This is a genomic window from Aureimonas sp. AU40 (assembly GCF_001463785.1).
Taxonomy (GTDB): domain Bacteria; phylum Pseudomonadota; class Alphaproteobacteria; order Rhizobiales; family Rhizobiaceae; genus Aureimonas.
Window position 1 is genome coordinate 1 of sequence record NZ_BBWL01000044.1, and the last position, 57671, is coordinate 57671.

The window sequence follows — 57671 nt, forward strand, 5'->3', positions numbered from 1 at the left end:
GCGGCCAGGCGCGGCCCGCCAGCATGTCCCAGGCCTGGAACTGCGCCTGCCGGTGCCCCTCCGCATGGGGGGCCTCGTGCGGGCGGTGCGGGTCGGTCACGACATTGATGACGGGATCGGCATGGACGAAGCGGGCGCTGGGGTCGACCCGCCAGATCGCCTCCATGGCCGCGATCGAGGCGCGGGAGAGCTGCACCTTCAACTCGTGCGCCCGGCCGCGCGCGAAGGGGTTGAGATAGCCCGCATCCCCGCCGCCCCAGGCGAAGAAGGAGATCTCGTTGACCGGCGCGTAGAAGGGCGCGCCGCGCGTTCGCGCGCCGATCACCCGCGCGGCTTCTGCCGCGAAACGGGCGAAGCGATCGACGAATTCGGGGCGCCAGATGTCGAGATCGTCCGGCCAGCCGTAATGGAGAATGTCCCAGACGACCTGCGTGCCCGTCCGCTCAGCGGCGGAAAGCTGGGCTTCCAGGCTCCGCCAGTCGTAGCGCCCGGGCTCGGGCTCGATGAGATGCCAGCGCAGCCCGTCGCGCACGGTGCGGATACCGTGAAGGCCCAGCGCGGCGTAGTCCTCGGCCGCGAACCGGTCGTGATAGCTCGCCGCGATCATGTCGAGCCGGCGCCGGTCATGCGCCCGGCGGTGGCTGGAGGATTCGAACCCGCCATGGAAGAAGGAGCGGAAGAGGCTCGGGCGATGTACCGGCGCGCTGGCCTCGCGATGCACCTCCTCGAAGAGCCGTTCCCAGCGCGGCGCCAGCGCCTCAGCGGAATAGTCGCGCTCGACCTTGGCGCGCAGCGCGGCACCCAATCGCCGAGCCCGCGCCGGGTCCGCCATCAGGCCGAGGAGGGCATGCGCGACCTCGGCCGAGCTCTCGTGCGGAACGAAGAGCCCGCTCACCCCGTCCTCGATCTGCTCCAGCGTGCCGTTGTCGGCGGTGGCGACGACGGGAAGGCTGGCCGCCCCGGCCTCCGCCACGACATGCGGCATGCCCTCGCCGCGCGAGAGCCAGACGAAGAGATCGAGCGCGGCTAGAAGCTCGGGAATGTCGGCACGGTCGCCCAGAAAACGCAGCTTGCCGTCGAGGCCCAGCGCCTTGGCGCGCTCGTGCAGCTCCACGGCATAGTGCGGCAGGAAGGCGTCGGGCCCGCCGACCACGAGAAAGCGCGCGTCGGGCCGGATTTTGAGCACCAAGGCCGCTGCGTCGAGGAAATCCTCCACGCGCTTCTTCGGGTCGAGCCGCCCGACCCAGCCGACGAGCGGCGTGCCCTCCGCGATGCCGAGCGCGCGGCGCATCGCCTCGCGCCCGCCCGGCCGAAAGGCGGAAAGGTCCACCATGGAGGGGATCTCGATCGCGTCCGTCTCGCGGCCCGGCATGCGCGAGGCAGCGGCGTCGCGGATGGTCCGGCAGACGCCGACATAACGGCTGGTCTTGTGCTTCGGCCCGGCCAGGGCTTCCGACACCAACCCGCCATGCTCGATCAAGGGCGGATGGGCGTGCATCCCTTCGAGGGCGGGATAGATGTCGGCGACGTTCTGGCAGGAAACGACGAGATCGTAGCCGGCGATCTTGCCCCTCAGATACGCGATCGTGTCCTCGAAGGAGAGGGCATAGGGCGTGCGATCGACGGACACGCCGAGCTCTTCCAGCTGCCGATGCGTCTGCTCCGGCATGCCCTCCTTGCGGAAGCAGGCGACCACGTCGATCCGGTATCGCGCGGGGTCGAGATGGCGCGCGAGAAGCCGCACCTCCGTCTCCTCGCCGCCCACCACCAGCCAGGCGAAGACGAAGAGAATGCGCATCGGCTCGGTTTGCGCGTCTCCCCGTTCCGAGCGATCCCCGCTCTCGCGATCCCAGCCGTCCATCAGTCGGCCACCTTGAAGACGATCTGCAGGAAGTCGGGCCGGTTGGCGACGAGATCGCGCAGGAACGCGGGCGCCTCCTCGAAGGGCACGACATGGGTGATCATGTGCCGGGCGATGTCGGCGCCGCGCTCGGTGAGCAGCCCGATCGTCTCCTCGGCAAGGCGGCGCTTGTTCCAGCTAAAGCCCAGGCCGCGCGGCACGCGGTTGATCTGCGCGCAGCGGATGTTCAGACCGTTGTGGTGGAACTCCTCGCCGAGCCGCACGGCTTCCGCGCCGCCCTGGTAGAAGGCGAGGTCGATCACCGTACCCTGCGGGCGCAAGGCGCGAAGCGCGGCGTGCAGCGATCGGGCGTCGGCTCTCGTCTGAAACACGAAGTCGGCGCCGCGATCCCCGCCTCCATGGTGCCAGCGCGCTTTCGCGTGGTTCCAGGCGCCGTCCTCGTCCATGGCGGTGAAGCCCAGCGCCTCGATCCGCTCGCGCCGGAAGGGCGAGGGGTCGGCGACCACGATCTCGGCCGCGCCGGCGCGCCGCGCGAAAAGCGCGACAAGCAAGCCGACCACGCCGCCGCCGATCACCAGGACGGGCCGACCGGCGACGCCCTGTCCGAGCCGCGTGACATCGGCGCCGCCGAGCTCGGCATCGGCATGGAGCAGCCCGTTGGCCGCGATCGGCCCCATCTGCGCGACATAGATGCCAAGCATCGGATCGACCGAAGCCGGCATCTTCACCAGGAGATCGTGGAACGGATCGGCCGTGTGGCCGGACTTATGGGCATAGGTCGAGGCGACCACTTCACCCGGCGCAAAGCCCCCGGCGCGGGATTCGGAAACGCGGGCGACTTCCATGTAGCCGAGGAAGGGCAGGGGGAAATGCTGGCCCGCCTCGCCCGGCACGAAGACGCCGCGCCCGCCATCCCATCGCGAATGAAGGTAAGGGTTCGTGTTCTTGAGGAAGGTCAGCTCCGTGCCCGCCGAGAAGCCGGTGTAGAGCGTGTCGAGCCGCACCTGGCCCTCGCCCGGAGGGCCTTCCTCGTACTGGAAATGATAGGGCTCGCCCGGACGCTCGACGCCGAGCGAGCGGATATGCCGGTGGCCGGGCGGCAGGGCGTGCGGTTCGCCATGGTGCTCGGGGCGCGGCTGGAACTGCAGCGGGGCCAGCGGCGCGCGCGGCGGGGCGTCGAGCGGCAGCTCGATCACCTCGCCGCTGCGCCCGGATTCCACCACGGCGAGCGCCAGACGATGCGTCGCGACAGCGTCGCGATAGGGGCAGCGGATGCGGTTCTCGCGGCCGGCCACCGCATCCACGAAGTCGCGATCCTCGCGCCAGACCGGGTCGCCATCGGCGCCGCGCACCGGGCGGCCCCGGCCGACATCAACCATGATGTCATGGTCGGTCAGCTCGATCGCCAGCCGGTCGGCGAAGATGTGGAGGCCGACGCGGTGGTTCCAGCCGAGAAGGCAGGTCGAGGCGAGATTGGCGACCAGCCCGCTTTCGAAGGTGAGGCTGGCGGTGGAAACGGTCGCGACATCCAGGCCGGGAAAGGCCTCGCGGTCCATGTGCCCGGCGCGGCCATAAACCTTTTTCACTTCGCCGAAGAGGAAGCGGGCGAGGTCGAGAAGATGGGTCGCCTGCTCCACGATCTGACCGCCCGACCTATCCTCGCGCCACCACCATTGCGGCGGCGGGGTGGAGTCCAGCCAATAGCCCGACAGAAGCTGGGCCGCATTGTCGGCCAGGAGACCGCGCGCCTCCTCCACCGTGTCGAGATAGCGCCAGTGATAGCCGACGGCGGTGACGAGCCCCTTGGCCTCCACCTCTGCGGCGATCGCCTCCGCTGTGTCGAGATCCAGCGCCACCGGCTTTTCCACGAAGAAGGGAATGCCGCGCTCGATCGCCGCGCGCTCCGGCGCGCCGTGAGCGAAGGGCGGGATGCAGATATAGACCGCGTCCGGGCGGCAGGCGTCCATCATCTCGGCGGCGTCCGCGAAGGCACGCGCGCCCCGCGCGAGCGCGGCCTCCTCGGCTTTGGCGCGGTCGGTGTCGGCAAAGCCCACGATCTCGACATCGTCGAACCCGTCAAGAATGCCGAGATGGCGGCGGGCGATGCCGCCCGCGCCCACAAAACCGATCCGAGTTCGCGTCATCTGCACATCCTGCATGGGGAAAGGGGAGGCGGCGAGGCGCCGCCGATAAAGCGCGCCGGTTTCGCGCGCCATGCGGCTGGCGCGAAACGCGGCTTCGAATCTCACACGTCCGGACGCGCCCGCCCGGCGCAGCGCCGCCGGGTCGCCAAGGGCCGCACCGATGGCCTCGCTCAGCGCCGAGGCTTCGCCGGGCTCGGCCAGCCAGCCCGTCTCGCCCTCCGCCACGGCCTCGTCCGTGCCGCCGATGCGGGTCGCGACCACGGGGCGCCCGGCGGCCATGGCCTCCAGGACGGCGAGCGGCAGGCCCTCGAAAAGCGAGGGAAGAACCAGGAGATCGGCGGCGGCCAGAAGGTCGGCGACATCGTCGCGATGGCCAAGAAAGCGCACGCAGCCGGACGAGGAGACGAGGGCGTCCCTCGGTCGGACGGCCAGATCGAGATCGTCGCCCGCCTCCGGCGCGTCGTCCCAGGCGCCCACCGCGACGAGGCGGCGCGCTTCCAGAACGGGCTCGGGAAGGCCCAGCAATCCCGCCGCTTCCGCCTGCGCTTCCAGCGCCGCGCGCAGCGGGCCGTCGCCCGCCAGGAGGCAGACGAGGCCCGGCACCGCCGCCCGAAGCGCCGGCAGCGCCTCCAGAAGAACGCGGTGGCCCTTCTGCTCGGTCAGCCGGGCGGGCACGAGCAGCACTGGAGCCTCAAGAGGAAGGCCGAGCGCTTCGCGCGCCTCCTCGCGGCTGCGCGAGGGGGCGGGCTCGGGAATGCCGTTGCGCACCACCTCCACGCTGGCGGGATCGACGCCCGCCTGAACGTAGGTTCGCGCGGCGGCGTCGGAGACGCAGAGCACGGCGTCGACCTCCCCGACGCTACGGAGATAATCGCGGATCTGCTCGGGGTCGGTCAGCACGAAGGGCAGGTGCTCGGTGCGCAGCACCGCGCGCGCGCCGCTGGCCCGGCCGGCAGCGGCCAGCCCATGGCCTTCCCAGCCGATCCCGGCCTGGATGTGAAGAATGTCGGGCCGCCAGGGGGAGAGGGCGGTCGTCAGGGTTTCCGGCTCGCCCGCGTCGAAGCCGATCGCGGCAAGGCCCGCCCGGAGCGCGCGCTCCAACAGGCCGCTTCTCGGATCGGCGGCGATGATCACCTCCGCCTCGTCCGCGAGTTCCCGCGCCAAGGCCAGCATATGCTCGCCGACGCCCGACGGGATCAGGCTGTCGGTGGCAAGGCAGACGCGCAGCAACGGCCGGCTGGGGCTCAAGTCGAGGACCCGGCGGTCAGCATGGCGGCGGCGGCCACGGCGCCGGGGCAGCGGCCCGGTCCGACTTCACCCTCGGCCTCGGCGCTCTGCGCCACGCGGGCGAGATAGGGGGCGAGCGCAGCGCTCGCGCCGTCGGCCTCGTCATTGGCCGCCCTTGTGGAGGCGAGGCGCGCGGCGAGCACGGCTTCAGTCAGAAGCCGCGCCATGTCGGCCTGCGTCCGGTCCCAGCTGATGCTGGCGAGCAGCGCGTCGGCCTGCCCGAGCCAAGGCCCGGCCCGCCCGAGCGAAAGCGCCCGCTCGCAGGCGGCGGCGAAAGCCGGCGCGTCGCCCGCGATGGCGACGCCTTCCAGCGCGCCGTAATGGCGGATCACGTCGTTGATCGCCGTCGAGACGACGGGCCGCCCGCCGGCGAGATATTCCGGCGTCTTGGTCGGGCTGATGAAGCGCGTCGCCTCATTGATGGCGAAGGGCATCAGCGCCACGTCCCAGCCCGCGAGATAATGCGGCAGCTCGCCGTAGGATTTGGGGCCGAGCCAATGGAGATTGGGCCCGCGCGGCAACTCGGCCGGGTCGATCTTGGCGATCGGGCCGAGCATGACGAAGCTCCAGTCCGGCCGCAGGCTTGCCAGCTCGCGCAGCAGTTCGAGGTCGAGCCGCTCGTCGATCACGCCGTAGAAGCCGAAGATCGGCCCATTCAAGCCCGCCTGATCCCCCGGCGCGGCGCCGTTGGCGCGGCGCGCGCGGCCGAAATGCTCGGCATCGACGGCGGAGGGGAAGGGGTGGATGTTGTCGTGCAGTGTGCGCTTGGCGTCGAACAGGCTCCAGCCGCCGGTGAAGACGAGATCGGCGCGGCGCATCAGCGCCGCTTCCATCTCAGTCAAGCGCGGGTCCGCGAAGCGGAAGCCGCTGAGTTCGTCCATGCAGTCGTAGACCACGGCCGCCGCCTCGATCTCGCCCGCAAAGGCGAACATCATCGGCGTGTAAAACCAGAGAACCGGCTCTCCGGCGCAGGAAATCTCCACCAGCATGGCGAGAAGACCGCGCAGACCCGCCTCGCGCTCGGCCTCGTTCCACCAATGCGGCAGGCGCGGGCGCAGCGCGACGATGCCGTCGGCGGGGAAGGGGTGGTATTCGAGATAGGGCAGGGGGTGGTCGCAGCCGATCGGTTCCTCGAAGAAGAACACGCGGTGATCCCTGGCGAAACGCCGCATTAGGTGCTGCGGTCGCTGGGTCACGAAATCCCAGCGCAGATGCGAGAAGCAGATGATCGTCGGGCCGCTCGGCCGAACGCCTTCGCCGGATCGGTGGTGGGTCGGCGCGGAGGCGTCCTGTATCAGTCGCGGCAAGTCGAGATCCTCGTCCACTCGAGTTCAATCCGGGGCCGGTGCGAACCGGGACAACGGGACGTCGGACGCCGCCATCCGGCAGGCGCCGGACGCTTTGCGCTGCACCAACGCGCCGAAGCGCTCCACGGTTCGCGGCCAGATCCAGTTTTCGAGAACCGCCTCGCGCGGCCGAAAGCGGCCGAGATCGTCCAGCATGGCGACGAGGGCCTCGCCGAAACGCTCGGCCGGCGCCGCGCGCCCCGTTTCGGGACGGATGAAGTGCAGGCCGCAGGCGAGCTTCTCGTTGGCGAGAACCGGCAGGCCGGCGAGCATGTATTCGGTGAGGATCGCCGGCGCGCCGTCGTCCACGCCGCAGACGACGCCGATCCGCGCCTGGTTCATCAGGGCATTGACCTCGGCGAAGGGCACGCCGGGCGGCCCGACGAAATCGACCTGGAGGCCGCGCTCGTGCGCCTCGCGCCGCAGCGCCTCGCCCATTTCACCATAGCCGAAGACGCAGAGCGCGCGGAGCGGGCGCGGGGCCGAGGCGAGCGCGTCGAACAGGATGTCGTGCCGCTTGTAGCCTTGCGCCGCCGCGACATAGACGACGTCGTAGGGCTTGTCCGTGCCGAGCGGGCGGAAGGTCTCGGGATCGGCGAATTCCGGGCCGATGGGCATGACGGCCGTCGCCATGCCGGGATGGCGCGCCTCGACCTCGGCGGACTGCCACTCGGCGCCGGTCAGAACCAGATCGAAATGCCGGCTGACATCCGGCGGCACGCGAAGCGACGGCGCGTCGATGGAATTGTAGACCTTGAAGCTCGTCTCGCAGGCGTCCAGCACGCGCTCGTTGACGCCAAGGCCCAGCACGACCAGAATCGCCGGCGCGCCGAAGCGCTCGATATGGCGCAGCATATGTGTCGAGGAAAAGGGCGCCCCTTCCCGGTCGAGCCGAAAGACGCGGCGGGTCAGCCAGGGGCTTTCGTGACGCGTCGGCGGCAGATCGTGCGAGCGCGCGAAATGCCAGATCTCGGCCTGGGCGGCGAGGCCGGCGGCGACGCAGGAGAGCGGCAGGCGTTCGAGATAACCGCCGATCACGGGCGGCGGGGGCTCGGTTTCCGGCGCGGGCTGGGGCGGTTCGAGCCCGTCGAGGGCCAGGCGGTCCAGCTCCTGTGCGCCGAGATCATGGGGCGGCCAGCCCTCGACCAAGTCGCCGATCACCACGATCGAGCGCCCGTTGGCCCCCGCAACCGCATCGATCCTCATGCTGGACTCAATCCTCGATGGCGGGCGCGTGATCCGCGCGTGATAGGGGGAAGGGTAGGGCGCAAAGGGGTCGCCCGACAGAGACCGAAAGTGTCGCAGCCTAACGACCCCGCCCGGAGCGCGGCGGCGCGGCGTCTCCCGCACATGACAAGCCGCTCGTCTCGAATGCGTTGTGGCACTAAAGTGCATACAATACGAGTTGGATTTCGTGGATCGGAGAGCGTGTCTTCTGCCTTCTTTGCCCGCCTAAGACGTGCTACCCCCAGCGAAACGGGCGCGGAAGGACGGCAGGGCGTGACGAAGGACTCGACACCCGACGGTCAGGCGGATGCGACGGACCGTGCGTCGGTGATCTGCCGCGCCATCCGGCGGGCCATTCTGGAGCGGGCGCTGGCGCCGGGCGACAAGCTGCCGGAGGACCAGTTGGGCGAGCGCTTCGGCGTCAGCCGGACGCTGGCCCGCCACGCGCTCGGCCAGCTCGCCTCGGAAGGGCTGGTGGAGCTCAGGCGCAACCGGATCGCCGTTGTGGCGACGCCCTCCTTCGAGGAGGCGCGCGACGAGTTCGACATCCGTATCGAGCTGGAGCGCCTCGTGGTGCGGCGCCTCGCCGGCCACCTGTCGCCGCGCCAGCTGGCCGAGCTGGCCGAGCATGTGGCGGCGGAGGAGGCGGCGCGCGGCGGGCCGGAAACCACCTCGCTGCGCCTTGCCACCGAGTTCCACGTACGGCTGGCCGAGATGACCGGGCGTCCGACCTTGTCGCGCTATGTCCGCGAGACCGCCTATCGCTCCTGCCTGTCGCTCGCGACCTTCGGCCGCCCGCATTCCTCGGAATGCGCGATCTCGGAGCATCGCGAGGTGCTGACGGCGCTGGAGGCGGGCGACGAGATCAGCGCCGCCGAACTCATGGCCCATCATCTCGACCAGGTTGCGCAGCGCGCGCTGTTGAAGGCACCGGAGGCGCGGGGCGATCTCATGGAAATCCTCGCCCCCTACGCCGAAACCGACGCGCCCGCCCCGCGCCGCCGCCGCAAGCAGGCGGCCGAGGGCTGAGAGACTGTTTGACAACCCGGTCGGGTCAGTCCGTCGGCGCTTTTCCGCTGAAGCCCCAGGGCGCGACATGCCGCGCATGCGCGGCGGAGTTGCGTGAGCACATCAGAGCCGCGCTCGCGCGGCAGATGTTTCGCCCGTCTGCACGGACCGTTTCCAATCCTCGCTTATGCCGCCGGCATCGGATGCGTTTGGTGCCTTGCGAACGTCGAGGCATCACTCGACGGCCCGCCGCCGCCGGGTTGTGAAACAGTCGCTAAAAGCACCCGGCAAAGATCTCGGGGAGTCGGGTGCCTCAGTCTTTCTGCCGGGGGCGTCGTCGCGAATGCTTGGCCCTGCGGCCGGCATCGAGTGCGCTTCGCTCCTCGGCCCCGGACAAAAATCTCTCGCCCATCCGCCGCTGAGAGATTTTGTAGGCGCTCCCAAAGCCGGACGCCGTTTGTCCGCTCGTTGAGGCGCGGCCCGGCGTGCCCGGCGTTTCCTCTCAAGATCGAGACGCCGAGCCGCCCCCGGACGCGGAAAGGGGAGGGGGTCGGCGGCGGCCCTTCACAGCGAGACGAAGACCGTTCCCGCGCCTGCCGCGCCTGAGACGACGCCCGAGCGCCGTGCGCTTTGAGGGCGACCGTGCTCTCCCAGCGCCCTGTCCACCGGCCGCCGCCCCTCCCGTCAGCGCCGCAGAGCGGGGTCCAGTATCCATTCCGCCGAGTCGTTCCAGACATCCATCTTGGTGATACGCCCGTTCACGACCTCGAAGCGATCGACATAGCGATTGTTGTCGAAGGGCGTGCCGTCCGGCCATTCGCCATAGAGATAGCCGCAGGAATAAACGGTGGTGACGCCGTCGCCCGGCGCCACGTCGAAGCGCTCCATGCGCTTCTTCACCCATTTGTAGCGCGCCGCGTTGACCGAGGTCGGGCCGCTGGGATGGCTGAACGCGCGGCCCCCGGTAAAGGTGATGGTGCAGCCCGGCGCCATGAAGCCGGCGGCCCGGTCGGGGTCGGGCACCATGGAAGCTTCGAGATAGGCGCGGACGATCGCGACATCCGCTTCGTTTTGTTCTGTATGCAATTTATCAGTCATCCTGTTTTTTCCTCTTCACAAAGCTCCGTACACTCCATACCATTGATCGGTGGAGTGCATTGCACAAGCCTGACCAATTTTTGTTCACGTGCCGATCGAACCCGTCGTGCCGCCAACAGGCCCGATGGTTCGCCGCTTCGTCCCTCTCGTTTTCTGGAGCCGACATGACCCGCATCAAACTGGCCGCGCTGGCCGCCGCCCTCCTGACGATCGCCAGCCCCGCCGCGGCCAAGTCGCTGACGGTCGGCGCCAATATCGGCAACGTGCCTTGGGAGTTTCAGGACGAAAAGTCGGAAACCGTGGGTTTCGAGGTCGAGCTGGTCAAGGAAATGGCCAAGCGCATGGGTTATGACGAGACGAGCTTCGAGAACATTCCCTTCAACGGCTTGTTCTCCGCCGTCCAGTCCGGCCGCATCGACGCTGCGATCTCGTCCATCACCATCACCAAGAAGCGGCTGGAATCGGTCTCCTTCGCCCAGCCCTACTACGACAGCGACCAGTCGCTCTCGGTTCTCAAATCCTCCGGCATCGAGGGCCTGAAGGGATTGAACGGCAAGGTCGTCGGCGTCGACACCGGCTCGACCGGCGACATCTACGCCACCGCCCACGAGAAGGAACTGGGCCTCTCCGAGATCCGCCGCTTCGAGGGCCTGTCGCCCGCCATGCTGGATCTCGCCGCCGGTCGCATCGACGGCTACATTTCCGATATTCCGGCCGTCGCCTATTACATCAAGGACAAGCCGCAATATGCTGTGGTGGAGCGCATCCCGACCGGCGAACAGTATTCGGTCATGTTCGCCAAGGATTCGCCCCTCGTCGCCGAGGCCACCAAGGCGATCACGGCCATGAAGACGGACGGGTTCCTGTCCGGGCTGCACGAGAAGTGGTTCGGCACCAAGCCGGACGCCGCGACCTCGACGGTCAAGGTCGCCGAGCCGCCCAAGCTCTAAGAGGCTGTTTGGAAATTCGGCGGCGGAGGGCCGGCGAGGGATTTTTGGGTGTCGCGAGGCGCCAAACTTGAGTGATGCTAGGGCGCATCGGCGAGGCTTGGCAACGGTCCATGCGGACGGGCGAGACCTCTGCTGCGCTTGCGCAGCATGTCTCGCCCTGTGGTGACAGCGAAAAAGACCCGTCGGACCGACCCGACTGAGTTTCCAAACAGGCTCTAAGATCGGACGGCGGCGCTCTAGCGACCGCCTCCTGCCTTCGCGAGGCGGCGAAGCTGACCCTTCGCCGCCTGCCCTTTGTCTCCTCGCCCAAGGCCCGGCATGGACATCGTCACCACCTTCTTCAACATGGATGTGCTCTGGCGCTCCATGCCGCAGCTCCTGCAGGGGCTCTGGCGCACGATCCTGCTCGGCGGCCTGTCCATCGTGCTCGGGCTTCTCGGCGGGCTGGGCCTGGCCCTGATGCGGCTCTACGCGCCGCGCCCGCTGCGCTGGCTGAGCATTGCCTATATCGACGTGTTCCGCGCGCTGCCCGTCCTCGTCTGGCTCGTCATCGTCTATTACGCCTTTCCCTTCATCGGCATTCGCCTCTCGCCCTTCGCCTCGGCCTGCCTGGCGCTGACCACCGTCTCCTCCGCCTACACCGCCGAGATCTACCGCGCCGGCATCGAGGCCATTCCGCGCGGCCAGTTCGAGGCCGCGCAGTCGATCGGCCTCAACGCCGTGGATGTGATGCGCGACGTGGTGCTGCCGCAGGCCGTGCGCATCGTCATTCCGCCGCTCACCAACAATTCGATCAACGTCATGAAGGACACCGCGCTCGCCTCCGTCGTGGCGCTGCCGGACCTTCTGAAACAGGCGACGCAGGCGCAGGCGCTCGCCGCCAATCCGACGCCGCTGATCGGCGCGGCCATGCTCTATCTCATCCTGCTTCTGCCGCTGGTGCGCCTCGTCGCCCGGTTCGAGAAGCCCTATTCGGCGCGGGAGGCCCGCTGATATGGCCACTTCATCCAACGAGCCGATCATCCGCATGCGCGGCGTCGCCAAGCGCTACGGCACGTTCCAGGCGCTGAAGGGTGTCGATCTGGAAGTGGCGGCCGGCGAGGTCGTGGTGCTTCTCGGGCCGTCCGGTTCGGGCAAGTCCACGCTCATCCGCTGCATCAACCATCTGGAGGAGTACGACGCGGGCGACGTCTTCGTCGGCGGCGTCCGGGTGGAGCGCGGGCGCAACCTCCTCAAGGTTCGCCAGCAGACCGGCATGGTGTTCCAGGCCTTCAACCTGTTTCCCAATCTCTCCGTGCTCGACAATGTCGCGCTCGGCCCCGTGCGGGTGAAGAAGCTGTCCTGGGAGACCAGCCGCGCCAAGGCGCGCACGCTGCTCGACCGGGTCGGCATCGCAGCGCAGGCGGAGAAGTTTCCGACGCAGCTTTCGGGCGGCCAGCAGCAGCGCGTCGGCATCGCCCGCGCGCTCGCCATGGAGCCGCGCATTCTCCTGTTCGACGAGCCGACCTCGGCGCTCGACCCCGAAATGGTGGGCGAGGTGCTCGACGTCATCAAGGGCCTCGCCCATTCCGGCGTGACGCTGGTTCTCGTGACCCACGAAATGGGCTTCGCCCGGCAGGTGGCCGACCGCATCGTCTTCATGGAGGAGGGCGAGATCCGGGAGGTCTCGACGCCCGACGTGTTCTTCACCTCGACCCGCAACGAGCGGGCGCGGGCCTTTCTCGACGCCGTCCTCAACCACTGACGTTCGAAACCACTGACGTTCCAAGCCACTGACGTTTCAGACCTGAACCACTCGGCGAAAGCCGACCCGGCGGCGCGGGATGGACGCGCCCGACAAGGCAAGATTTCATGACCCTCGATCTCGACTTCGTCCGCGCCCAGTTTCCCGCCCTCCAGGGCGAATGGGCCTATATGGACAATGCCGGCGGCAGCCAGGTTCTGCGCCGCGTCGCCGACCGCGTCTTCGACTATCTCCTCACCACCAATGTCCAGACCGGCGCGAGCTACGAGCCGAGCCGCGTTTCGACCGAGCGCGTGTCCCAGTCGCGCACCGCCTTCGCGCGGTTCATGAACTGCGATCCGGGCGAGATCGTCATGGGCGCCTCGACCACGGCCCTGATCCGCTATCTCTCCGAATCCATGGTGGGCCGGCTGCAGCCGGGCGACGAGATCATCCTCACCAACACCGACCACGAAGCCAATATCGGCCCCTGGCTGAAGCACGAGGCGCGCGGCGTGGTGATCCGCTGGTGGCGCTGCGACCCCGAGACGTTCGAGCTCGATCTGGGTGACCTGAAAGGCCTGATGACCGAGCGCACCAAGCTCGTCTGCGTCACGCACGCCTCCAACATCCTTGGCACGATCAACCCGATCCGCCAGATCGCCGACATCGTTCACGGGGGCGGCGCCGAGCTTTGCGTCGACGCCGTCGCCTACGCGCCGCACCGGGCGATCGATGTGAAGGCGCTGGATGCCGACTATTACATCTTCAGCGTCTACAAGGTCTTCGGGCCGCATCATGCCGTGATGTTCGGCAAGCGCGAGAAGCTGCTCGAACTCGACAATATCTACCACTATTTCTTCGACAAGGGCCGAGTGCCGCACAAGCTGGAGCCCGGCAACATCAACTACGAATGCGCCTTCGGCTCGATCGGCGCGGTGGACTATGTCGAGGAACTCGGCGCCCGCGACGGGGCCGCCCCCGGCCGCGCGAGCGTCGAGGTGGGCTTTGCCGCGATCGCCGAGCAGGAGCGGGCGCTGACCGCGCAGCTCATGGACTTTCTCGCCAGCCGCAATTCGGTGCGCGTCATCGGGCGCACCTCCAGCGCGATCGCGGATCGCGTCTCCACCGTCTCCTTTACCGTGGGCGAGGAAAGCTCGAAGCGGATCGTGGAGGCCGTGGACAAGGCGCAGGTCGGCATCCGCTATGGCGACTTCTACGCCAAGCGCATCGTGGAGGAGCATGGGCTCACGCGCACCGACGGCGTGGTGCGCGTGTCCATGGTTCATTACAACACGGCCGCCGAGCTGAACCGGCTGATCGCCGCGCTGGAGCCCGCGCTGTGACGGCGCCGTTCGACCTCGTCATCCGCGGCGGCACGGTCGCCACCGCGTCGGATGTCTTCGCCGCCGATGTCGGGGTGCGCGACGGGCGCATCGTGCAGATCGGCGAGGCGCTGGGGGAGGGCACGGAGACGATCGACGCCACCGGCCGCTTCGTCCTGCCCGGCGGCATCGACAGCCATGTCCACCTGTCCCAGCCGTCGGGCGAGGGCATCACCATGGCCGACGATTTCGAAAGCGGCACGCGCTCCGCGCTGTTCGGCGGCAACACGACCATCCTGCCCTTCTGCCTGCAGGAGAAAGGCCAGTCGATCCGCGAGGCGCTGAAGCGCTATCACGCGCTGGCCGAGGGCCAGTGCTACACCGACCATTCCTTCCACATGATCGTTTCCGACCCCACGGCCGCCGTGCTCGGCCAGCAATTGCCCGCCCTGGTGGCGGACGGTTACACGTCCTTCAAGGTGTTCATGACCTACGAGGGCCTGCGGCTGAACGACCGGGAGATCCTGGAGACGATGGATGTCGCCCGGCGCACCGGCGCGCTGGTCATGGTTCATTGCGAGAACGAGGACGCGATCCGCTATCTCATCGGCCGGCACGAGGCAGAGGGCGACGTCGCCCCCCGCGCCCATGCCACGACCCGCCCCGTCGCCGTGGAGCGCGAGGCGACGCACCGCGCTCTGTCGCTGGCCGAGGTGGTGGACGTGCCGGTGGTCATCGTCCACGTTTCCAACGGGCCGGCGATCGAGGAGATCGCCCGCGCGCGGGCGCGGGGCCGCAAGGTGATCGGCGAGACCTGCCCGCAATATCTCATGCTCACCGCCGAGGATCTGGAGGGCATGGACTGGGAGGGCGCCAAATTCGTCTGCTCGCCGCCGCCGCGCGACAAGGCTTCGCAGGACGCCTGCTGGACCGGGCTGGAAAGCGGCACGTTCGACCTCTTCTCCTCCGACCATTGCCCCTTTCGCTACGACGACCCGGAAGGCAAGCTGAATCCCAAGGGCAGGACGAGCTTCCGCCATATTCCGAACGGCATTCCCGGCGTCGAGACACGGCTGCCCATCCTCTTCTCGGAAGGGGTGATGAAGGGGCGGATCGATCTTCCCCGCTTCGTCGCGCTGACGAGCACCAACCATGCCAAGGTCTACGGCCTGGAGCTTAAGGGCCGGATCGCGGTCGGCATGGACGCCGACATCGCGATCTGGGACCCGGCCGCCCGCCGCACGATCCGCCATGCGGACCTGCACGACGGGGCGGACTACAGCCCCTATGAGGGCGTGCCGATCCAGGGTTGGCCGACGGATGTGATCCTCGGTGGCAAGGTCATGATCCGCGACGGTGCGCTGGAAGGCCGGAAGGGCGACGGGCGCTACCGCCCCCGCGCGTTGCCGCGTCTTTGACGCGCACTGTCTGACGAAGAGGAGGGGGCGCTGCGGCGCCCTTTTTTGCGTGACCGGGATCTCAAGCCGAGGAACCTTGTCATAACCTCAAGTTACTTCGACGAGAGGCAGTCCCGATTCTTGGATCTCGAGAGTAGGACGCAAGTCGCGCATAGACGAGCAGCCATCCGACCGGAAATCCGTTCAGGTGCCCGGTCACGAATCGACTCTGCCGTTAAGTCAATTTTCGCGAGTCTGTCGCATCTTCTACGATAAGGACGACAAAGCGTCGCAGCTGCTGCTTTGTCGGACAAGCAAGGGTCGGAGATCGAGAGCCGCGTTCGCGGCCATCGGCTCGGACGACGGCTTGGTCAGGTTCGGTGCTTGAGGTTCGGCGCGTTTCGAAGCGTGGCGGAACCCCCCGCGTCCGGGCGGGCGCAGCCATTCCACGCATACGGATCGGTCGATCGCCTTCGCCCCCGCAGCAGCGGGGCGTGGCGGGCGTGCGCCCCCGCACGTCACGCGGTCGCTCGGCTCGCGCGCCCTGTCCGGTCCCCAGTCCCCTCTGCCGCAGACCCGAACCCCCTTGTCCTCCCTCGTTTCCCTTGGAACGGAAGGTGCCTTGATGCTCAGCATGTCGAATCTTCGAATGAAGGCCAAGATCGTCCTTCTGTTCACGATCATAGCCGCCACGATGATCGCGGCGGTCGCCGTGATCTTCAGCGGCAAGACCACCTTGTCCAACACGATGCGATGGAACGACCACACGCATGATGTGATGGCCGACGTGGACCAGCTGACGGCTGCGATGGTCGACCGGGAAACCGGCATGCGCGGCTTCCTCATCACCGGCGCGCCCGCCAATCTCGATCCCTACCGCGCGGGCTCGGCCCGGTTCGCCGACGCTCTGCGCGAAGCGCGCGAAATGACGGCCGACAACCCGGCGCAGCAGACCCGCCTGGCGCGGGTCGGCGAGCTCGCCGATCAATGGACGAGCGAGGTGGCCGAGCCGGCGATCGCGCTGATGGCCGATCCCGCGACGCGCGAGCGCGCCTGGAACTTCGAGATCACCAATGCCGGCAAGAAGACGATGGACGAGCTTCGCGCGGTGACGGGCGAGATCATCTCCACTGAGAAGGGACTCTTGGAAATTCGTCAAAAAGACGCCGCTTCGGCCGAGCGGATGATCGAATGGGCGATCGGCGGTGGCCTCTTCGGCATGATCGCGATGCTCGTGATCTCCGGCATCATGCTGGTGCGCGCCACCTCCGCGCCCTTGCAGCGCGCCGTCGGTCTGGCGCAGGCCATCAGCGCGGGCGATCTCACGCAGTCCGTCGAGATCACGGGGCGCGACGAGATCGCCGACCTTCAGCGCGCCATGAACGCGATGAGCGGGAAGCTTCGCGAGATCATCTCCGACGTCATCGGCTCGGCCCAGCAGGTCGCCGCCGGTTCGCACCAGTCGGCGAGCACGGCCGAGCAGCTGAGCCAGGGCGCCAGCGAGCAGGCCGCCTCCACCGAGCAGCTGGGGCAGGGCACGGTCGAGCAGGCCGCCTCGGCCCAGCTTCTGAGCCGCGGCATTTCCGAACAGGCCGCCTCCACCGAGCGGCTCAGCCAGGGCGCCACGGAACAGGCCGCCGCCACCGAGCAGGCCTCGGCCGCGATGGAGGAAATGTCGGCCAATATCCGCCAGACCGCCGAGAACGCCACGACCACGGAAAAGATCGCCGCGCAGGCCTCGGTGAACGCCGAGAAGAGCGGCAAGGCGGTCGCCAATTCCGTGGAGGCGATGCGCACCATCGCCGGCAAGATCCGCATCGTCCAGGAGATTGCTCGCCAGACCGACCTTCTGGCGCTCAACGCCGCGATTGAGGCGGCGCGTGCCGGCCAGCATGGCAAGGGTTTCGCGGTGGTGGCCTCGGAAGTGCGCAAGCTCGCCGAGCGCTCGCAGCAGGCGGCCGCCGAGATCAGCGACCTGTCGACCTCGACGCTCTCGATCTCCGAGGAAGCGGGGCGGATGCTGGAGCAGCTCGTGCCCGACATCCAGCGCACCTCGGAACTGGTGGGCGAGATTTCGGCCGCCTGCCGCGAGCAGAACACTGGTGCCGAGCAGATCAACCAAGCGATCCAGCAGCTCGACAAGGTGACGCAGCAGACCAGCGAGGCAGTGCAGCAACTGGACGAGGTGGCGCAGCAGAACGCCAAGGCCGTGCAACAGCTCGACGAGATCGCGCAGCAAAACGCCGCCGCCGTTCACCAGCTCGACCAGATCACCCAGCAGAACGCCTCGGCCTCCAACGAGATGTCCGCGACCGCCGAGCAGCTCTCGGCCGAGGCCTCGCGCCTGACCGATCGCGTCGCCTTCTTCCGCCTCGGCACGGAGACCGAAGGGTCGCACCGGCCGGCAGCGCCCGCGCGCTCCGACGTGCGCGCGCTTCAGGCCGAGGTGGATCGTTTCGCCACGAGCCGCCCGCCCGTCGTGAAGCCGCTGGCCGCCAAGCCCCTGCCCGTGAAGTTGCCCGTCACCAAGCCGGCGGCAGCCGCGTCGGCCGCCCCAGCGCACCGCGCGCTCCCCGCCAAGCGCGTCGCCCGGGGCGGCATCGCCCTCGACCTCGGACCGGAGGACGGCGAGACGGGCTTCGAGAAGATGAGCTCGTAACGCCGAGGGTAGACCCGGCCTAAGACACAAAACCCCGCCTTGCGGCCTCGTGCCGCAAGGCGGGGTTTTTTGTTGCCACGCCGACGCCAACGGCTTCGGCGCAAGGGAGAAGGCGAGGTCCTATGGCTACCCGTCCCCCCTGCGCTCGAAGCGGGGCGCCCGGCTTACCAGCCGAGCTTCACGGTCTCGGGCAGGGTGAGGCGGTAGGCCAGGACCATGCTGTCATTGTCGAGCCCGGCATCGTAGCTCTTGCCCTGCATCACGCCCTTGGTGGTGAGGAAGTCGTTGTCGTTGCCGACGAACAGGAAGACGTCGTTGGGGGCGTTCGGGTCGCGCGCTGGGGCCAGCGCCAGCGCCTCCCACTTTTCCGACAGGGTCTTGGCGTCGGCCTTTTCGTTGTCGATGTTGAGCCCGACGCGCGCCAGCTGCACGGGGTTCAGCATGTTGACGAGAACGGCGGATTTCACCGGCGTGATGGCGGGGTCGAGCACGTTGCGCTCGCCGACCTTGGGGGCGATCGGTTTGGTGGTCGTCTCAAAGTCGGTGCCCGCCAGATTGGTGGCGCCGGCGGTGTCCACCACCAGGATCTGCTTGACCATTTCGGGGTTCTTGCAGCCGCAGCCCCAGCCGTTTCCGTCGCGCGTCAGAAGCAGGAACTGGTGGTTGCTGAGCGCGGCCATTTCGCTGAGCGCAGCGGTCGCGTCGATCTCGCCATTGCCCTTCTTGGAATAGACCGGCAACTCCAGGGCGTAGACGGCCTTGGGTGCCTTGGGCAGCGCGTCGGCGGAGATGTCGTAGACATAGACGCGGGTCGTGGCGCGGTTGGCCTGGTTCTTGGAGGCCGAGGAATCCTGCACCGCGCCGCTCTGCAGCACGGCGAACAGCGTCTTGCCGTCCGGCGAGATCGACAGGGCTTCCAGCCCCTGGTTGTTGCGGCGGCCCGTGTCCGGGGCCTTCAGCGAATTGTCGTCGATCCGTCCGTCGGTCATCGGCACGATGGCGGGGCTGGGGTCGATGATGCCTTCCAGGCGGCCGTCGGCGGCGAAGAGATAGATGTCGGCGGCATATTCGTCGCTGACATAGATGCGCCCGTCGGCCCGGCGCGCCACGCCTTCGGCGTCGAGCGACAGGCGGCCGGCGCCGAGCGCTCCCTCGGCCGGCGAGGGCAGGACATGGCCGTTCTCGGTCATCGTGTGGCTGGCGGGGTCCGCGCCCGTGGTCGGCTTGCCGTCGAAGCCGGTGAGCGGCGTGCCGGTGCCCGTGGGCGTCACGCTCAGCGTGCCGGCCTTGCCGTCGAGCTTCAGCGACAGGTCGAAATCCACCAGCCGGCCCTGGTAGTCGGAGAAGAAGCCCTTGTCCGGCTCGTTGTAGCCGCGATCGGGCAGGGTGCGCAGGCGCGCGGTGTAGCCCTCCGCCGTCTTCTGCCAGCTGCCCGGCTCGATCAGCATGGCCGAGAAGGAGCCGAGCGTGTCGCCGAGAAAGTCGAGATTGGCGGCGGGCACGCGCGCCGCCGCGACGAGCCCGTGATTGACGAAGGTTTCGCCGTTCAGCACGGCCGTTTCCTCGCCCGGCGCCTCCGACACGGAAGCCTTGGGATAGGCGACCGGCTCGGCCCGCGCCGCACCGGCAAAGGCGGCGGCGGCGAGGAACAGCGCGGTGAGACGGCGAATGCGCATGGGAAACCTCCGAAAGCGGCAAGGGGCAGGCCTGCGCGCGTGATAGGACGCGATCCGTGACGATTGCATGACGCCGCGTCCCGCTTTTCGGTTTCTTAAACTGTCCTCGGAAACGGGCTGTTTTGCTTTGGCGGCTCCGTTCGACGGCGTAGCGTATTCGCTTGTTTTGGAAATGCTCCCGCCGTTCATCTCTCAGGGAGGGTGCCTCGCCAGGGGCGGCGAGACGAGGAACGCGGGGAAATGCGTCCGCTGACCGGCAGGCCAGAAAGGCCGACCACAGACTCGCCAATGTTCGGCCCGCCATAAGGCGGGTGAGGCGCCAAGCCGCTGAACGGACGGCTTAAACGGTCGAAAAACGGTCCCTTATCACCTGAGCCATGCGCGGAAGTAGGTTAACAAAGAGTTTATCCAATAGAGCCATTCGCTGACTGCATGTCTCCCTTGCCGCTTTTGCGCTGCACAACGGAAGGGGAAGCCGGTACATACGGGACATCGAACACGCAGGACCCCGCCGGCCACCACCGATGAGAGGCCGGACCGGAAAGATCAGAGACCATGACCCTCGCTCGCCTCTTCGAAGACAAAACCCAGTTTCGCCCCAATGCGCGCGAGCTGAACCGCATGACGGCCCGTGAGCTGTCCGACATCGGCATGTCCCGCTTCGACATGCCGACCGCCCGCCGCACGGCGCGCTAACAGTTTCTCCCTTTCGCTCCGACCGGTCCTCCCCCGGTCGCGGCGTTCGAGCCGACCGGTTCCTCCCACCGCCGGCTCACCCTTGACGCCCTTGCCGGTCCTCCCCCGGCAAGGGCGTTTTTCGTTTGGGAACCGCCCTTGCCGGCGCGCGGGCCTGTCGGCCTCGCCGCCGTCAGCTGTTGATGAGATCCTTGATCCGCCGGGCGAGAACGGTGAGATCGAAAGGCTTGGTCACGACCTGCATGCCGCTTTCGAGATGGCCATGGCTGAGAACGGCGGTCTCGGCATAGCCCGTCACGAACAGGACCTTCAGCCCCGGGCGCAGGGCGCGCGCGGCGTCGGCCACCTGCCGCCCGTTCATGCCCTTGGGCAGGCCGACATCGGTGACGAGAAGATCGACGCCGATACCCGAGCGCAGGATCTCCAGCCCTTCCGGCCCGTCGGCGGCCTCGATCGCGCTGTAGCCGAGGTCTTCCAGGACATCCACCACGAGCATGCGCACCAGTGGTTCGTCGTCGATCACCAGCACGGTTTCGCCCGCGCCCGTTCGCGGGCTCGCCGGTTCCGGCTCGGGCACCCGCGCATCCGCCTCGGCCACGGCGTGGCGGGGCAGGAAGATCGTCACCGACGTGCCCTCGCCGACCTGCGAATGAAGGCGCACCTCGCCGCCCGACTGCTTGGCGAAACCGTAGATCATGGACAGGCCAAGCCCCGTGCCGAGGCCTATCGGCTTGGTGGTGAAGAAGGGCTCGAAGACGCGCTCCATGATCTCGGGTGCCATGCCGACGCCGTTGTCCGACACGGTGAGCGAGGCGTAGTCGCCCGGCGGCATGTCGCGCACCAAGGCCGCGCGCTCGGCGATCGTGCGGTTGGCGGTCTCCAGCACGAGGCGCCCACCATGGGGCATGGCGTCCCGCGCGTTGATGCAGAGGTTGAGAAGCGCGTTCTCCAACTGGTTCGGGTCCACCAGAACCGGCCAGAGCCCCGCCGTACCATGCACCTCCACCGCGATGGCGGGGCCGACCGTCCGGCGCACCATCTCCTCCATACCGGCGACGATCCGGTCGACATCCGAGGGCTTGGGCTCCAGCGTCTGGCGCCTCGAGAAGGCGAGCAGGCGATGGGTCAGCGCCGCGGCGCGCTTGGCCGCGCTTTGCGCGGCGGTCATGTAGCGGTCGATCTCGCCGAATCGCCCCTGCGCGATGCGCGTCTGCATCATGTCGAGCGAGCCGGAAATGCCGGCGAGCAGATTGTTGAAATCGTGCGCGAGGCCGCCCGTCAGCTGACCCACCGCTTCCATTTTCTGGCTCTGGCGCAGTGCCTCCTCGGAGAGCATGAGCTCGGCGGTCTTGTCAGCGACGCGCTGCTCCAGCGTTTCGGTGAGGCTGCGCAGCATTTCGGTGACGCGCTCGCGCTCGGCCTCGATGGCGCGGCGCTCCTCGATGTCGATCAGGACGCCGGGAAAGTTCAGCGGCGTGCCGTCCGGCCCATGCTCGACCCGGCCGTTCGCCTCCAGCCAGTAATAGTTCCCGTCGGCGCGGCGCGTTCGGTACTGGTGCGCATAGGCGCCGCCGCGCGTGATCGCCTCACCGATCGCGGCGGCGAGCGCTTCTTGGTCGTCGGGGTGGACGGTGCTCACGACCTGCGCGAGGCTCAGACCATCCCGGCCGAGCGCGGGGTCGAGGCCGAAGGCTTTGGCAAAGGCTTCGTCCACGGTGAAGCGGTCGCTCGGCAGGTCCCAAAGCCAAGTGCCGATGATGGCCCCAGCCGATAGCGCCAGTTGCACGCGCTGCACGTTCTCGCGCGACAGCGCCTCGCTATCACGTAGCGCCTGCGCGGCGCTCGCGCGCTCCACGGCGATGCGAAGGCGCATGGCGAACTCGCGGATGAGGTCGAGATCCTCCTCCGGCCAGGCCCGAGCGTGGACGTCGTTGACATAGAGAAGCGCGACCAGCCGCCCCTGCTCGACCAGCGGCACGTTCACGAAGGCCTGCCCGCTCAGCGCCTTCAGCTGGTCCGCCGCATCGACGGTGCGCGGATCGAGGCGCGCGTCGGGAATGACATTGGTGTCACCGCGCTTCAGGTCCTCGACATAGCTACCGTAGCTGCGCAGATGGATGTCGGGCGCCAGGCCCTCGATGCCCGGCGCGTTCCATTCCCGCCGCACGCGCAGAACCTCGCTTTCAGGATCGATCGTGCCGTAGCCGACCCGGCTGACGCCGAGCGCGCGGCCGAGGATCGCATTGGCCCCTGCGGCCAGCTCGTCCGCGTTCTCGACATCGCGAAACACGTTGCCGAGCGCGATCAGCGCGTCGCGCCGGATGCCGATCCGTGCCTGTTCGGTGACTTCGGTGGCGAGCAGGAGCACGCCGGCAAAGCCGCCATCCTCCCCCTGCACGGGCGAAAAACTGTAGGTCCAGGCGGTCAGCTCGTCGCGATCGTGGCGACGCATCGTCATGGCGAGGTTCTCGATGGCGAAGCCCGCGCCGGTGCGCAGCACCTCGGCGACCTGGGGGCCGAGAACTGGCGCGATGTCGGTCAGCACCTCCGGCATTGGACGACTGAAGGCCAGCGGATGGCGGTCGCCGAGCGCCGCGCCATAGGCGTCGTTGTAGAGGAGCCACTGCTCCGGCCCCCAGTAGAGCGCGGCGATGCCCTTGGCGTTCAGGACCAGCGAAAGCGAGGAGCGCAGCGACTGCGGCCAGGTCTCGTAGGCGCCGAGCGCGCTGGCGGACCAGTCGGTCTCGCGCACCCGCCGGCCCATCTCGCCGCCGCCGATCATCGGCATCACGCCGTGCCGCACGGCTTCGATAGCGGGCGCGGCGTCCAACGTGGCATCGGCAGTCTTGGTCATCGGCCGATACCTGACGAGTTGGAGACCTGTCGCGCCGCTCGGGAGACCGGGGCGGGCGCTTCGCGCCATGCCCCCTCGAACGTGCTCCCGATCTGCATAGCGCGCAAGGCTTTCGCAAGCCAATGATTTGAGCGAGTCCCGTTCGCGGTGGTGTGGAGTGCCGTTGGGGCGGTGCCGTGCCGCTAGCGCTCCGTCGCCGGCCCCTGCAGCCCGGGCGGCGGGGTGGCTTGGCCGGTGTCGGGGTCCCGGCCGTGCGTGCGGTCGAGCCGGCGCATAATGGGCGTGACCGTCAGCCCGTGCATGAGGATCGAGACGAGGATCACCAGACCGACGATGGCCCAGAGCCGTTCGCCGTCTTGCACCCCCTCGATATGGTTGAGCCCATAGGCGAGATAGTAGATCGAGCCGACCCCGCGAATGCCGAAAAAAGCGAGCGTCAGCCGCTCGCGCCCGTCAGCGGGGTGGCCGAGAAGGCCGACAAGGCCGGTGAGCGGACGGATCACGAGGAGTATGGCGAGAACCGCCGCGACATCGACCCAGCGCAGCGGCGCCAGAAGGCCGCTGACCAGCGCGCCGCCGAACAGGATGAGCAGGACCATCATGGCGATGCGCTCGATCTGCTCGGTCAGCGCGTGCATGTCCCGCTGGAAGTCGTGGTCGCGATGGGCGTGGCGGAAGGTGAGGGCGGTGACGAACACGGCGAGGAAGCCGTAGCAATGGATCAGTTCGGTGACGCCATAGGAAACGAAGGTCGCCGACAGGGCGATCAGCCCGTCGCCGGTCTTGGCGAGCTTCGTCTTGGCGGGAACGTGGAAGGTGAGCCAGCCGAAGAGCTTCCCGATCGCGTAGCCGCCCGCAACGCCCGCCCCGATTTCCCAGACGACGTTCAAACTCAGCCAATGCGCGAACCAGGGCTTGCCACTCGTGCTCGCCGCCGCCAGCGCGATGGCGAGATGCACGAAGGGAAAAGCGAAACCGTCGTTCAGCCCGGCTTCCGAGGTGAGACCGAAGCGGACCTCGTCCTCCTCGCCGGATTTGGGCGGGCCGACCTGCACGTCGGCGGCCAGAACCGGGTCGGTCGGCGCGAGCGCGGCGCCGAGGAGAAGCGCCAACGTCCAGGAGAGGCCGATCCACCAGCCGGCGAGCATCGTGATCGCGGCGATGCCGAGCGGCATGGTGATGCCGATCAGCCGCCAGGCGACCGACCAGCGCCGAAAGCCGAAGACGCGGTCGATCTTCAGGCCCGCGCCCATCAGGGCGATGATGACGACGAATTCCGAGAAGCGCTCCACCAGCTCGGGGTGGTGGAGCGGCAGCGGGCGCAGCGTCACCTGCGGCAGGGAGAAGATCAGCGCGCCAAGCCCAATGCACACGATCGGCAGAGAGAGCGGCAGGCGCCGCAGCGCCAGCGGCAGCCACGCCACGAGCGCGATCAGGACGCCGGCCCCGGTGAGAACGAGAATGTAGGGATCGGGCGACCAGCTGAAGGGAAAGCTCATTCCCCCTCAACGGCGCGGAGTCGCGAAGGCTCCGGCCGTCGATAGCGCGGCGGCGCGGTCCGACGCTCGACGCCGCTTGCGCTCGGTCGAGGGAGAGGGCGCGCCTTTGGCTATTCGCGGTTTTTCAGAGATTGTCTTCCGGTCCGGTCCGGTCCGGTCCGGTCGCTCCGCCGTGCTTGTCACGTCACCCGATGGCGGGGCATGGGGCGCGCAGAGCGTTGCCCATCCTCGCCGCTGCGCCCTCGCATCCCGCAAGTTCGCCGCCTCGCGGCCGTCGAAACATTCCTCGGCGGCTCTCCGCCGCCGCGCTTGTCGAAAAGCCTCTCCGATCTTTCGATCGATCCCGCTCCGCCCGAAAACGCGAGCGCGTCAGGCGCTCAGGCGCTCGAAGCCCTTGTCGCTGTCGAGATCCATGTCGAAGCCGCTGTCGGATCGCGGCGCGGGGGCGGGCGCCTGCTTGGCGGCCACCGGCGCGCGCTTGCCATGAGCGGCGCCGAAGGCCTGGACATTGGCGCGAAGCGCCTCGACCTTGGCCTGGCGCGCCGCGGCGGCGGGCTTGGAGCCAATCCCATTCTCCAGCTTGAAGAAGCTCGTGGTGGCTTCCAGGCGCTGCACTTCGCTCGACAGCTGGCCGGCGGTCGCGGCCATCTCGTTGGCCGATCCGGCGTTGCTCTGCGTCACCTGGTCGAGCTGCTGGATGGCCTGGTTGATCTGCTCGATGCCGACCGACTGTTCGCGGCAGGCGGCCGAAATTTCGGACACGAGCTCGGCAGTCTTCCGGATGTCCGGCACCAGCGCATCGAGCATCCGGCCGGCCTCCTCGGAGGTGACCAGCGTCTGCGCCGACAATTGCCCGATCTCCTGCGCCGCCGACTGCGATCGCTCCGCGAGCTTGCGAACCTCGGAAGCGACCACCGCAAAACCCTTGCCATGCTGGCCGGCGCGCGCGGCCTCGATCGCCGCGTTCAGCGCCAGAAGGTCGGTCTGGCGCGCGATCTCCTGCACCACCGAAATCTTCTCGGCGATGATGCGCATCGCCTCCACCGAGGCGCCGACCGCCACACCGGTCTTCTCGGCGCTCTCGGAGGCCTGACGGGCGATCTTCTCGGTGGTGCCGGCATTGTCGGCGTTCTGGCGCACGTTGGCGGTCATCTCTTCGACGGCGGCGGAGGCCTCCTCGGAGGCGGCGGCCTGCTGGCTGGAGCCGGCGGAGAGCTGCTCGGCGGTCGCGGCCGACTGCGAGGAGCCGGACGCGACCTGACCGGCGGACTCGCGGATCGAGACGACCGTCTCGTTCAGCTTCACCCGCATCTGGCAGATCGTCGTGAGAAGATCGCCGATCTCGTCGTTCTGTCTCACCCGAATACGCTCGGAAATGTCACCGCCGCCGATCTTGCGCGCGTGGTGCATGGCCAGATTCAGACCGCGCGAGATCGACAGGGCCAGCCAGAGCGCGGCGCCGGCGCCGAGCAGCAAGCCGAGTCCGATCAGCACCAGCATCGTCAGGCGGGTCGTGCCGTACTGGTCCTGCGTGTCGCTCGCCAGCCCCTCGGCGACCTTCGTCTCGGCGGCGATCAGCTCGTCCATCTGCTTGATCGTGGCGAGGAGAAAGGGCCGTCCCTCGCCGGAATAGAGCGTGTTGGCGTTTTCCACGGACTTGGTCATGCCCAGCGCGCCGATCTTCTCGACCAAGGGCTTCAGGTCCGCCCAGTTGCCCATCTGCTCCTTCGCGTCGGCCGCCAAGGGCGTGTCCTCGGCGGCGGCAAGATAGGCGTTCATACCTTCGTCGAACGCCTTGAAGCTGGTCTGGAAGACATCGAACGCCGCTGCCCCGCGCGCCTTGTCCGGTTCCCCCGTCGCGACCTTCAGCCGGTACATCATCTGAGGCAGACCGAGCCGGGCCGCGGAGGCGGCGTCGCGCAGCCGGTCGTTAGAGCCCTCCGTCCTGATGCGCTCGCGTGCCAGGCGGAAATCCTCGGTCAGCTCGTCCACCAGCGGAACGGCCTTCTGGGCGAACAGCTCGTTGGCGCGCGTCGTGGTGTTCTCTTGGATCAGGTCCATGGTTTTGTTCACCATGCCCTGCCAGGTCTGGATCGCCGCCAGGACGGCATCGGCCGTCGCGGGCGTGCCGACCGCGTCCGGCGTCAGGGCGTCGCGATAGCCCTTCATGATCGAGAGCTCGTCGGCCAAGCCCTTCTCGATCGAGGCGCGGACCTCCGCCATTTCGGAATCGTCCTTGGAGGCCAGCATCCGGTTGACGCTGCGGCCGATGTTCTGCATCCCGCGCGCCGCGTCCTCGACCCGTTTGGTCTGTGCATAGGGGCGCGAGACGAAGGTCTGCATGTTCTCGTTGGAGAGCTGCAGCCCGTGCAGCCCGTAATACCCCGTGCCTCCCATCAAGGCGAGAACGCCAGCGAACGCGGTGGCAAGCTTGAGCTTGATGGTGAGGCGCATGGGCGTCGTCCGCGATAGAGAAAGCTATCACGGGATGATGATATGGGTCCGTTGCCTTTGAGCTAAGGTGAACGCGTGGCCCCTCAACAATCGCGTGCGATCGGATGCGGCCTTTCGCCGCCAACCCCTTGACCGCTCGCAAGAACGCGACGGGTCCACAAGCGATGCCACTCTTCAAGCCCATCAGACCGTTCGCGAAACCGGGCGCCGCGCTCTCAGACAGGTAGACTCAGCTTCGCGCCGGGGCGCGACCTCAGTCGCGCTTGGCGGATACTTTGGCCACGATCGGCGCAGCGGTCGGGGTCACGTCAGGGCACTTCGCCAGATTGGCGCGGATCATGGTCAAGCCGGCGGTGATGCGAACGAGGTCTTCGCGCTCGATCCCCTTGGCCATGGCCTGGTAGATTTCGGTCAGGGTCGGTTCGAGATCGGCCACCACCTTGGCCGCGTTGTCTGTCGGCTCGACGAGCTTGAGGCGCCGGTCGCCCGGGTCCTTCTTGCGCTCGATGAGCCCGAAGGATTCCAACCGATCGAGATAGACCGACAGCGTCATGGGCTCGATTCCCATGCGCTCGGCCAGGACGACCTGCCGGGTGCTTTGATGCCGCATGACATAATCCAGGGTCCTGATCTCACCCGGCGTCAAGCTTACGCTGCCTCCCTTAAGATGCCGCTCGGTCACTTGGCGAAGAGCCAGGGCGGTCTCAATCAGGAGGAACCAGAGAAGTCTTTCCGGTGATTGGCTGGAAAGCGAATGCATCATGACCAATATCTCGATAAACCAGGCATTTTTACCCTGGAGTTATAATAAGGTGCGAGAAAAACCTCATCGCGCGAAAGATTTTACTAAGCGACCCAGCCATATTGTCGCAGGCCGACCTTATGTTCGACTCATTGTAATCTTCAAGTTGTAATTTGGTAACTTACCACTTGGCAATACAGGCTGGCGCCAGCCCCTCATTGCCGTGGACGCCACCGGTCGCGAACGGCTCGCTCTCGTCTCATAGGCGGCAATTCAGCGGTGCTGCGCGGTTCCGGGGCGGCGATGTCGACGCGGCGCACTCAGCGGCGGGCCGGCGCGCGGCGGAAGCGGGCTTCGGTTTTGGGTCTCGGGCGGGCGGGCGCAGGGGCCGGCGGGCGAGGACCGGTATCGGCATTTCGTCGGGAGTGCCCGGCCCCGGACGCGCTGTCCGGGGCCGGGCGGCTTTTCAGCTAAGCGTTGCGACGACTTCGCGGGCGGCGGCGAGCGTCGTGTCCACGTCGAGATCGGAATGCGCGAAGGAGACGAACAGGTTCTCGTAGGCGCCGGGGTGGAACAGGATGCCGCGCTCGATCATGCCCAGCCACCAGCGGCGGAACATGTCCTGGTCGGCATGGCGCTCGGCGTCGCGGTAGTTGTGGATCGGGGCGTCGGAGAACCAGACCTGAAGCACGGGGCCGAGGCCGACCACATGCGCCGGCAGGCCGCTCGCCTTGAAGATCTCCTCCAGCCCATGGCGCAGCCGGTCCGACACGGCGTAGAGGCGCTCGTAGGCGCCGGGCTCGTTCAGCTCGTCCAGCGTGGCGTTGGCGGCGGCCACCGCGATGCCGTTGGCGGTGTAGGTGCCGGCGAGCGAGACCGTGCCGTCCGACACGAGATCCATGATCTCGCGCCGACCGCCGACCGCCGCGACGGGGAAACCGCCGCCCAGGCCCTTGGCGAAGACGGAGAGGTCGGGCGTGATGCCGAAGATCCCTTGCGCGCCGGCGAGACCGAGGCGGAAGCCGGTGATGACCTCGTCGAAGATCAGGACGATCCCGGCCTCGGCCGTCATCTCGCGCATCGCCTCGAGATAGCCGGGCAGGGGCAGGATGCAGCCGGTGTTGCACATCATCGGCTCGGTCAGCACGGCGGCGATCTCGTGGCCCTGCTCGGCGATGACGCTGCGCAGCGCCTCCGCGTCGTTCCAAGGCAGGATGATGAGGTTCTCTTCCACGCCCTTGGGCAGGCCCGGGCCCTGCGGCACGGGAACGGGGCGCGCATCCGGCCCCGCCGTCTCGATCTTGGGATGCTTGCTCCAGTAAACGCCGTCGGAGAAGCCGTGATACATGCCCTCGAAGCGCACGATCTTGCGCCGTCCGGTATAGGCGCGGGCGAGGCGCGTGGCGTAGAGAACGCCCTCCGTGCCGGTGTTGGACAGGCGCACGCTCTCCACGCTCGGCACGGCGGCGATGATCTTGCGGGCGAGATCGGCCTCGGCCGCTGCCGGCAGCGCGAAGACCGTGCCGACATTCTCGATCTGCTCCACCACGGCGCGCGTGACGCGCGGCGGACGGTGGCCGAGGATCATCGGTCCAAGCCCCAGGAGATAGTCGACATAGTCGTTGCCGTCGGCGTCGATCACATGCGAGCCGCTGCCGCTGGTGACGAAGAGCGGATAGGGCTCCCAGCCCGACCAGGTGGCGCGGGCGGTCGAGTTGACGCCGCCGGGAATGACCTCCTGCGCGCTGGCGAAGAGGCTGGCGCTGGTGTCGGTGCGGCGCTGGAGCTTGAGGGCGATGTTCAAGGCTGTTCTCCGTAGGGGGCCGGGCGGCTTTGCCCGTTCGTCCTGCCGCCGCCGGATCGTCGGCGGCCGGGCGGGGCTGATCCACCCTCTGCATTTGCCGTGCCAAGTTCGGCGCGGCTTGGGGCCCCAAGGGATTGCGCCGGAAGGGAGGGCTGACGCCTCGCCAAAGGCGACCACGCAACGCGGGGGCGGCTCCAAAAAATGGAGGAAATCGAAAAAGATCAACCTTACCAATAGGTTGAGACTCTGGCTGCAGGAGTGTCGTCGGCAGGGTGCCCGCTCTCCTCCAAAATTTGGAGGGCGGCTCGCGGGCCGATTTCGGCCGTCCAGCGCGCGCGCCCTTCGCGCCCGGCCTTTCCCTCACTTGGCACGGGCTTTGCCAAGGAAGGGTGAAAGGCGGCGCCTCCGGCCCGTGGCAAGGACGACATTCATGGGTTTCGACATCTTGTGCGACTTCGACGGCACGATCTCGCGCTCCGACGTGACCGATCTTCTTCTCGAACGGCTGGCCGTCCCCGGCTGGGAAGCGGTGGAAGCGTCGTGGGAGCGCGGCGAGATCGGCTCGCGCGAGTGCATGGCGCGCCAGGTGGCGCTGATCGACGCCTCGGCCGAAGAACTCGACGCGGTTCTGGAAGAGGTCGAGATCGACCCCGGTTTCCCCGCCTTTCTCGGCGCCGCTCTCATGCTCGGCGCGCGGGTCAGCGTCGTCAGCGACGGGATCGACTACGCCATCCGCCGCGTCCTCGCCCGCCATGGCGTGCGCGGCCTGCCGGTTCTGGCCAACCGCCTCGTGGCGACGGGCGAGCGCTCCTATCGTCTGGAGCATCCCCACGCGGAAGCGGGCTGCGCCAGCGGCGCCGGCACCTGCAAATGCGCGGTCGCCAGCCATCAGGCGACCAGCCGGCGCATCCTGATCGGCGACGGGCGCTCGGATTTCTGCGGCAGCGGCGCGGTCGAGCTGGTGCTTGCCAAGGGCGCGCTCGCCGCCCATTGCGAGGATCTCGGCCGCCGGCATGTCGCCTTCGCCAGCTTCGACGAGCTGACGGCGCAGCTTGCCCAGATCGTCGATCTCCTGCCGCCGCTGGAAAGGCGGGCGACGGAGGCCGCGTGATGCGCCGCGCGCCCTTGCGCCTTCTCGATCTCGACGGCAGCCTGCCGGAGCAGGCGCCGCTGGCCGAGCGCCTGCGCGACGGGCGGGCCGAGCGGATCGACCTCACGGCCTTGGGCAACCCGCTCCGGCTCTGGTCCTCGGGCCGCGACTGGCGGCGGCTGGAAGCGGCGTTGGCGACAAGCGAGCGCGGGGGCCCTGCGCCCTTTCTCACGCTGTTCGGCTCGGGCGACTATCACCATGTCTCGGCGGCGCTGATCGCCCGCGCGCCGGGGCCGCTCAGCGTCGTGCATTTCGACAATCACCCCGACTGGTGCCGCTGCTTTCCCGCCCGCCATTGCGGCGGCTGGGTGAACATGGCCTTGGCGCAGGATCATGTGCAGCGCGTCGTGACCATCGGCCCCTGCGCCGACGATCTCCACCGGCCCGACCGCAAGGGCGCCAATCTCGAGGCGCTGTCGGACGGCCGGCATCAGGTCTTCGCCTGGCGCCGCGCGCCGACGCCGACGCGCAAGAGCGTGTCCGACGGGCCGGGCCATCGCGTCCGGTCCGGCGAGATCCACTGGCGCAATGTCGAGGCCGAGAATTTCACCTGCTTCATGGACGAGCTGATCGCCTCGCTGCCGGCCGGCCGGGTTTGGATCACCGTGGACAAGGACGTTCTGGCCCCGAGCGAGGCCGTCACCAACTGGGACCAGGGCCAGATGCCGCTGGCGCGCGTGATCGAGGCGATCGGCATGATCGGGCAGGCGCGCGAGATCGTCGGCGCCGATATCTGCGGCGACCATGCCCCCGCCCGCCATCGCCACCCGATGAAGCTCACCGAGGCGTGGATGGACCAGCCGCGCGGCGGGCCGCCCGGCGGGTCGCAGGCCGCGCTGGCCCGCAACGGCGAGGCCAACCGGCGTCTTGTTGAAGCGCTGGAGGCTTTCGCATGAGCGGCCTCGCCGCGCCCCTGGTGCTGGGGCTGACTGTGATCCTCGATGTCGGCGGCCAGATCCTCTTCAAGACCGGGCTTGACGGATCGGACGAGACCGACACGGCGCAACAAGAGAAGGCAGGGGGCGAAAAGACCGGCCTCGTGCGCCGCGTTCTCGGCTCGCCGCAGATCGCGGCCGGTGTCGGCCTCTATGCCGTCGAGTTCGTCGCCTGGCTCTTCGTCCTGTCGCACATGGATCTCTCGGTCGCCTTCCCGATCGCCACCCTTTCCTATGTCGGCGTCGTCCTGGCGAGCCGGCTCTTCCTGGGCGAGGCGGTGCCGCCGCGCCGCTGGATGTCCACCCTACTCATCGCCGCCGGCGCGGCGCTTGTCGGAGTCAGCGCATGAACGCTTCCTTTCACAACGGCCTGTCTCCCGACGAGGGCTTCGCCTTTCCCGGCGGCGACGCGGCGGTGCTGCTGATCCACGGCCTCGGCGGCACGCCCGCCGAGATGAAGCTGGTCGGTCGGCGCATTTCGCAGGCGGGCTTCGCCGTCCACGGGCTGCGCCTGCCCGGCCATTGCGGCACGGAGGCCGATCTCGTCGCCACGCGCTGGACGGACTGGCTGCGCGCGGCGGTGGAGGCGGCGGAGCGCCTGAGCCAGCGCTACGAGCGGGTCTTCGTCGGCGGCCTGTCCATGGGCGCGCTGCTCTCGCTCATGGTGGCGTCGGAGCTGGGCGAGCGCATCTCCGGCACGCTGCTTTACTCGCCGACGCTCTTCTACGACGGCTGGAGCATTCCGCGCACGCGCGTTCTCCTGCCCTCCGTCATGGCGCTCGGCCTCGGCCGGTTCGCGCGCTTTCGCGAGAGCTACCCTTACGGGCTGAAGGACGAGCGGCTGCGCGCCAAGATCGTCGCGGCCATGCGTAAGGGGAACAGCGCCGAGGCCGGCCTTCTCGACACGCCCGGGCGCAGCATCCACGAGATCATGAAGCTGATCCGCGTGGTGAAGAAGCGCCTGCCGGGCATCAAGACGCCCGCACTCGTGGTGCAGGCGAGCGAGGACGATGTCAGCAGCCCGCGCAATGCCGGCTACATCGCCCGCCATCTCGGCGGCCCGGTGGAGCTGCAGCTTCTCTATGACAGCTACCACATGATCACCGTGGATCAGGAGCGCGACACGGTCGCCGACGTTTCGGTGAACTTCATGCGCCGCCTGGGCGCGCCGACCGCCCTGCCGCAGGCCGAAGCCGGGGTGTTCCTGTGAGCGCGGACTTCACGCTGCACGCCAGCGTCGAGGAGATCGGCCGGGAGGCGTGGGAGAGCTGCTTCGGTCGCGAGCCCGAGAATTTCGACTTCTACCGCGCCTGCGAGGCGGCGGGGCCGCCGGGGTTCACCTGGTTCTACGCCGTGCTGCGCGACGCTGCCGGCGTCGTCGCCATCGTGCCGGGCTTCGGCACGCGCTACCGCGTGGACACGACCCTGCAAGGGGGCCTGCGCCGCTTCACCGACCGGCTCCACCGGCTGGTGCCGTTTCTGATGGAGCTGAACCTCTTCGCGCTCGGCTCGCCGGTCGCGGAAGTCTGCCATGTCGGCTTTTCGCAGCGTGTGCCCGTCGGCGGGCGCGAGGCGCTGCTCGGCCAGCTGGTGGATGCCGCGCGGGGCGAGGCCGCCCGGCGCGGCTACGGTCTCTTCGCGGTGAAGGACGCGGCAGAGCGCGACGAAGCCTTGTGGGCGCCGATCGTCGAACGCTCGGGCTTTGCGCTTCTGCCAGGCCTGCCGACCGCCAGCCTCGATCTGCCCTTTCGCTCGGTGGACGATTATCTCGCAACGCTCGGGCGCAACATGCGCCGTGACCTTCGCCGCAAGCGCAAGGCCTTTGCCGGGGTGCGCGTCGAGCGCCGCCGCAACATCGACGATCTCGGCGACGAGGTCTACGCGCTCTACTGCCAGACCGTGGACAACAGCGAGCTGCAGTTCGAGCATCTGCCGCGCGACTATTTTCCCGCCATGCTTCGCCATCTGGCGCCGCAGGCCGCGATGGTGCTCTATTTCCACGAGGAGCGGCTGTTCGGCTTCAATTTCGTGATCGAAACCCCCGAGCGCCTGATCGACAAGTATATCGGCATGGACTACGCCGTGGCGCGGACCCTGAATTTCTACTTCAACAGCTGGATGGTGAACGTCGCTTGGTGCATCGAGAACGGCGTGCCGGTCTACCAGAGCGGACAGGCCTTCTACGGGCCGAAGCTGCGGCTGGGATGCCGCCTGTCGCCCAACGGCCAGTATTTCCGCCATCGCAACAAGCTGGTGAACGCGATCCTGCTCCAGGTGGCGCGCGTCGTGCGGCTCGACCGGTTCGACCCGGCGATCGCCGATCTGGTGGAGGCCGACCGCGAGGAGGCCGATCATCAGGATGCCCATCATCACGGGGCGACGTTCGCGGGGAAGGGCGCGTGAGCGCGACGCCCCATGCGGCTAGCGAGGCGCGGCCGTCTCGGCTCCTGCGTCAGTTTTTGGCCTGGGGCGCGCTGATCCTGTTCGAGACCCTGGCGCAGGTGGCGCTGAAGGAAGCGGGCGAGGGCCTGTCGGGCGTCGCCTTCGGCCGGCCCTGGCTGGCGGCGGCGCTGCATGAGCCCTGGGTGCTGGCGGCGGCCTGCGGCTATATCGGCGCGTTCCTCGCCTGGATGACCATCCTCGACCGGATGCCGCTGTCGCGCGGCTTTCCCATGAGCTCGCTGGTGACGGTCGCCATCATCGCCGCCTCGGTTCTCGTGTTCGGCGAGACGCTGGACGGCTGGCGCCTCGCCGGCATCGCCCTGATCCTCTCTGGTCTCGCCTTGATGGGGAACGAGGAGGCGTGAGGGCAGACAAGGTCCGGCGGCTCTGGCGCGACTCGATCCGGTGGAAGCTGGTGGCGGCGCTGGTGGCCGTCAGCGTCCTGCCCATGCTCATCACCTCGCAGATCGCCGCCTCCGTCGTGTCGGCGACCTATACGGAGAATGTCGAGACCTGGCTGTTCCAGATCGGCCGCTTCTTCCTCGCCAGCGTCAAGCGCGGCGGCGAGGACATCGCGCCCGCGCTCAATACGCCCGAAACGCGCCATCGCATCGAGAAGATGGCGGCCAAGACGCGGGCCGGCAATTCGGTCGGCAACGAGCAGCCCTTTCTCAACGCGCTCGGCTTCGACCTCCTGACCCTGCGCGAGACGAACGGCCGGCTGCTTTATTCCAACCTGCCCTTCGAGCAGTTGAAGCGCCTGCCCTTCGAGGGCGGCAACGACGTCTATCTCTTTCGCGGCGGCGGGCGCACGGTGATCATGACCGGGCACGAGCGCCAGGTGGAAACGCCGACCGGGCCGGTGGAGGTCTTCGCCGGCGCCTTTCTCGATGATTCCTTCATCAAGGACATCGGCACGATCGGCTCGCTCGACCTCACCCTCTACTACCCGATCGACGGCAAGTTCCGGCCGGTCTATTCCTCCTCGTCCAATGTCGAGCCGGCGCCGGACGCCGATACGCTGGCGGCGCTGGTCGGCCTGCCGCGCGGCAGCTATATCGACCGCACGGGCAGCACTGAAGGCTCCTCGATCGGCATCCTGATCCCGGTGCGGGACGGCGACCGGCTGGTGGGCGTCGTCGCCTGCTCGCTAGAGGTCGATCTCGGCGGCGTGCCCATCGCCGGCACCAACGCGCTGCTCTGGGTCATCTTCGCCACCGGCATGGGCTTGGCCGTCGTGGTCGGCATCGCCTTGTCCGGCTTCGTCACGCAGCGCGTCGCCCGGCTGGCGGAGGGCGTCGGCGCCGTGGCGGCGGGCGACTTCTCGCAGCAGATCCCGGTTCAGGGAAACGACGAGCTGGACCGGCTCGTCGCCTCGTTCAACGCCATGTCGCTGCAACTTCAGGACTATCGCCAGCTTCAGGCGCGCCTGCGCCGTAAGGAGCGCTTCGCCACCTTGGGTGAGGTGGCGGCCGGCTTCGCGCATGAGGTGCGCAACCCGCTCGGCATCATCAAGACCACGGCCGAGCTGGTGCAGCGGCGCACGGAACTCGCCGAAGCCGACCGGCGGCGCCTCGGCTATGTCGCGGAAGAGGTGCGCCGCATCGACCAGCTGATCCGCGATTTCCTCGTCTTCGCCCGCCCCGCCCAGCGCACCAGCACGCTGACCGCGAGCGAGCTGGTGGAGCGCGCGCTCGGCTTCTGCCGCGAGGAGATCGAGCGGCGCGGCGTCGCGCTGGGCATCGAGGACCGCTCGCGCGGCGCGCTGGTGACGGTGGATCTCGACCAGATGGCGCAGGCCTTCCTGAACCTCGTGCTCAACGCGCTGGCGGCGATGGAAGAGGGGGCCGAAGCCGTCGACGGCACCTTGGCCAAGCTCAAACGCCTTCGCATCGAGATCGGCCCCGTGGCGGGCGCTAACCTGCCGATCCGCCTCACTGATACCGGGCCGGGCATTCCGCCCGAGCTTCTGGAGCGCGTCTTCGATCCCTTCGTCACCACCAAGGCCCAGGGCACGGGACTTGGCCTTGCGACGGTCTTTGCGATCGTGGAAGGTCATGGCGGGTGGATCGAGGCCCGGAACGCTCCGCAGGGAGGCGCGGTCTTCGAGCTGACGCTTCCCGTCGCCGCCCCCCCGGTGGCCGCCCCCGCAGCGCAAGAACTGGACCGATGACGCACACGATCCTGATCGTCGACGACGAGGAAAGACTGCTGGACGTGCTGGGCGGCATGCTGGAAAATCTCGGCTACGAGGTGCTCCAGGCCGTGGGCGCGCCCGCCGCCCTCGCGCAGCTCGGCGCCCAGCCCGTCGATCTCGTGCTGACCGACCTGCGCATGCCCGGCATGAGCGGGCACGATCTTCTAGTCGAAATCCGCCGCACCCATCCCATCCTGCCCGTCGTGGTGATGACCGCCTTCACCACGGTTCGCGACGCCGTGCAGATGATCAAGGACGGCGCCTTCGACTATATCGGCAAGCCGATCGAGGTGGAGGAGCTGGAGGCGACGGTGGCCAACGCGCTGCGCCTGCACGACGCGCTGCGCGACAACGACCGGCTGCGCCGCGAGCTGGAAGGACGCTACCGCGTCGAGGGCCTGGTCGGCATCTCGCCCGCCATGCAGGAGGTGACCAAGGCCATCGCCGAGGTCGCGCCCTCGCGCACCACGGTTCTCGTCACCGGCGAAAGCGGCACGGGCAAGGAGGTCGTGGCGCGCGCCATCCACTTCAACGGCCCGCGCCGGCAAAAGCCCTTCGTCGCGGTCAACGCCGCCGCCATCCCCGAGCAGCTTCTGGAAAGCGAGTTCTTCGGCCATGTGAAGGGCGCCTTCACGGGCGCCAGCGCCAACCGGGTCGGCCGCTTCGCGCAGGCCGACGGCGGCACGCTGTTTCTGGACGAGATCGGCGACATGCCGCTGGCGCTCCAGGCCAAAATTCTTCGCGTCTTGCAGGAGCGCCAGTTCGAGCCGGTCGGCAGTTCGCACACGCGCCATGTCGACGTGCGCATCGTGGCCGCCACTAACCGGAACCTCGGCGCCATGGTGGCCGAGGGCACGTTCCGCGAGGACCTGTTCTATCGCCTCGCTGTCTTCCCGATCGCACTGCCGCCGCTGCGCGAGCGCCGGGAGGACATTCCGCTCCTCCTGCGCCGCTTCGCCGAGGAGATCGGGCCACAGGTCGGCCGGCGCGCGGTGAGCTTCAGCCCGGAGGCGGAGGCGCTTCTCATGCGCTACGACTGGCCGGGCAACATTCGCGAATTGCAGAACTGCGTGGAGCGCTCGCTTCTTTCCTCGCGCGGCCCCACGATCGGGGCCGGCGACCTGCCGCCCTATGTCGAGCAGCGCCCGGCCGCCGCGCGCGAGGGCTTCGACAGCTTTCCCATGGATCTCGACGCGGCGCTGGACGGGTTCGAGCGCGCGCGCATCCTCGCCGCGCTCAAGGAGACCAACGGCGTGCAGGTGGAAGCGGCGCGCCTTCTCGGCATCAGCGAACGCAGCCTCTGGCACCGCATCAAGAAGCAGGGGATCACGGTGACGAAGGCCGTGCTGGCCTAAGGCCCGCAATGCTCCGCCGTCTCGATCCAGTCGAGGTTTCGGATCAGGGAACCTTGAAGGAGAAGTCCACCTCGGCGCCGAGCGTGTTCTCGGCGTGGCCGTCGCGCCTGCCGTTGCCGGCGAGCGGGGTCTGGATCTCGTCGTAGAAAGTGGTGGAAACGCCGGGCGTGAGCGGCACCTTCAGCGCCGTCGTGGCGCCGGCATAGAAGCGGCGCGAGGCGGGCACGGCGTCGCGCGCGTCGACGCCGGTCTTGAAGAAGTCTTCCGTGCCGAGCGTCAGGCGCGGGCCGACCGAGAAGGTCGAGCCGGAAAAGGCCGGCAGGACGAGGTCGCTGCCGAGCGTGAGATGCGCGCCCTGGCCCGAGCCCACATTGTCCAGCGCCTCGGCGCGCAGCCGCACGCGACCCTCGACCGGCCAAAATTCGGCAAAGGCCCCGGCATCGGCGGCCAGCCGGTTCGACACGCGGCGCACGTCCCCCGCCGGGCCGAGCGACAGGCCGTTCCAGTCCAGAAGCGCCCAACCGAAGGCGTCGTCCGGAGCGCCGAACCCTTCGGGCTCGTCGGCCCGGCGCAGCTCGATCGTGGACGGCAGGATCGAATTGTCGCCGCCGGTCGCGACCTCTGCGCTGAAGCCGAGCGTCGCGATCCAGCCCGGCGCATTGGCCGCCTCGCCCGCGCCCTCCGCCGCATGGGCCGAGCTGGCCAGCGCAAGCCAGACCAAGGCGCAAGACAGCGTTCCGATTCTGCGCATGAGCCCATCCTTTCCTCCGAAAGTATAAGAGGAAGGTGCTGCAATTGTGAACCGGCTTCGCCGCTCGCGAACGGGTCAGACGGCGAGGAAGCCGCCGTCCACCGGCAGAACCGCGCCCGACACCATGAGACCGTCGTCCGACAGGAGCATGGCGATCGAGGCGGCGACCTCCTCGGCCTCGGCGAAGCGGTTCATGGGATGGCGCACCATCATGGGGGCGCTCTTGACCGGGTCGCTCCAGGCGGCGACCGCCAGTTCGGTCACCGTGATCGTCGGCGCCACGGCGTTGACGCGGATGCGGTGGGGGCCGAGCTCCTTGGCGAGCACGCGCGTCGCGCCCTCCAGCCCCGCCTTGGAGGCGGCATAGGCGAGATGGTCCTGAAAGCCGCGATGGCCGGCGATCGAGGTGATGTTGACGATGGCGCCGCCGCCGCCCGCGGCGATGCGGGCGCGGGCGAATTCCTGGCAGGCGATGAGCGCGGCGCGAAGGTTGATGCCGATCACGGCGTCGAACCCGGCATCGCTCATGTCGAGGACGCTTTCGAGAACGTTGATGCCGGCGCTGTTGATGAGATGGTCGGCGGTTCCCGCCTCGCGCATCGCGGCCCTGGTGGCGGCGGGGTCGGCGAGATCCACCTGGATCGTGCGCGCCCCGGTCTCCGCCCTCAGGCTGTCGAGATCGGCCTGCGTGCGGCTGAGCGCCACGACCTCCGCCCCCCGCGCGGCCATGAGCTGCGCGCAGGCGCGGCCGATCCCCTTGCCCGCGCCCGTGATGATGACGCTCTTGCCGGAAAACTGCATGGTGGACCTTTCGAAAGGGGAGGGGCCGGCGCGCCGCCGAGGCGGGCGCCGGGGAGGAAAGGGGGCGGGCGCCTCAGTGCACCGAGGCGGCATCCTCCGCCGCGCGGATCTCGCGGGCGGTGCGCTGGAGCGCCAGGAAGGCGGCGTGGCGACGCTCGTGCAGCGCGCGCGTCGCCGGGTTCGGCTCGCAGCGCGTGGCGACGCGCGACAGGGCGGGCATGGCAGTCGCGAGGTCGGGATGCTCGCCTGCCGCCACTGCGCCCAGCATGGCCGCGCCGAGCAGCACCGGCTCCGGGCATTCCGTCACCTCGACCACGCGGCCCGTGGCGTCGGCCAGAAGCTGGCGGGTGAGGGGGTGGACGCCCGCGCCGCCGCTGACGCTGATCGTCTCGACCGAGGCGCCGTGCGCGGCCTGCGTCTCGATGATCTGGCGCAAGCCGTAGCCGAGCGAGCAGAGGCCGGCGACATAGAGTTGGACCAGCGAGGCCTCGCCATTGTCCATGCCGAGACCCGCCACCACGGCGCGCGCATGCGGATCGGCGAAGGGCGCGCGATTGCCCAGGAACTCCGGCACGACATGCAGCCCCGCCGCCAGATGCACGGCCTCGCTGGCCGAGCCGGCGCGCGCCAGCGCCTGTTCCGCCAGCCATTGCGGCAGCGCCTTGCCGGCACTGCCGGCGCGCGCTTCGAGCTCGCCATGCGCGGGGTGGAGCAGGAGCAGCTGGTCGATCGCCGCGCCGGCGGCGGACTGGCCGCCCTCGTTCAGCCAGAAGCCCGGCACCATGGCGGAGAAGTAAGGCCCCCAGACGCCCGGCACGAAGCGGGGCTCGTGCGTCGTCGTCATGGTGCAGGAGGAGGTGCCGAAGACATAGCCTAGGCATGTCGTCGGATCGCCCGTGCCGCCGCTGGCCCCGACCGTGCCGAGACCCCCGGCATGGGCGTCGATCAGCCCGGCGGCGACCGGCGTGCCGGGCCGAAGGCCGAGATCGCGCGCGGCCGCCTCCGTCAGCCCCTGGCCCAGCGCCGTGCCGGGTTCGACCACACGGCGGCCGATGCGCTGGAAGCCCTGGTCGGCGAGATCGCCGAGGCCGATCTGGCGGAAATAGCTCTCGTTCCAGCCGCCCTCGCGGGCGAGATAGGTCCATTTGCAGGTGACGGTGCAGGCCGAGCGATCCCGCGCGCCGGTGGCCTTGAAGGTGAGAAAGTCGGTGAGGTCGAAGAAGTCGGCGGCTTGCTTATAGACCTCCGGCCGGTTTTCGCTCAGCCAAAGGAGCTTGGGCGTCTGCATCTCGGGCGAGATGCGCCCGCCGACATAGCGCAGGACCGGATGGCCCGCCGCGTTGATCCGCTCGGCCTGCTCCGTCGCGCGGTGGTCCATCCAGACCACGATGTCGCGCTCGGGGTGGGCGGGGTCGCCGACCGGCAGGCCCTCGCCGTCCGGCCCCAGCACGACGAGCGAGCATGTCGCGTCGAAGCCGAGCCCGGCGATATCAGTGGGGTCCACGCCCGCCTGCCGCACAGCCTCGCGCGCCGCCTCGCAGACGGCGCGCCAGACCTGCGCGCTCGACTGTTCGGCGATCGTGCCGCCTTCGCGGTGCATGTCGAGCGGCGCCCGGGCGAGCGACAGAAGCTGCCCCTCAGCCCCGAACACGCCCGCCCGCGCCGAGCCGGTGCCGACATCCACGCCCATCCAATATCTCGTCATGCCGGCCCTCGCTCCCCGCGACATTCTCGCCTTGTTTTAGAGCACCTAACAAAAATCTCGTGGGGTCGGCTGGTCGTGTCTTTCCGCCGTGGACTTCGTCGCGAATGCTCGCCGATGCCCCCGGCATCGACTGCGCTTCGCTCCTCGTCCCCGACGGACATCCCTCGACCATCCTCCGCCCAGAGATTTTGTTAGGTGCTCTTAGACGCGGTCGAAATTGGTCGGCAAGACGATCATGTCGCGGATCGTCACGGTGCGCTTGCGCGTCAGCATGTAGACGATCGCGTCCGCCACTTCGCTCGGGTCGATCAGGCTGCCCGACTCCTTGGCCTTGCGCAGGTTCTCCTCCGGCCAGTCGGCGAGGAGGGCCGAGACGACGGGGCCGGGCGAGACCTGGCCGACGCGCACGCCATGCGGGATCATCTGCCGGCGCATGGTCTGCACGAAGCAGGTGACGGCCCATTTGGACGAGGCGTAGACCGGCTCCCAATAGGTGGGATAATGGCCGGCGATGGAGCAGGTGACGATGATGTCGCCGGTCTTGCGCTCCGTCATGTGCGGCACGACGGCGTGGACGTTCTTGATCACGGCGTTGACGTTGAGGTTCAGCATCTTGTCGATGGCCTCGGGTGTCGTCTCCGTCAGATCGCCGCCGATATAGGTGCCGGCATTGCAGTAGAGAATGTCGATGTGATCGACCTTCTGGAGGATCTCCGGCACCATGGCGGTGCAGCTCTCCGCGTCGAGAAGGTTGGTGACCTGCGCGACGGCGCGGTCGCCGAGTTCGGCCACCAGATCGTTCAGCGCCGTCTCGTTCCAGTCCACCATCACGACCGTCGCGCCCTCGCCGAGCAAGGCCCTGGTGGTGGCGAGGCCGATCCCCGAGGCGGCCCCGGTGATGACGGCGACTTTGCCGCTAAGCTGTTCCGACATTCTTTCTCTCCTGCTGATGCGTGTTTGGGGTTCGGGAGGGCCGGTCAGCGCCATTCGCGACCGATATAGATGGCCAAGAGGATGATGCCGCCCTTGATGACGTCCTGGAGGTAGGGGTTGATGCCCATGAGGTTCAGGCCGTTGTTGAGGATGCCGAGCAGCACCGCGCCGATCAGCGTGCCGAGGATCAGCCCGCGCCCGCCCGAGATCGCCGTGCCGCCCAGCACCACGGCGGCGATGGCGTCGAGCTCGAAGCCGATGCCGGCATTGGGCTGGCCGCTCATCAGGCGCCCGGTCAGGATCACCGCCGCGAGCGAGGAGGTGAGGCCCGATATGGCGTAGACCGTAAGCTTCACCCGCCGCGTCTTGACGCCCGAAAGCTGCGCCGCCAGCTCGTTGCCGCCCAGCGCATAGACATGCCGCCCGAACCCCGTGCGCTGCAGGAGAACGAAGGCGATCGCGTAGATCACCACCATGATGATGACGGGCACCGGCACGATGCCGACCCGGCCGATCCCGAACCAGGAAATCCAGCTTGGAATGCCCGAAACGGGATAGCCGCCGGAATAGATGAGGGCGAGGCCGCGTGCCATGCCCATGGTCGCCAGCGTCACGATGATCGCCGGCATGCGGCCCCAGGCGACGAGGAAGCCGTTGGCAAGGCCGATGCCGAGACCCAGCGCGAGGCCGAGCGGCAGCGCGGCTGCGGCGGGCAGGCCCGAATTGACGATGAGCCCCGCCGACACCGTGCCGACCAGCGCCATCACCGCGCCGACCGAAAGGTCGATGCCCCCGGTCAGGATGACGAAGGTCATGCCGACGGCGAGAACCGCGACGATCGAGACCTGCCGCAGCACGTTGAAGAGATTGCTGACGGAAAAGAAATTGTCGCTCGCCAGCCCCATCAGGCAGGAGACGACCACAAGGCCCGCCAGCGGCAGGACGAGCGGCGAATGGAGAAAGGACCCGAAATTGGCGCGCCAGTCGCGGCTGGTCGCCTGTGCTTCAATCGACATGTTCGACCCTCCCGGTCGTAGCAAAGGTCATGATCTGTTCGGCATTGATCGCTTCGCCCTCGACGGTGGCGACGATGGCGCCGGAGCGGAAGACGCAGACGCGGTCGCTCATCCCGATGACCTCCGGCAGTTCGGACGAGATCATGATGATCCCATGCCCCTCCGCCGCGAAGGCGCGCATCAGCGTGTAGATCTCGGCCTTGGCGCCGACATCGATGCCGCGCGTCGGCTCGTCGAAGATGAGAACCTTCATCTGATGGTTGAGCCAGCGGGCGATGACCACCTTCTGCTGGTTGCCGCCCGACAGCGTGTCGACGCGCGCATGCGGCCCCTGCGCCTTGACGCGCACCTGACCCATGGCGGCCTCGGTCGCGGCCACCTCGCGCTTGCGGTCGATGAACCAGTGGTTCCGGCGGTACTTGCCGTAATTGTTGAGCGAGATGTTCTGCAGGATCGAGAAGGAGGTGATGAGCCCCTGTTCTTTCCGACTTTCCGGCAGGAGGCCGATGCCCTGCGCCAGCGCCTCGTCCGGCCCCGACAGGCGCGCCTTGCGCCCGTCGATCTCGAGTTCGCAGCGCGCGGCCGAATGGGCGCCGAGCATGGCGAGCACGGTCTCGGTGCGGCCCGAGCCGACGAGGCCGGCAAAGCCCAGGATCTCGCCGCGCCGCAGCTGGAAGCGCGAGACCGGCCCGCCCTTCTTCAGCTGAATTGCCTCCACCGCCAGCATGAGCGGGGCGTTCGCGTCGCGCGCGGGCTTTGGCGGAAAGTTCTGTTCCAGCCGGCGGCCGACCATCATCTCCACCAGCCGGTCGTTGTCGATTTCGCTGACGGCGCATTCGGCGACGAATTGCCCGTCCCGCAACACGGTGATCCGGTCGCAGATCTCGAAGATTTCCTCCAGATGATGCGAGATGAAGACCACGGCGACGCCCTGGCGGCGCAGCTCGCGCATGACCTTGAAGAGATGTTCGGTCTCGGACGGGGTGAGCGTTGCGGTCGGCTCGTCCAGCACCAGGATGCGCGCGTCGAGAAGAAGCGCCTTTGCGATCTCGACGAATTGCTGCTGGGCGACCGAGAGCCGGTTCACCGGCACGCCCAGCGGCACCTCGACGCCGAGCCGGGCCATGACCTCGCCCGCCCGCATTCGCATGGCGCGCCGGTCGAGCAGCCGCAGAGGGCCACGGATCTCCCGCGCCAGAAACATGTTCTCGACCGCGTTCATATGCGGGATCAGGCTGAATTCCTGGAAGACGATGCCGATGCCGGCCTCGATCGCCTGATCGTAGTCGGCGAACTGGCGCAGCTCGCCGTCGATGCGGATCGTGCCCTCGTTGGGCTTCAGAATGCCGCAGAGGATCTTCATGAGGGTCGACTTGCCGGCGCCGTTCTCGCCGAGCAGCGCATGGACCTCGCCGGCGCGAACCGTCAGGTCGATGCCATGCAGGACCTCGATGCGGCCGAAGCTCTTCTTGATTCCCCGAAGTTCCAGCATGTTCGCTCCCATCGTCTCGAAGGGTCCCCGCCGCTCCCACGGCGAGGACCCGAGAGTTCTACCAGCTGAAGTCGGCGGCGTTCTTGGAGTCCACGACGCGCACGTCGATCGGCACTTCCTTGGGCACCACGCGCGCGCCCCACTTCTGCGCCAGCGCCATGGCGAGGCCGACGCGGACCTGATCGCGCGGGAACTGCGCGGTGGTCTCGATGAAGGGCGTGCCGTCGGCCACCGCCTTCACCGCTTCCGGCGCGCCGTCCACCGAGGTCAGCTTGATGTCGCGGCCCGAGCCTTGGATGGCGGCGAGCGCGCCCATGGCGCCGCCGTCGTTCACCGAGAAGATGCCGGCGAGGTTGGGGTGCGATTGGATCATGTTCTCGACGACGCCGAGCGCGACCGAGCGGTCCTGGCGGCCGTTCTGCGTGTCCACCAGCTTGATGCCGGAGAACTCGCCGAGCGCGGCCTTGCAGCCCTCGACGCGCTGCAGGATCGGGATCACCGGGATGCCGTCGAGAATGGCGACCTCGCCCTGGCCCTTCAGCGACTCGCCGAGATACTTGCAGGACATGTAGCCGGCGTCGCGGTTCTTGGAGCCGACGAACGTGTCCACCGGGCCGTTGGCATTGGCGTCCACCGCCACGACGATGACGTTCTGCGCTTTCGCCGCCTGCACGGCGGCCTCGATGCCGGCGCTGTCGGTCGGGTTGAGCAGGAGAATGTCGATCTTCTGCTGCAGCATGTCCTCGACGTCGGAGATCTGCTTGGCGACGTCATGGCCGGCGTCGGTGACGACCACATCGGCGCCGATGCTGGCGGCGGCCTCCTTCAGCGCCTCCTGCATGGAAACGAAGTAAGGGTTGTTCAGCTCCTGGAACGTCATTCCGATCTTGAGCTTGGGCGCGGTCTGCGCGCTGGCGGGCACCATGGAGGCGGCAAGGGCCGCCATGGACACGGCGAGAAGGGTCGATCGAAGCATGTTAAGTCCTCCCGGGCTTGGTTTGCGGACGCGTCCGCTCGTTTCCGGCAGCGTGAAGCTGCGGATGGGTGAAGGTCGGTGGCTGGAGGCCGGCGGTCAGCTGGCCGTGGCGAAAGCCTCGTTGGCCGCGAAACTGGCGCGAAACTGCGAGGGCGAGAGGCCCTTCAGCTTCAGGAAATGGCGGTTGAAATTGGAGAGGTTGGAAAAGCCGACCTCGAAGCAGATGCTGGCGATCGAGGCATTGGGCTCGGTCAGGAGCATCTGGCAGGCGAGGTCGATGCGAAGCTGGTTGCGGTAGCGCACCAGGGTCGTGCCGGTGTGGCGCTTGAAGGCGCGCGAGAAGACGCTGGGGCTCTGGCCGACGATTTCGGCGAGATCGCCTTCCTCGACGCTCTGCGTGAGATGCTCGCGCAGATGCGCCAGCGCCCGGTTGATGCCGCTGTCCTTGGTCTGCGACAGATTGGGCTCGAAGCTGAGGCTGGCCAGGACCTCGTGCTCGCCGGCCTGGAGATGGTCGAGGACTTCCCAGAACAGGGCGATGCGCCTCAGGCCCTGCGCGTCCACCAGCCGGCGCATGAGGGGCGTCACGGCGGCGCTGGTGGCGTCGTCGAACAGGAGCCCGCGCCGCGAGCGCTCCAGAAGCGGGCGCAGCGCCTGCATCTCGGCGATGGCGCCGCTCGCCCCTTCGATGAAGCTCTCGGGAAACTGCACGACGATGGTGCGCACCGGAACGCTATCGCCCTCGGCGATGTCGCTGATCCAGTTCTGCGGCAGATTGGGGCCGGTCATGATGAGCTGGCCGGGCGAGAACCGGCCGGCGAAGTCGCCGATATAGTAGCGGCCGGAGGTCGCGACGACGAGGTGGATCTCGTATTCGGGGTGGTAGTGCCAGCGCACGGTGCGGAACGGATAGCCGTGCATCCAGGCCGCGAAGGACTCGCCCTTGCGAATATGCACGAGTTCCAGATCAGGCTGCATGACCGCGTTCCTCCCCAGCCGCGTCGCCCCTTTCGGGCCTGTCGAGCCGCGAGGTCTCCCAACCTGCGGGTCCGAACGATCGGCAAGGGGACCATAGGGCCAGCTGTTGCCGGGCCGCTACATCGGGACGATCAAGACATCGATACTTTTTTGGCCGATCGGGGTCGAAAAAGCGGGAAGAGGGCTTCGCATCGTTCGAGCAGGCGAGGCCGCATCCCATACGGCAGGCGGCTTTGCCCGTGCTATTTCGGGCGGTTGCGAAGACAAACTGGTGGTAAGGGGCCTAAGAGTTTTTCTGAGAGCGAAAACGCAACTGCAAAAATCGGGCACTTTCGCCTTGTACTTTTTCGCAACTGCGTTGCCCCAGGCTGCTTGGTTAGGGCGGGCGCGAAAGCGAGGGGCGCGCGGCGGGTTTCAGATCATCGCCATCAGGGCCTCGGCCGGGCCCTGCTCGCGCTCCGGCTTGGGCCGCGCCGACGTCCGCCGCGCCTCGGCCTCGATCCGAGCCAGCGAGGCCTCGGGCGAGAGTGGCCTGTCGAAGAGATAGCCCTGGCCCTGGTGGCTTCCGGCGGAGGCGACGATCTGGCGATGCTCTTCCGTCTCGACGCCTTCGGCGACGATGGTGAGGTTCAGCCGGCGCGCGAGATCGCAGGTCCCCGCGATGATGGCGATGCCTTCCTCTCGATGCGACCTGCTGCGCAGGAAGGACTGGTCGATCTTGATCTTGTCGAAGGGAAAGCGCCGGAGATAGCTGAGCGAGGCATAGCCCGTGCCGAAATCGTCCAGCGAGATGCGGCAGCCCATGGCCCGCAGTGCGTGAAGCACGGCGAGCGCCCGCTCGTCGTTCTCGATCAGCGTGCTTTCGGTGATTTCGATTTCCAGGCGCTCGGGCTCCAGCCCATGCCGGGCAAGGCTCGCGGTCGTGTGCTGCACCAAGAGAGGATCCACCAGCTGGTCGGCCGAGACGTTGACCGCGACGAAGGTTTCGGTGGGGAAGCGCGCCGCCTGCCGGCAAGCCTCCTCGATCACCCAAAGGCCGACCATGGCGATCTGGCCGCTTTCCTCCGCCACGGGAATGAACTCGACCGGTGAGATCAGGCCGAGCTCGTGGTGCTGCCAGCGCAGCAACGCCTCGAAGCCGCAGGTGAGACCGGTCGAGAGATCGACGATCGGCTGGAACAGGAGGAAGAACTCGCCGCGCGCGATCGCCTCCCGCATGCCGTTCTGAAGCGCCTGTCGCCGGCCCAGATGCTGGTTCATCTCGGGGCGGAAGACGACGAAGCGGTTGCGCCCCGCCGCCTTCGCCTCGTAGAGCGCGATGTCGGCATGTTTGAACAGGCACGTGCCTTGGTGCAGCCCCGCCCCACCGGAGCTGAGGCCGAGCGTGACATGCGAGCGAACCTGCCGGTCCTCGATGTCGAACGGGCTGCGGACCTGCTCCAGGATGCGCTCGCAGCAGGCGATGCTCCGGGCCTCGGCGTCCGATCCGCGATAGAGAACCGCGAACTCGTCCCCTCCGATGCGCGCGATCATCGCCGCGTCCCCGCAGGCCCAGCGCAGGCGCTGGGACAGCTCGATCAGCAGCTTGTCGCCCGCCGCGTGGCCGAACGTGTCGTTCAGCGTCTTGAAGTGATCGACGTCGAGCAGGATCATCGTCTGATCCTCGCCTTCGCCCTGGCGCAAGGCGTGGCTGAAGGCGAAGCGGTTGGCGATGCCGGTCAGCCAGTCGGTGCGCACGATCCTGTCGAGATGCGCGTTCTGCCGCAAGACGACCACCATCAGCCCCGCGCCGAACAGGACGAGAGACAGGGTCACGCAGCAAATCGCCGCGAAGATGACGATCAGCCAGTTCTGGTTGCTCTGGATCTCGTTGCTGGCCTGGCTGTGCGCCTGGCCGGCGAGGCGAAGCACCGGGCCGACGAAGGGCCGGAGCTGGTCGATGGTGAGGGTCAGCATCGTCGGGTCGGGCAGCTGCGCGATCAGGGGGGCCAGGGCCAGCACCTCCCGCTGGAGGCTCCCCAGAACCTTGCCCTGCGCCGATTTGGGGTCGACGCGATTGATCGTGACGATGCTCAGCCGGTTGACCAGAATGGCGTAGCGGAACCGAACCTCCTCGATCGAGCCCTCTCCCCGGCTTTCCTCCAGCGCCAGCTGCAGGCGCATCAGCTCCGCCGCCGTCTGCCCGAAGTCGAAGGTCGTGTTGTAGCGCGAGGCCTCCATGATCCGGCGCTGATAGGTATAGGCGAGGAGGGAGCTCGCGACGGCCGCGAGCGCCAGCACGGCGGTGATGACGGTGAGCCAGAGCTTGAGCCGGCGGCACCGGGCCGCGGACCTGCGGAACATTCGACCGGCGATCATTCGATGTTGACCTCCGCCAGCTGCCAGACGGCCTGGGCATAGTAGCTGCGGCGCTGCAGATCGCTGCGCCGATCGAAGGGGAACATCAGGAAGACCGGTCCCTTGTCCGCGATCGTCATGACCCGGCCGTTCTGGCGCGTGGCCAGCAGCGCCTCGGCATTCACCATGTCGGTGCGGTCCGCCTCGGCCTCGTAGTCGTTGAGGGCCACGAGATGGAGTTTGTCGCCGGTGATGCCGCTGGCCGCGAGGCAGTCTTGCAGCGAGACGCCGCTGAACTCTACGACGCCCTCGGTCCAGGGCGTCGAGGTGCGAAAGCTCGTCTGCGGCAGGGCGTCCATGTCGGCCAAGTCGAGAGGGACCGTGATACTCGCGCCGTTCGAACGACCGCTCAGCGTGAGGATCGCGGTCTTGGCGAAGGCGGGCGTCCAAGCGGAGCCGCTCGCAAGCGCCAAACTGGCCAGGGATTTCGCGAAGAGGCGGCGAGTCAGCATACGGAAGTTCCCAATCGTCAGGCCCAAAATAGCGCGAAAAATCTTACTATTGTGCGTAAAGCCACAGTCAAAAAGTCGGTTTGCTTGGATGCGTGTGCTCCGGCGAATGAATCAAGCCGACCGGGCGACTGGAGTAGCGCAGTGTTTCAGTGCGGCAAGATGATTTTTGCAATTTTTATGAGGGATCGGAGGGTAATCCATCGACGCTCAACAGTCGTAATTAGAACTTAGACTTGAAAGGGACGCCGCTCAGCCTCGCCCCCGGTCCGGGCGCCGCCCCGTTTCCTTGCTTCAAGTTCGATCCAGGGGCCGCGCGTTTCTCCAGGAGGCGCGGCGGCGCGTGAACAAATGGTCATGCGGCGGCAGGGAACGCCCTGCCGGCTGGGGCTTTTAGGGACGACCTGAACCAAGCGCGGGCTCCTCATGATCGAAGATCGCTATGACGTCGTCATCATCGGCTCCGGGCCCGGAGGCGGGACGATGGCCTGGAAGCTGGCTGAGACCGGCAAGCGCATCCTGCTCGTGGAACGCGGCGACTATCTCAAGCGCGAGCGCGCGAACTGGGACACGAACGAGGTCTTCGCCAAGGGCCGCTATCAGGTGGACGAGACCTGGGCCTCGTCCGACGGGGCGACGTTCAAGCCGGGCCTTCACTACTTCGTCGGCGGCAATTCCAAGGTCTATGGCGCCGTGCTTCTGCGGCTGCGGGTCGAGGATTTCGACGCCGTGCGCCATTCCGGCGGCGTCGCGCCGGAATGGCCGGTGAAATACGACGAGTTCGAACCCTATTATCAGGCGGCAGAGGAGCTGTTCGAGGTTCGCGGCGCGCGGGGCGAGGACCCGACCGAGCCGCCCGCTCCCAAGCCCTACAAGCACGCTTCGATCCGTCACGAGCCGCGCATCCAGAAACTCTCCGACGACTGGGCGCGGGAGGGGCTGCATCCGTTTCACCTGCCGATGGGCGCGCTTCTCGACCAGGACGAGACGGGGGCCGCGACGCCGCATTCGCCCCTCCTGCGCTGCGACCCGTTCGATGGCTATCCCAGCCTGACCAACGGCAAGTCGGATGCCCAGATCATCTGCGTCGATCCGGCTCTTGCCGCGCATCCGAACCTGACGCTGCTGAAGAACGCCTATGTCGAGCGCCTGACGACCGACGCCTCGGGCGGCTCCGTTACCGGGGTCGAGACGATCGTGGAGGGGCGCCGGCACACGATCCGGGGCGACATCGTGGTGGTGGCCTGCGGCGCGCTGTCTTCGGCGCTGCTGCTCCTGCGCTCGCCAAGCGACCGGCATCCCGATGGGCTCGCCAATCGCTCGGGGCTGGTCGGGCGCAACTACATGCGCCACAACAACGCGACGGTTCTGGCCATATCGCGCGATCCCAACCCGACCGAGTTCCAGAAGACGTTGGGCCTCAACGACTTCTACCACGCTCATGCGAAGTCGCCGCTCAACCCGTTCGAGTTTCCGCTCGGCCATATCCAGATGGTCGGCAAGTCGGACGGCACGCAGGTCGAGGTGGAGGGGCTGCCGCCCTTCCTCCATTGGCTGCCCGAAAAGCCCTTCGACTGGATCGCCCGGCATTCGATCGACTTCTGGCTGACCTCGGAAGACCTGCCGCTGCCGGAGAACCGCGTCCACTACCGCAACGGGCAGGTCCATCTCGATCTCACCGAAAGCAACATGGACGGCCACCGCCAGCTTCGCGAGATGCTGCGCCGGATTTGCGACAAGGCCGACATTCATCCGCATCTGATGGATCGCACGCTCTATCTCGGCAAGGACACGCCAATCGGCGGCACGGCGCACCAGGCGGGCACGCTGCGCTTCGGCGAAGACCCGGCGACGGCGGTGCTCGACCGCGACTGCCGCGCCCATGGGATCGACAATCTCTATGTCACCGACGCCAGCTTCTTTCCCTCGATCGGCGCGGTGAATCCGACCCTCACCATCATTGCCAACGCGCTGCGCGTCGCCGACACTGTCGCCGCCCGCCTCGGCGCCCGTGCTCCCGCCGTTTCATCCCCTGAGGTCTCGTCATGACGCCGTCCCCCACCGCCGCCTGCGCGGCCGCGCCGCCCTGCACGCTGGTCATCTTCGGCGCGGCGGGCGATCTGACCAAGCGCCTGCTCGTGCCCTCGCTCTACGATCTCGCCGCCGCCGGGCTCTTGGACGGCTCGATGCGCGTCCTTGGCGTCGACCGGGCCGATCTCACCGACGCGAGCTGGGCCGAGGGCATCACCCGGTCGCTGCACGAGCTCGCGGCCGATCCCGGCGCGGAGTTCAACGCCGGCACGATCCGCGACGAGGTCTGGAATCCGCTGCGCGCGCGCCTGTCCTATCTCAAGGGCGACATCACTGAGGCCTCGACGTTCGAGGCGCTGCGCGCCCATGTCTCGGGCAATGCCGTCTTCTATTGCGCGGTCTCCTCGCGCTTCTTCGCGCCCATCGCCGAAGGGCTCGGTCGTGTAGGGTTGCTCGAAGAAGGGGAGGGCGCGTTCCGACGTCTCGTGGTGGAGAAGCCCTTCGGCAGCGATCTCGCCTCCGCCCGCGCGCTCGACGCGGAGCTTCTGTCGGTGGCCGGGGAAAGCCAGATCTATCGGATCGACCATTTCCTCGGCAAGGAAACGGTGCAGGCGATCCTGGCGCTGCGCTTCGCCAACCGGATCTTCGAGCCCATCTGGTCGGCCGAACATATCGACCATGTCGAGATCACCGCCGCCGAGACGCTGGGCGTCGAGGGGCGCGGGCAGTTCTACGAGCAGGCGGGCGCGCTGCGCGACATGGTGCCGAACCATCTCTTCCAGCTTCTTTCGATGCTCGCCATGGAGCCGCCCGAGAGCTTCGCCGAGAAGCCGGTGCGCGATGCCAAGGCGAAGCTTCTGGCCGCCGTGCGGCCCGTGCAGCCGGGCGATGCCGTGCGCGGCCAGTACGGCGCGGGCGTCCTGAACGACGAGGCGCGCCCCGCCTACCGCGCCGAGCCGGATGTCGCCCCGAACAGCGAGACCGAGACCTATGCCGCGCTGAAGCTCACGATCGACGCGCCGCGCTGGGAGGGCGTGCCCTTCTACCTGCGCTCGGGCAAGCGCATGACGGCGCACCGCACCGAGATCGTCGTCACCTTCAAGCCCGCCTCGCATGCGCTGTTTGCCGAGGCCGACGGCGCCGCGCCCGCGCCCAACCGCCTGATCATCCAGATCGACGGCGAAAAGGGCCTGCGCACCGAACTGCAGACCAAGCGCCCTGGCCCCGGGCAGACGCTGGCGCCGGTGGCGGAAGTCTATCGCCACGACGACTTCTTCCGACGCACGCCCAATGTCGGCTACGAAATGCTTCTTCATGCCTGCATGAGCGGCGACGCCACGCTGTTTCAGCGCGCGGATTCGATCGAGTCCGCCTGGGCCGTGGTCGAGCCTCTGATCGAGGCCTGGGCCAAGGGCAGCCCGGAGCTTTATCCCGCCGGGTCGGACGGGCCGGCGGGCGCGGACGCGCTTCTGGCGCGCGACGGGCGGCGCTGGACCAAGCTCGGAGACGATCCCGACGCGCGCGTCGACGGGCCGGCGGCGGAGCCCGCCGCTTGAGCCCGCCATCGCCGCTCTTCGACACGATCGAGGGCCGGCGCCTGCGCGAGGCGGACGCCGCCGGCTGGCGCCAATGGGGCCCCTATCTCGCCGAGCGGCAGTGGGGAACCGTGCGCGAGGACTACAGCGCCGATGGCGACGCCTGGGCCTATCTGCCGCATGACCACGCCCGGTCGCGCGCCTATCGCTGGGGCGAGGACGGCATCGCCGGCTTCTGCGACGCGCACCAGCATTGGTGCCTGTCGCTCGCCCTGTGGAACGGGCGCGACCCCATCCTCAAGGAGCGCCTGTTCGGCCTCGCCAACGCGGAGGGCAATCACGGCGAGGACGTGAAGGAGGTCTGGTGGTATCTCGACGCCACGCCGACCCATTCCTACCAGCGGATGCTCTACCGCTACCCGCAAGGCGCCTTCCCCTATGCCGATCTTTTGGCCGAGAACGCGCGGCGCAAGGGTACGGACGCGCCGGAGTACGAGATATCCGACACCGGCCTCTTCGCCGAGCGGCGCTATTTCGACGTCGAGATCAGCTATGCCAAGCGCGGGGCCGACGACATCCTGATGCGTGTCAGCGTGCGCAATCGCGGGCCGGACGCGGCCCCGCTCCACGTTCTGCCGCAACTGGCGGCGCGCAATGTCTGGAGCTGGGGCGATCCCGGCGAAAAGCCCCTGCTTCGGGGCGAGGCGGACGGCTCCGTCTCCGCCGCGCATCCCGGCTTCGCGCCCCGGCGCTTCTCTGCGCTGCAGCCGGCACGCCTCCTGTTCTGTGAGAACGAGACCAACGGGCGCAGGCTTTACGGCGAGGGGCCGGACGGCGCCTTCAAGGACGCAATCGGCGACCATGTGCTCGGCGCCCGCGCGGCCGCCCTGCCGGACAGCGGCACCAAATGCGCGGTTCTTTCGGAACACAGGATCGAGCCGGACGAGCAGCTTGTGCTGCGCTATCACTGGTGCCCGGAGGGTGCGCCGCCGCTGGGCGTCGCCGGCTTCGACGCGCTCTTCGCCGCGCGTCTGGCGGAAGCCGACGAGTTCTATGCCGTGCTCCAGAAGGACATCGCCGACCCCGACGCGCGGCTGGTGCAGCGCCAGGCGCTGGGCGGTCTCCTCTGGTCCAAGCAGGTCTACCATTACGACGTGAAGCGCTGGCTGGACGGCGATCCCGGCGAGCCGACGCCGCCGGCCTCCCGCCTGTCCGGGCGCAATGCCGACTGGACGCATCTCGCCAATGCCGATGTCGTCCTGATGCCCGACAAGTGGGAATATCCCTGGTACGCCTCGTGGGACCTCGCCTTCCACACCATTACCGCCGCGCTGGTCGACCCCGCGCTCGCCAAGGCGCAGCTCCTGCTCCTGACGCGCGAATGGTACATGCATCCGAGCGGCCAGCTGCCGGCCTACGAATGGGCGTTCGGGGACGCCAACCCTCCGATCCACGCCTTCGCCGCGCTTCGCGTCTACCGCATGGACGAGGCGTTGACGGGGACGGCCGACCGGCCCTTTCTGGAGCGCGTCTTCCACAAGCTGATGATCAACTTCACCTGGTGGGTGAACCGCAAGGACGAGGCGGGGCGCAGCCTCTTCCAGGGCGGGTTTCTCGGGCTCGACAATATCGGCGTCTTCGACCGCTCCGCGCCGATCCCCGGCGGCGGCTTCGTCGAGCAGTCCGACGGCACGGCCTGGATGGCCATGTATGCGCTCAACCTCATGCGCATGGCGCTGGAACTGGCGCGCGAGAATCCCGTCTATGAGGATGTCGCGACGAAGTTCTTCGAGCATTTCCTCACCATCGCCTCCGCCATGACCCATGTCGGCGGCAGCGAGGCGGAGAAGGGGGCCTGCGGGCAGGGCCTCTGGAACGAGGAGGACGGCTTCTTCTACGACGCGCTGGTCCTGCCGGACGGCCGCGAGACGACGCTTCGCGTGCGCTCGCTGGTCGGGCTCATTCCGCTTTGTGCGGTGGAGGTGCTGGACGCCGACATCGCCCGCCGCCATCCAGGCTTCGCCGAGCGGCTCGGCTGGATGCTGCGGCACCGGCCCGATCTGACGCGCGAGGTCTCCCGCTTCGCCGAGCCCGGGAAGGACGAGCGGCTCCTCCTTTCGCTCCTGCGCCGGCAGCGGATGACGGCGCTGCTCGCCCGCATGCTGGACGAGAACGAGTTCCTTTCGCCGCACGGCCTGCGCTCGTTGTCCAAGGCGCACGCGGCGCACCCTTTCGCGCTCGATCTGGACGGCGCGCGCTACGAGGTCCGCTACGAGCCGGGCACCTCGGCGGCTGCCATTTTCGGCGGCAATTCCAACTGGCGCGGGCCGGTCTGGATGCCGCTCAACTTCATGCTGATCGAGGCACTCTTGGAGTTCGAACGCTTCTACGGCGAGTCCTTTCAGGTCGAATGTCCGGCGGGGTCCGGGCGCCCGATGGGGCTGAGGGAGATCAGCGACGAGATCGCGCGCCGCCTTTGCGCGCTGTTCCTGAAGGACGCGACTGGCCAGCGCCCCGCCATGGCGGACCCCGATCCCGACCCGAATGATGCCGACCGCGTGACCTTCAACGAGTTCTTTCACGGCGAAACCGGCCTCGGCCTCGGCGCCTCGCATCAGACCGGCTGGACGGCGCTGGTCGCCCTTCTGCTTCAGCCACGCCAGGTCGTGCGCGGCCAGGCCCTGCCGGTGTCGACGCCATGACGATCGAAAGCCTCGTCGCGCAGTTCGGACTTCCCGCGATCTTTCTCGGCGCCGGCTTCGAGGGGGAAACGGTCGCCATCCTCGCCGGGGTGATCGCCCATGCCGGGACGCTCAAGCTCTGGCAGGTCATGCTCGCCGTGGGTCTCGGCTCGTTCGCGGCCGACCAGATCTTCTTCTCCTGCGGGCGCTTCTTTCGCGAAACGCGCTTCGTGCGGCGCGTCAGCGCCAAGCCGTTCTTCGCACGGGCGCTGGCGGAGTTCGAGAAGCGGCCCGTGCTCTTCACCTTCGGCTTCCGCTTCGTCTACGGCTTTCGAACCGTCAGCCCGATCGCGATCGGAACGACGCGGCTTCCCGCGCTCCGCTTCCTCGCCATCAACGCGGCGGCGGCCACGGTCTGGGCGCTGGTTTTCGTGTCCGCCGGCTATTGGTTCGGCCACGGCATCGAGACGATTTTCGGCCATCTGAAGACGCATCACCGCCTTCTCGTCGGCGTCGCGGTGGCGCTCGTTGCGGTCTGCGCGCTCGCGGTCTGGACGCGGCTTCGATGGGCTTCCGGCGGTTCGCCTCCCTGATCCGCCGACCAGCCGTTCGGGAAATTCAGGAGCGCGGGCGACCACGGATCGCGCTCGACATCGGCGGCCAATCCCCGCATGAGGGGGCCGATCATCGCTTGTGAGTTTGCCGCATGCCGAACCTCGCCGGAACCCGATCCAGAATCCGCCGCGTGCCGATGCTTCGCCGATCCCGCGCGGTCTGGATGTCGAAGCGGGTCTGGCGCCCGCGCCTCGTGTTCTGGCTGGGCGCGCTGGCGGTGGGGCTGGTCAGCGTGGCCTTCGCGGAGATGGCGGACTGGGCGCAGCGGATGTTCGAGGCGATGGCCAGCCATCTCGGCCCGGCCGCCCTGCTGGTCGTGCCTCCCGCCGGCTTCGCGCTGTCGAGCTATCTCGCCCTGCGCTTCTTTCCCAATTCGGGCGGCAGCGGCATTCCCCAGGCCATCGCCGCGCGGCATCTGGAAAGCGACGCCGACCGGGGGCTTCTCCTGTCGCTGCGCACGGCGATGGGCAAGATCTTTCTCACCCTGCTCGGCCTCCTGTCCGGCGCCTCGATCGGGCGCGAGGGGCCGACCGTGCAGGTCGGCGCGGCGATCATGCTGGCGACGGGGCGTCTGGGCGGCATGGCGCACGCGCGCGGCCTCATCCTCGCCGGGTCGGCCGCCGGCATCGCGGCGGCCTTCAACACGCCGCTCGCCGGCATCGTGTTCGCGATCGAGGAGATGGGCCGCGCCTACGAGGCGCGCACCAACGGCCTCGTGCTCTCGGCGGTGGTTCTGGCGGGCCTCGCCTCGCTGGCGCTGACCGGCAACTACACCTATTTCGGCCGCACCGACGCGGACGTGGTGACGGCGAGCGGCTGGTTGCTGGTGGTCGCCTGCGGCGTTCTCGGCGGCGCGTTCGGCGCCATGTTCAGCGGCGGCGCGCTGGCGATCATGCGGCGGGTCCGGCGCTGGACCAAGGGCGCGCCCGCCCGGATCGTCGCTGTGGCTGCCCTGTGCGGCCTCGTCGTGGCACTCGCGGGACTTCTCTCGGGCGGAACGACCTATGGCACCGGCTACGAGCAGGCCCGCTCGGCCATCGAGGGCACGGCGCTGTCGCCCTTCTTCTTCCTCGCCAAGTTCGTGGCCGGGCTCGCCTCGATGGTGTCGGGCATTCCCGGCGGCATCTTCGCGCCCTCGCTGGCGGTTGGGGCGGGCCTCGGTTCGACGATTGGCCTCGCCTTCGGCCTCGGCTCCGGCCTGGCCGCGACGCTCGGCATGGCCGGCTATTTCGCGGGCGTCGTCCAGGCGCCGATGACGGCCTTCGTCATCATCCTGGAAATGACCGGCAATGCCGGCAATGTCGTGCCGGTGATGCTGGCCTCGCTTCTCGGCTTCGGCACCGCGCGCCTCGTCTCCGGCGCGCCGCTCTACCACAGCCTGTCGCGTAACTTCGTCGCCGACATCCTGCGCCATCGGCGCCTGATGGAGCAGAAGGGGAGCGCCGAGCCCAAGGGCTGAGCGCTCCGTGCGGCCGGGCGGCC

The 57671-nt window shown here is 68.2% G+C and carries 41 protein-coding genes and 1 pseudogene; 21 read left to right on the forward strand and 21 right to left on the reverse strand.

Features of this window, described 5'->3' with window-relative positions; all coding sequences use genetic code 11:
• From AUL32_RS17145 to AUL32_RS24620, 4 genes are all read right to left on the reverse strand, one after another.
• Nucleotides 1-1861, reverse strand: a 1861-nt coding sequence (locus AUL32_RS17145) for a glycosyltransferase family 4 protein (RefSeq protein WP_062117537.1), incomplete at its 3' end; no start/stop codon positions are given.
• Nucleotides 1861-5253 (reverse strand): glycosyltransferase, encoded by a 3393-nt coding sequence (locus tag AUL32_RS17150; RefSeq protein ID WP_156421515.1) that lies wholly within the window; start codon nt 5251-5253, stop codon nt 1861-1863. The genes AUL32_RS17150 and AUL32_RS17145, both read right to left, overlap by 1 nt.
• Complete coding sequence (locus tag AUL32_RS17155; RefSeq protein WP_244497940.1) at nt 5250-6599, reverse strand: glycosyltransferase; 1350 nt, start codon at nt 6597-6599, stop codon at nt 5250-5252. The genes AUL32_RS17150 and AUL32_RS17155 overlap by 4 nt, the downstream gene beginning before the upstream one ends.
• A 24-nt stretch (nt 6600-6623) precedes the next feature.
• The gene (locus AUL32_RS24620) at nt 6624-7844 is read right to left on the reverse strand and encodes a glycosyltransferase (protein WP_082659771.1); all 1221 of its coding nucleotides are present in this window, start codon (nt 7842-7844) and stop codon (nt 6624-6626) included.
• Nucleotides 7845-8138: 294 nt separating this feature from the next.
• Here AUL32_RS24620 and AUL32_RS17165 point away from each other — a divergent pair, with 294 nt between their 5' ends.
• Entirely contained in the window at nt 8139-8894 is a 756-nt protein-coding gene (locus AUL32_RS17165) for a GntR family transcriptional regulator (RefSeq protein ID WP_062117543.1), read from the forward strand.
• Nucleotides 8895-9557: 663 nt separating this feature from the next.
• On the opposite strand, the gene AUL32_RS17170 is transcribed toward AUL32_RS17165, so the two are convergent.
• On the reverse strand, nt 9558-9971 hold the full coding sequence (locus tag AUL32_RS17170; RefSeq protein ID WP_062117546.1) for a nuclear transport factor 2 family protein: 414 nt from the start codon (nt 9969-9971) through the stop codon (nt 9558-9560).
• 164 nt (nt 9972-10135) lie between these two features.
• Here AUL32_RS17170 and AUL32_RS17175 point away from each other — a divergent pair, with 164 nt between their 5' ends.
• The 6 genes and pseudogenes from AUL32_RS17175 to AUL32_RS17200 all read left to right on the forward strand — a co-directional run.
• Nucleotides 10136-10921 (forward strand): ABC transporter substrate-binding protein, encoded by a 786-nt coding sequence (locus tag AUL32_RS17175; RefSeq protein ID WP_062117549.1) that lies wholly within the window; start codon nt 10136-10138, stop codon nt 10919-10921.
• A gap of 318 nt (nt 10922-11239) precedes the next feature.
• On the forward strand, nt 11240-11914 hold the full coding sequence (locus AUL32_RS17180; RefSeq protein WP_062117553.1) for an amino acid ABC transporter permease: 675 nt from the start codon (nt 11240-11242) through the stop codon (nt 11912-11914).
• A gap of 1 nt (nt 11915) precedes the next feature.
• Nucleotides 11916-12665 (forward strand): amino acid ABC transporter ATP-binding protein, encoded by a 750-nt coding sequence (locus AUL32_RS17185; RefSeq protein ID WP_062117557.1) that lies wholly within the window; start codon nt 11916-11918, stop codon nt 12663-12665.
• 107 nt (nt 12666-12772) lie between these two features.
• Nucleotides 12773-13990 carry a cysteine desulfurase-like protein gene (locus tag AUL32_RS17190; RefSeq protein WP_062117560.1) on the forward strand — a complete coding sequence of 406 codons (1218 nt, stop codon included), beginning with the start codon at nt 12773-12775 and terminating at the stop codon, nt 13988-13990.
• On the forward strand, nt 13987-15387 hold the full coding sequence (gene hydA, locus AUL32_RS17195) for a dihydropyrimidinase (RefSeq protein WP_062117564.1): 1401 nt from the start codon (nt 13987-13989) through the stop codon (nt 15385-15387). The genes AUL32_RS17190 and hydA overlap by 4 nt, the downstream gene beginning before the upstream one ends.
• 604 nt (nt 15388-15991) lie before the next feature.
• Nucleotides 15992-17512 (forward strand): annotated as a pseudogene (locus AUL32_RS17200) (methyl-accepting chemotaxis protein); the annotation flags it as partial.
• A 677-nt stretch (nt 17513-18189) separates the two neighbouring features.
• Here the strand turns inward: AUL32_RS17200 and AUL32_RS17205 are convergent.
• Nucleotides 18190-19701, reverse strand: coding sequence for an esterase-like activity of phytase family protein (locus AUL32_RS17205; protein WP_062117569.1), 1512 nt, complete (start codon nt 19699-19701; stop codon nt 18190-18192).
• 555 nt (nt 19702-20256) lie between these two features.
• Here AUL32_RS17205 and AUL32_RS24625 point away from each other — a divergent pair.
• Nucleotides 20257-20397, forward strand: coding sequence for a DUF1127 domain-containing protein (locus AUL32_RS24625; protein ID WP_082639895.1), 141 nt, complete (start codon nt 20257-20259; stop codon nt 20395-20397).
• A gap of 172 nt (nt 20398-20569) precedes the next feature.
• Here AUL32_RS24625 and AUL32_RS17210 read toward each other — a convergent pair whose 3' ends face one another.
• From AUL32_RS17210 to AUL32_RS17230, 5 genes are all read right to left on the reverse strand, one after another.
• Complete coding sequence (locus AUL32_RS17210; protein WP_244497942.1) at nt 20570-23251, reverse strand: ATP-binding protein; 2682 nt, start codon at nt 23249-23251, stop codon at nt 20570-20572.
• 182 nt (nt 23252-23433) lie between these two features.
• A complete protein-coding gene (locus AUL32_RS17215) occupies nt 23434-24750 on the reverse strand; it encodes a cation:proton antiporter (RefSeq protein ID WP_062117572.1) in 1317 nt (438 codons plus the stop codon).
• Between the two features lie 369 nt (nt 24751-25119).
• The gene (locus AUL32_RS17220; RefSeq protein ID WP_062117575.1) at nt 25120-27204 is read right to left on the reverse strand and encodes a HAMP domain-containing methyl-accepting chemotaxis protein; all 2085 of its coding nucleotides are present in this window, start codon (nt 27202-27204) and stop codon (nt 25120-25122) included.
• A gap of 253 nt (nt 27205-27457) precedes the next feature.
• Complete coding sequence (locus AUL32_RS17225) at nt 27458-27967, reverse strand: MarR family winged helix-turn-helix transcriptional regulator (protein WP_062117578.1); 510 nt, start codon at nt 27965-27967, stop codon at nt 27458-27460.
• 445 nt (nt 27968-28412) lie between these two features.
• A complete protein-coding gene (locus tag AUL32_RS17230) occupies nt 28413-29750 on the reverse strand; it encodes an aspartate aminotransferase family protein (protein WP_062117579.1) in 1338 nt (445 codons plus the stop codon).
• 430 nt (nt 29751-30180) lie between these two features.
• Here AUL32_RS17230 and AUL32_RS17235 point away from each other — a divergent pair, with 430 nt between their 5' ends.
• The 8 genes from AUL32_RS17235 to AUL32_RS17270 are packed head-to-tail and all read left to right on the forward strand — an operon-like array spanning nt 30181 to nt 37829.
• Nucleotides 30181-30861 (forward strand): MtnX-like HAD-IB family phosphatase, encoded by a 681-nt coding sequence (locus tag AUL32_RS17235; RefSeq protein WP_062117582.1) that lies wholly within the window; start codon nt 30181-30183, stop codon nt 30859-30861.
• Entirely contained in the window at nt 30861-31796 is a 936-nt protein-coding gene (locus AUL32_RS17240; protein WP_062117587.1) for a hypothetical protein, read from the forward strand. The genes AUL32_RS17235 and AUL32_RS17240 overlap by 1 nt, the downstream gene beginning before the upstream one ends.
• Nucleotides 31793-32185 (forward strand): EamA family transporter, encoded by a 393-nt coding sequence (locus AUL32_RS17245; protein WP_062117590.1) that lies wholly within the window; start codon nt 31793-31795, stop codon nt 32183-32185. The genes AUL32_RS17240 and AUL32_RS17245 overlap by 4 nt, the downstream gene beginning before the upstream one ends.
• Nucleotides 32182-33045 (forward strand): alpha/beta hydrolase, encoded by an 864-nt coding sequence (locus AUL32_RS17250; protein WP_061978349.1) that lies wholly within the window; start codon nt 32182-32184, stop codon nt 33043-33045. The genes AUL32_RS17245 and AUL32_RS17250 overlap by 4 nt, the downstream gene beginning before the upstream one ends.
• On the forward strand, nt 33042-34238 hold the full coding sequence (locus tag AUL32_RS17255; protein ID WP_062117593.1) for a GNAT family N-acetyltransferase: 1197 nt from the start codon (nt 33042-33044) through the stop codon (nt 34236-34238). The genes AUL32_RS17250 and AUL32_RS17255 overlap by 4 nt, the downstream gene beginning before the upstream one ends.
• A complete protein-coding gene (locus AUL32_RS17260; RefSeq protein WP_061978351.1) occupies nt 34235-34642 on the forward strand; it encodes a DMT family transporter in 408 nt (135 codons plus the stop codon). The genes AUL32_RS17255 and AUL32_RS17260 overlap by 4 nt, the downstream gene beginning before the upstream one ends.
• A complete protein-coding gene (locus tag AUL32_RS17265; protein ID WP_062117599.1) occupies nt 34639-36450 on the forward strand; it encodes a sensor histidine kinase in 1812 nt (603 codons plus the stop codon). The genes AUL32_RS17260 and AUL32_RS17265 overlap by 4 nt, the downstream gene beginning before the upstream one ends.
• Entirely contained in the window at nt 36447-37829 is a 1383-nt protein-coding gene (locus AUL32_RS17270; RefSeq protein ID WP_062117600.1) for a sigma-54-dependent transcriptional regulator, read from the forward strand. The genes AUL32_RS17265 and AUL32_RS17270 overlap by 4 nt, the downstream gene beginning before the upstream one ends.
• Nucleotides 37830-37872: 43 nt before the next feature.
• Here AUL32_RS17270 and AUL32_RS17275 read toward each other — a convergent pair whose 3' ends face one another.
• The 10 genes from AUL32_RS17275 to AUL32_RS17320 all read right to left on the reverse strand — a co-directional run bounded on the left by AUL32_RS17275 (nt 37873) and on the right by AUL32_RS17320 (nt 49330).
• Entirely contained in the window at nt 37873-38580 is a 708-nt protein-coding gene (locus tag AUL32_RS17275) for a hypothetical protein (protein ID WP_062117603.1), read from the reverse strand.
• 75 nt (nt 38581-38655) lie between these two features.
• Nucleotides 38656-39381: an SDR family oxidoreductase gene (locus AUL32_RS17280; protein ID WP_062117606.1), complete on the reverse strand. Its 726-nt coding sequence runs from the start codon at nt 39379-39381 to the stop codon at nt 38656-38658.
• Between the two features lie 73 nt (nt 39382-39454).
• Nucleotides 39455-41086, reverse strand: coding sequence for an FGGY-family carbohydrate kinase (locus tag AUL32_RS17285; RefSeq protein ID WP_062117609.1), 1632 nt, complete (start codon nt 41084-41086; stop codon nt 39455-39457).
• A gap of 201 nt (nt 41087-41287) precedes the next feature.
• Nucleotides 41288-42019, reverse strand: a complete 732-nt coding sequence (locus AUL32_RS17290; RefSeq protein WP_062117612.1) for an SDR family oxidoreductase — start codon at nt 42017-42019, stop codon at nt 41288-41290.
• 44 nt (nt 42020-42063) lie between these two features.
• Nucleotides 42064-43035, reverse strand: coding sequence for an ABC transporter permease (locus AUL32_RS17295; protein ID WP_061978358.1), 972 nt, complete (start codon nt 43033-43035; stop codon nt 42064-42066).
• On the reverse strand, nt 43025-44527 hold the full coding sequence (locus AUL32_RS17300) for a sugar ABC transporter ATP-binding protein (RefSeq protein ID WP_062117616.1): 1503 nt from the start codon (nt 44525-44527) through the stop codon (nt 43025-43027). Before AUL32_RS17300 ends, AUL32_RS17295 begins: the two co-directional genes overlap by 11 nt.
• A gap of 58 nt (nt 44528-44585) precedes the next feature.
• Nucleotides 44586-45473: an ABC transporter substrate-binding protein gene (locus AUL32_RS17305; RefSeq protein ID WP_374700964.1), complete on the reverse strand. Its 888-nt coding sequence runs from the start codon at nt 45471-45473 to the stop codon at nt 44586-44588.
• A 126-nt stretch (nt 45474-45599) separates the two neighbouring features.
• On the reverse strand, nt 45600-46481 hold the full coding sequence (locus AUL32_RS17310) for an AraC family transcriptional regulator (protein ID WP_062117620.1): 882 nt from the start codon (nt 46479-46481) through the stop codon (nt 45600-45602).
• Nucleotides 46482-46895: 414 nt separating this feature from the next.
• On the reverse strand, nt 46896-48824 hold the full coding sequence (locus AUL32_RS17315) for a putative bifunctional diguanylate cyclase/phosphodiesterase (protein ID WP_192847481.1): 1929 nt from the start codon (nt 48822-48824) through the stop codon (nt 46896-46898).
• 11 nt (nt 48825-48835) lie between these two features.
• On the reverse strand, nt 48836-49330 hold the full coding sequence (locus AUL32_RS17320; protein WP_062117626.1) for a hypothetical protein: 495 nt from the start codon (nt 49328-49330) through the stop codon (nt 48836-48838).
• Nucleotides 49331-49753: 423 nt separating this feature from the next.
• On the opposite strand from AUL32_RS17320, the gene AUL32_RS17325 reads away from it, so the two are divergent.
• The 5 genes from AUL32_RS17325 to AUL32_RS17345 all read left to right on the forward strand — a co-directional run bounded on the left by AUL32_RS17325 (nt 49754) and on the right by AUL32_RS17345 (nt 57648).
• Nucleotides 49754-51376, forward strand: a complete 1623-nt coding sequence (locus AUL32_RS17325) for an FAD-dependent oxidoreductase (RefSeq protein ID WP_062117629.1) — start codon at nt 49754-49756, stop codon at nt 51374-51376.
• Nucleotides 51373-52914 (forward strand): glucose-6-phosphate dehydrogenase, encoded by a 1542-nt coding sequence (gene zwf / locus AUL32_RS17330; RefSeq protein WP_062117631.1) that lies wholly within the window; start codon nt 51373-51375, stop codon nt 52912-52914. The genes AUL32_RS17325 and zwf overlap by 4 nt, the downstream gene beginning before the upstream one ends.
• Nucleotides 52911-55595 carry an MGH1-like glycoside hydrolase domain-containing protein gene (locus AUL32_RS17335; RefSeq protein ID WP_062117634.1) on the forward strand — a complete coding sequence of 895 codons (2685 nt, stop codon included), beginning with the start codon at nt 52911-52913 and terminating at the stop codon, nt 55593-55595. The genes zwf and AUL32_RS17335 overlap by 4 nt, the downstream gene beginning before the upstream one ends.
• The gene (locus AUL32_RS17340; protein WP_062117637.1) at nt 55592-56167 is read left to right on the forward strand and encodes a DedA family protein; all 576 of its coding nucleotides are present in this window, start codon (nt 55592-55594) and stop codon (nt 56165-56167) included. Before AUL32_RS17335 ends, AUL32_RS17340 begins: the two co-directional genes overlap by 4 nt.
• A 113-nt stretch (nt 56168-56280) precedes the next feature.
• Nucleotides 56281-57648 (forward strand): chloride channel protein, encoded by a 1368-nt coding sequence (locus AUL32_RS17345; protein ID WP_062117640.1) that lies wholly within the window; start codon nt 56281-56283, stop codon nt 57646-57648.
• The last annotated feature ends 23 nt before the right edge of the window (nt 57649-57671 follow it).

What these genes read in the sequence shown, in the direction of transcription:
- AUL32_RS17175 (WP_062117549.1), top strand. Translation starts at nt 10,136, where the DNA reads ATGACCCGCATCAAACTGGCCGCGCTGGCCGCCGCCCTCCTGACGATC.
- AUL32_RS17225 (WP_062117578.1), bottom strand. Translation starts at nt 27,967, where the DNA reads ATGATGCATTCGCTTTCCAGCCAATCACCGGAAAGACTTCTCTGGTTC.
- AUL32_RS17275 (WP_062117603.1), bottom strand. Translation starts at nt 38,580, where the DNA reads ATGCGCAGAATCGGAACGCTGTCTTGCGCCTTGGTCTGGCTTGCGCTG.
- AUL32_RS17180 (WP_062117553.1), top strand. Translation starts at nt 11,240, where the DNA reads ATGGACATCGTCACCACCTTCTTCAACATGGATGTGCTCTGGCGCTCC.
- AUL32_RS17205 (WP_062117569.1), bottom strand. Translation starts at nt 19,701, where the DNA reads ATGCGCATTCGCCGTCTCACCGCGCTGTTCCTCGCCGCCGCCGCCTTT.
- AUL32_RS17190 (WP_062117560.1), top strand. Translation starts at nt 12,773, where the DNA reads ATGACCCTCGATCTCGACTTCGTCCGCGCCCAGTTTCCCGCCCTCCAG.
- AUL32_RS17345 (WP_062117640.1), top strand. Translation starts at nt 56,281, where the DNA reads ATGCCGAACCTCGCCGGAACCCGATCCAGAATCCGCCGCGTGCCGATG.
- AUL32_RS17220 (WP_062117575.1), bottom strand. Translation starts at nt 27,204, where the DNA reads ATGCGCCTCACCATCAAGCTCAAGCTTGCCACCGCGTTCGCTGGCGTT.
- AUL32_RS17300 (WP_062117616.1), bottom strand. Translation starts at nt 44,527, where the DNA reads ATGCTGGAACTTCGGGGAATCAAGAAGAGCTTCGGCCGCATCGAGGTC.
- AUL32_RS17270 (WP_062117600.1), top strand. Translation starts at nt 36,447, where the DNA reads ATGACGCACACGATCCTGATCGTCGACGACGAGGAAAGACTGCTGGAC.
- AUL32_RS17280 (WP_062117606.1), bottom strand. Translation starts at nt 39,381, where the DNA reads ATGCAGTTTTCCGGCAAGAGCGTCATCATCACGGGCGCGGGCAAGGGG.
- AUL32_RS17305 (WP_374700964.1), bottom strand. Translation starts at nt 45,473, where the DNA reads ATGGCGGCCCTTGCCGCCTCCATGGTGCCCGCCAGCGCGCAGACCGCG.
- AUL32_RS17240 (WP_062117587.1), top strand. Translation starts at nt 30,861, where the DNA reads ATGCGCCGCGCGCCCTTGCGCCTTCTCGATCTCGACGGCAGCCTGCCG.
- AUL32_RS17185 (WP_062117557.1), top strand. Translation starts at nt 11,916, where the DNA reads ATGGCCACTTCATCCAACGAGCCGATCATCCGCATGCGCGGCGTCGCC.
- AUL32_RS17285 (WP_062117609.1), bottom strand. Translation starts at nt 41,086, where the DNA reads ATGACGAGATATTGGATGGGCGTGGATGTCGGCACCGGCTCGGCGCGG.
- AUL32_RS24625 (WP_082639895.1), top strand. Translation starts at nt 20,257, where the DNA reads ATGACCCTCGCTCGCCTCTTCGAAGACAAAACCCAGTTTCGCCCCAAT.
- AUL32_RS17310 (WP_062117620.1), bottom strand. Translation starts at nt 46,481, where the DNA reads ATGCAGCCTGATCTGGAACTCGTGCATATTCGCAAGGGCGAGTCCTTC.
- AUL32_RS17235 (WP_062117582.1), top strand. Translation starts at nt 30,181, where the DNA reads ATGGGTTTCGACATCTTGTGCGACTTCGACGGCACGATCTCGCGCTCC.
- AUL32_RS17295 (WP_061978358.1), bottom strand. Translation starts at nt 43,035, where the DNA reads ATGTCGATTGAAGCACAGGCGACCAGCCGCGACTGGCGCGCCAATTTC.
- AUL32_RS17315 (WP_192847481.1), bottom strand. Translation starts at nt 48,824, where the DNA reads ATGTTCCGCAGGTCCGCGGCCCGGTGCCGCCGGCTCAAGCTCTGGCTC.
- AUL32_RS17245 (WP_062117590.1), top strand. Translation starts at nt 31,793, where the DNA reads ATGAGCGGCCTCGCCGCGCCCCTGGTGCTGGGGCTGACTGTGATCCTC.
- AUL32_RS24620 (WP_082659771.1), bottom strand. Translation starts at nt 7,844, where the DNA reads ATGAGGATCGATGCGGTTGCGGGGGCCAACGGGCGCTCGATCGTGGTG.
- AUL32_RS17170 (WP_062117546.1), bottom strand. Translation starts at nt 9,971, where the DNA reads ATGACTGATAAATTGCATACAGAACAAAACGAAGCGGATGTCGCGATC.
- AUL32_RS17290 (WP_062117612.1), bottom strand. Translation starts at nt 42,019, where the DNA reads ATGTCGGAACAGCTTAGCGGCAAAGTCGCCGTCATCACCGGGGCCGCC.
- AUL32_RS17340 (WP_062117637.1), top strand. Translation starts at nt 55,592, where the DNA reads ATGACGATCGAAAGCCTCGTCGCGCAGTTCGGACTTCCCGCGATCTTT.
- AUL32_RS17250 (WP_061978349.1), top strand. Translation starts at nt 32,182, where the DNA reads ATGAACGCTTCCTTTCACAACGGCCTGTCTCCCGACGAGGGCTTCGCC.
- zwf (WP_062117631.1), top strand. Translation starts at nt 51,373, where the DNA reads ATGACGCCGTCCCCCACCGCCGCCTGCGCGGCCGCGCCGCCCTGCACG.
- AUL32_RS17325 (WP_062117629.1), top strand. Translation starts at nt 49,754, where the DNA reads ATGATCGAAGATCGCTATGACGTCGTCATCATCGGCTCCGGGCCCGGA.
- AUL32_RS17320 (WP_062117626.1), bottom strand. Translation starts at nt 49,330, where the DNA reads ATGCTGACTCGCCGCCTCTTCGCGAAATCCCTGGCCAGTTTGGCGCTT.
- AUL32_RS17210 (WP_244497942.1), bottom strand. Translation starts at nt 23,251, where the DNA reads ATGACCAAGACTGCCGATGCCACGTTGGACGCCGCGCCCGCTATCGAA.
- AUL32_RS17215 (WP_062117572.1), bottom strand. Translation starts at nt 24,750, where the DNA reads ATGAGCTTTCCCTTCAGCTGGTCGCCCGATCCCTACATTCTCGTTCTC.